This window comes from Variovorax sp. GW821-FHT09B05, from assembly GCF_059418265.1.
Genome location: NZ_JBWKPN010000011.1, coordinates 220,582 through 276,643 on the forward strand (window position 1 = coordinate 220,582; position 56,062 = coordinate 276,643).

51 protein-coding genes (2 of these 51 running past the window's edge) are annotated in these 56,062 nt (G+C 70.2%); 25 read left to right on the forward strand and 26 right to left on the reverse strand.

The annotated features are described in order from the left end of the window. Positions 1-1,521, reverse strand: the 5' portion of a protein-coding gene (locus tag AC07RM_RS27045) for a sensor histidine kinase (protein ID WP_495336527.1). It extends 276 nt beyond the left edge of the window; 1,521 of the gene's 1,797 nt are visible here — the first part of the coding sequence; it begins with the start codon at positions 1,519-1,521; the stop codon falls past the left edge of the window. A gap of 12 nt (positions 1,522-1,533) precedes the next feature. After that, positions 1,534-2,160, reverse strand: coding sequence for a response regulator (locus tag AC07RM_RS27050; protein WP_177239234.1), 627 nt, complete (start codon positions 2,158-2,160; stop codon positions 1,534-1,536). A 132-nt stretch (positions 2,161-2,292) separates the two neighbouring features. Between AC07RM_RS27050 and AC07RM_RS27055 the strand changes: the two genes are divergently transcribed. Beyond that, complete coding sequence (locus AC07RM_RS27055; RefSeq protein WP_296784433.1) at positions 2,293-2,691, forward strand: hypothetical protein; 399 nt, start codon at positions 2,293-2,295, stop codon at positions 2,689-2,691. Positions 2,692-2,703: 12 nt separating this feature from the next. Here AC07RM_RS27055 and AC07RM_RS27060 read toward each other — a convergent pair whose 3' ends face one another. From AC07RM_RS27060 to AC07RM_RS27100, 9 genes are all read right to left on the reverse strand, one after another. After that, entirely contained in the window at positions 2,704-3,351 is a 648-nt protein-coding gene (locus tag AC07RM_RS27060; RefSeq protein WP_495336528.1) for a hypothetical protein, read from the reverse strand. Between the two features lie 47 nt (positions 3,352-3,398). Continuing rightward, the gene (gene ku / locus AC07RM_RS27065; RefSeq protein ID WP_495336529.1) at positions 3,399-4,325 is read right to left on the reverse strand and encodes a non-homologous end joining protein Ku; all 927 of its coding nucleotides are present in this window, start codon (positions 4,323-4,325) and stop codon (positions 3,399-3,401) included. A 32-nt stretch (positions 4,326-4,357) separates the two neighbouring features. Then, the gene (locus AC07RM_RS27070) at positions 4,358-4,666 is read right to left on the reverse strand and encodes a hypothetical protein (RefSeq protein WP_177239233.1); all 309 of its coding nucleotides are present in this window, start codon (positions 4,664-4,666) and stop codon (positions 4,358-4,360) included. A 90-nt stretch (positions 4,667-4,756) separates the two neighbouring features. Continuing rightward, a complete protein-coding gene (locus tag AC07RM_RS27075; RefSeq protein ID WP_495336530.1) occupies positions 4,757-5,938 on the reverse strand; it encodes a GGDEF domain-containing protein in 1,182 nt (393 codons plus the stop codon). Positions 5,939-6,029: 91 nt separating this feature from the next. Beyond that, positions 6,030-6,845, reverse strand: a complete 816-nt coding sequence (locus AC07RM_RS27080) for an SDR family NAD(P)-dependent oxidoreductase (RefSeq protein ID WP_296784422.1) — start codon at positions 6,843-6,845, stop codon at positions 6,030-6,032. Between the two features lie 51 nt (positions 6,846-6,896). Next, positions 6,897-7,703, reverse strand: coding sequence for an enoyl-CoA hydratase/isomerase family protein (locus tag AC07RM_RS27085; RefSeq protein WP_495336531.1), 807 nt, complete (start codon positions 7,701-7,703; stop codon positions 6,897-6,899). 31 nt (positions 7,704-7,734) lie between these two features. Continuing rightward, positions 7,735-8,898 carry a thiolase family protein gene (locus AC07RM_RS27090; protein WP_495336532.1) on the reverse strand — a complete coding sequence of 388 codons (1,164 nt, stop codon included), beginning with the start codon at positions 8,896-8,898 and terminating at the stop codon, positions 7,735-7,737. Beyond that, on the reverse strand, positions 8,895-9,329 hold the full coding sequence (locus AC07RM_RS27095; RefSeq protein ID WP_208509226.1) for a Zn-ribbon domain-containing OB-fold protein: 435 nt from the start codon (positions 9,327-9,329) through the stop codon (positions 8,895-8,897). The genes AC07RM_RS27090 and AC07RM_RS27095 overlap by 4 nt, the downstream gene beginning before the upstream one ends. A gap of 38 nt (positions 9,330-9,367) precedes the next feature. Further along, a complete protein-coding gene (locus AC07RM_RS27100; RefSeq protein ID WP_296784411.1) occupies positions 9,368-10,354 on the reverse strand; it encodes a Bug family tripartite tricarboxylate transporter substrate binding protein in 987 nt (328 codons plus the stop codon). Between the two features lie 196 nt (positions 10,355-10,550). Here AC07RM_RS27100 and AC07RM_RS27105 point away from each other — a divergent pair, with 196 nt between their 5' ends. The 10 genes from AC07RM_RS27105 (at position 10,551) to AC07RM_RS27150 (ending at position 23,679) form a co-directional block, all read left to right on the forward strand. Continuing rightward, on the forward strand, positions 10,551-11,315 hold the full coding sequence (locus AC07RM_RS27105) for an IclR family transcriptional regulator (protein WP_203202367.1): 765 nt from the start codon (positions 10,551-10,553) through the stop codon (positions 11,313-11,315). A 60-nt stretch (positions 11,316-11,375) separates the two neighbouring features. After that, positions 11,376-12,527 carry an acyl-CoA dehydrogenase family protein gene (locus tag AC07RM_RS27110; protein ID WP_057591539.1) on the forward strand — a complete coding sequence of 384 codons (1,152 nt, stop codon included), beginning with the start codon at positions 11,376-11,378 and terminating at the stop codon, positions 12,525-12,527. Positions 12,528-12,540: 13 nt separating this feature from the next. Next, entirely contained in the window at positions 12,541-14,676 is a 2,136-nt protein-coding gene (locus AC07RM_RS27115) for an acetate--CoA ligase family protein (protein WP_495336533.1), read from the forward strand. Further along, complete coding sequence (locus tag AC07RM_RS27120; protein WP_495336534.1) at positions 14,673-15,779, forward strand: CaiB/BaiF CoA transferase family protein; 1,107 nt, start codon at positions 14,673-14,675, stop codon at positions 15,777-15,779. Before AC07RM_RS27115 ends, AC07RM_RS27120 begins: the two co-directional genes overlap by 4 nt. A 6-nt stretch (positions 15,780-15,785) precedes the next feature. Further along, positions 15,786-16,796, forward strand: coding sequence for an NAD(P)H-dependent flavin oxidoreductase (locus AC07RM_RS27125; RefSeq protein ID WP_495336535.1), 1,011 nt, complete (start codon positions 15,786-15,788; stop codon positions 16,794-16,796). Then, positions 16,793-17,752 carry an NAD(P)H-dependent flavin oxidoreductase gene (locus AC07RM_RS27130; RefSeq protein WP_495336536.1) on the forward strand — a complete coding sequence of 320 codons (960 nt, stop codon included), beginning with the start codon at positions 16,793-16,795 and terminating at the stop codon, positions 17,750-17,752. Before AC07RM_RS27125 ends, AC07RM_RS27130 begins: the two co-directional genes overlap by 4 nt. Positions 17,753-18,140: 388 nt before the next feature. After that, the gene (locus tag AC07RM_RS27135; protein WP_057591534.1) at positions 18,141-19,490 is read left to right on the forward strand and encodes a dicarboxylate/amino acid:cation symporter; all 1,350 of its coding nucleotides are present in this window, start codon (positions 18,141-18,143) and stop codon (positions 19,488-19,490) included. Between the two features lie 139 nt (positions 19,491-19,629). Continuing rightward, positions 19,630-21,405 (forward strand): sensor histidine kinase, encoded by a 1,776-nt coding sequence (locus AC07RM_RS27140; RefSeq protein ID WP_495336537.1) that lies wholly within the window; start codon positions 19,630-19,632, stop codon positions 21,403-21,405. After that, complete coding sequence (locus tag AC07RM_RS27145) at positions 21,402-22,772, forward strand: sigma-54-dependent transcriptional regulator (protein WP_209544087.1); 1,371 nt, start codon at positions 21,402-21,404, stop codon at positions 22,770-22,772. The genes AC07RM_RS27140 and AC07RM_RS27145 overlap by 4 nt, the downstream gene beginning before the upstream one ends. 37 nt (positions 22,773-22,809) lie before the next feature. Then, a complete protein-coding gene (locus AC07RM_RS27150) occupies positions 22,810-23,679 on the forward strand; it encodes an aldo/keto reductase (RefSeq protein WP_495336538.1) in 870 nt (289 codons plus the stop codon). 10 nt (positions 23,680-23,689) lie between these two features. On the opposite strand, the gene AC07RM_RS27155 is transcribed toward AC07RM_RS27150, so the two are convergent. Beyond that, on the reverse strand, positions 23,690-24,352 hold the full coding sequence (locus AC07RM_RS27155) for a TetR/AcrR family transcriptional regulator (RefSeq protein WP_093340533.1): 663 nt from the start codon (positions 24,350-24,352) through the stop codon (positions 23,690-23,692). Positions 24,353-24,541: 189 nt separating this feature from the next. Here AC07RM_RS27155 and AC07RM_RS27160 point away from each other — a divergent pair, with 189 nt between their 5' ends. From AC07RM_RS27160 to AC07RM_RS27180, 5 genes are read left to right on the forward strand one after another with little or no spacing between them, the layout of a single operon-like run. After that, entirely contained in the window at positions 24,542-26,662 is a 2,121-nt protein-coding gene (locus AC07RM_RS27160) for a hydantoinase/oxoprolinase family protein (protein WP_495336539.1), read from the forward strand. Next, positions 26,659-28,383, forward strand: a complete 1,725-nt coding sequence (locus tag AC07RM_RS27165) for a hydantoinase B/oxoprolinase family protein (protein ID WP_495336540.1) — start codon at positions 26,659-26,661, stop codon at positions 28,381-28,383. Before AC07RM_RS27160 ends, AC07RM_RS27165 begins: the two co-directional genes overlap by 4 nt. Positions 28,384-28,443: 60 nt before the next feature. Then, positions 28,444-29,445 carry an ABC transporter substrate-binding protein gene (locus tag AC07RM_RS27170; protein ID WP_495336541.1) on the forward strand — a complete coding sequence of 334 codons (1,002 nt, stop codon included), beginning with the start codon at positions 28,444-28,446 and terminating at the stop codon, positions 29,443-29,445. 25 nt (positions 29,446-29,470) lie between these two features. Further along, positions 29,471-30,238, forward strand: coding sequence for an ABC transporter ATP-binding protein (locus AC07RM_RS27175; RefSeq protein ID WP_261210784.1), 768 nt, complete (start codon positions 29,471-29,473; stop codon positions 30,236-30,238). 2 nt (positions 30,239-30,240) lie between these two features. Further along, the gene (locus AC07RM_RS27180) at positions 30,241-31,029 is read left to right on the forward strand and encodes an ABC transporter permease (RefSeq protein WP_057591526.1); all 789 of its coding nucleotides are present in this window, start codon (positions 30,241-30,243) and stop codon (positions 31,027-31,029) included. A gap of 68 nt (positions 31,030-31,097) precedes the next feature. On the opposite strand, the gene AC07RM_RS27185 is transcribed toward AC07RM_RS27180, so the two are convergent. The 8 genes from AC07RM_RS27185 to AC07RM_RS27220 all read right to left on the reverse strand — a co-directional run bounded on the left by AC07RM_RS27185 (position 31,098) and on the right by AC07RM_RS27220 (position 40,429). After that, complete coding sequence (locus tag AC07RM_RS27185) at positions 31,098-32,585, reverse strand: nucleobase:cation symporter-2 family protein (RefSeq protein ID WP_093340522.1); 1,488 nt, start codon at positions 32,583-32,585, stop codon at positions 31,098-31,100. A 172-nt stretch (positions 32,586-32,757) separates the two neighbouring features. Beyond that, complete coding sequence (locus AC07RM_RS27190; protein WP_495336542.1) at positions 32,758-33,750, reverse strand: NAD-dependent epimerase/dehydratase family protein; 993 nt, start codon at positions 33,748-33,750, stop codon at positions 32,758-32,760. Between the two features lie 101 nt (positions 33,751-33,851). Then, positions 33,852-34,301 (reverse strand): helix-turn-helix domain-containing protein, encoded by a 450-nt coding sequence (locus AC07RM_RS27195; protein ID WP_495336543.1) that lies wholly within the window; start codon positions 34,299-34,301, stop codon positions 33,852-33,854. 11 nt (positions 34,302-34,312) lie between these two features. Then, positions 34,313-35,080 (reverse strand): GntR family transcriptional regulator, encoded by a 768-nt coding sequence (locus tag AC07RM_RS27200; RefSeq protein ID WP_495336544.1) that lies wholly within the window; start codon positions 35,078-35,080, stop codon positions 34,313-34,315. A 46-nt stretch (positions 35,081-35,126) separates the two neighbouring features. Then, the gene (locus AC07RM_RS27205; RefSeq protein WP_057591522.1) at positions 35,127-35,867 is read right to left on the reverse strand and encodes an aspartate/glutamate racemase family protein; all 741 of its coding nucleotides are present in this window, start codon (positions 35,865-35,867) and stop codon (positions 35,127-35,129) included. A gap of 28 nt (positions 35,868-35,895) precedes the next feature. Beyond that, positions 35,896-37,389, reverse strand: coding sequence for an NCS1 family nucleobase:cation symporter-1 (locus tag AC07RM_RS27210; protein ID WP_495336545.1), 1,494 nt, complete (start codon positions 37,387-37,389; stop codon positions 35,896-35,898). A gap of 252 nt (positions 37,390-37,641) precedes the next feature. Continuing rightward, positions 37,642-39,327, reverse strand: a complete 1,686-nt coding sequence (locus AC07RM_RS27215; RefSeq protein ID WP_495336546.1) for a CehA/McbA family metallohydrolase domain-containing protein — start codon at positions 39,325-39,327, stop codon at positions 37,642-37,644. Between the two features lie 181 nt (positions 39,328-39,508). Continuing rightward, positions 39,509-40,429, reverse strand: coding sequence for a LysR family transcriptional regulator (locus AC07RM_RS27220; protein WP_495336579.1), 921 nt, complete (start codon positions 40,427-40,429; stop codon positions 39,509-39,511). Between the two features lie 156 nt (positions 40,430-40,585). On the opposite strand from AC07RM_RS27220, the gene AC07RM_RS27225 reads away from it, so the two are divergent. The 4 genes from AC07RM_RS27225 to AC07RM_RS27240 all read left to right on the forward strand — a co-directional run bounded on the left by AC07RM_RS27225 (position 40,586) and on the right by AC07RM_RS27240 (position 44,543). Further along, positions 40,586-41,488 (forward strand): amino acid ABC transporter substrate-binding protein, encoded by a 903-nt coding sequence (locus tag AC07RM_RS27225; RefSeq protein ID WP_495336547.1) that lies wholly within the window; start codon positions 40,586-40,588, stop codon positions 41,486-41,488. Between the two features lie 68 nt (positions 41,489-41,556). After that, positions 41,557-42,807, forward strand: coding sequence for an aminotransferase class V-fold PLP-dependent enzyme (locus AC07RM_RS27230; RefSeq protein WP_495336580.1), 1,251 nt, complete (start codon positions 41,557-41,559; stop codon positions 42,805-42,807). A gap of 97 nt (positions 42,808-42,904) precedes the next feature. After that, a complete protein-coding gene (locus tag AC07RM_RS27235; protein WP_495336548.1) occupies positions 42,905-43,681 on the forward strand; it encodes an acetoacetate decarboxylase family protein in 777 nt (258 codons plus the stop codon). Between the two features lie 58 nt (positions 43,682-43,739). Next, positions 43,740-44,543, forward strand: coding sequence for a helix-turn-helix transcriptional regulator (locus tag AC07RM_RS27240; protein WP_495336549.1), 804 nt, complete (start codon positions 43,740-43,742; stop codon positions 44,541-44,543). 3 nt (positions 44,544-44,546) lie between these two features. Here AC07RM_RS27240 and AC07RM_RS27245 read toward each other — a convergent pair whose 3' ends face one another. The 4 genes from AC07RM_RS27245 to AC07RM_RS27260 are packed head-to-tail and all read right to left on the reverse strand — an operon-like array spanning position 44,547 to position 49,238. Next, a complete protein-coding gene (locus AC07RM_RS27245) occupies positions 44,547-45,782 on the reverse strand; it encodes a M20 family metallopeptidase (RefSeq protein WP_495336550.1) in 1,236 nt (411 codons plus the stop codon). Between the two features lie 5 nt (positions 45,783-45,787). Next, positions 45,788-47,569, reverse strand: coding sequence for a 2-oxo-4-hydroxy-4-carboxy-5-ureidoimidazoline decarboxylase (gene uraD, locus AC07RM_RS27250; protein ID WP_495336551.1), 1,782 nt, complete (start codon positions 47,567-47,569; stop codon positions 45,788-45,790). A gap of 23 nt (positions 47,570-47,592) precedes the next feature. After that, positions 47,593-48,552, reverse strand: coding sequence for an allantoinase PuuE (puuE, locus tag AC07RM_RS27255; protein WP_495336552.1), 960 nt, complete (start codon positions 48,550-48,552; stop codon positions 47,593-47,595). A gap of 11 nt (positions 48,553-48,563) precedes the next feature. Next, positions 48,564-49,238 carry a GntR family transcriptional regulator gene (locus AC07RM_RS27260; protein ID WP_057596531.1) on the reverse strand — a complete coding sequence of 225 codons (675 nt, stop codon included), beginning with the start codon at positions 49,236-49,238 and terminating at the stop codon, positions 48,564-48,566. Positions 49,239-49,322: 84 nt separating this feature from the next. Between AC07RM_RS27260 and uraH the strand changes: the two genes are divergently transcribed. Continuing rightward, positions 49,323-49,673, forward strand: coding sequence for a hydroxyisourate hydrolase (uraH, locus tag AC07RM_RS27265; protein ID WP_093340498.1), 351 nt, complete (start codon positions 49,323-49,325; stop codon positions 49,671-49,673). A gap of 137 nt (positions 49,674-49,810) precedes the next feature. Here uraH and AC07RM_RS27270 read toward each other — a convergent pair whose 3' ends face one another. Further along, complete coding sequence (locus tag AC07RM_RS27270) at positions 49,811-50,311, reverse strand: hypothetical protein (RefSeq protein WP_208512671.1); 501 nt, start codon at positions 50,309-50,311, stop codon at positions 49,811-49,813. A gap of 53 nt (positions 50,312-50,364) precedes the next feature. Between AC07RM_RS27270 and xdhC the strand changes: the two genes are divergently transcribed. From xdhC to AC07RM_RS27290, 4 genes are all read left to right on the forward strand, one after another. Then, positions 50,365-51,171, forward strand: a complete 807-nt coding sequence (gene xdhC, locus AC07RM_RS27275) for a xanthine dehydrogenase accessory protein XdhC (RefSeq protein ID WP_495336553.1) — start codon at positions 50,365-50,367, stop codon at positions 51,169-51,171. A gap of 238 nt (positions 51,172-51,409) precedes the next feature. After that, positions 51,410-52,618, forward strand: coding sequence for a urate hydroxylase PuuD (locus tag AC07RM_RS27280; protein WP_093340492.1), 1,209 nt, complete (start codon positions 51,410-51,412; stop codon positions 52,616-52,618). A gap of 64 nt (positions 52,619-52,682) precedes the next feature. After that, the gene (locus tag AC07RM_RS27285; protein ID WP_495336554.1) at positions 52,683-54,038 is read left to right on the forward strand and encodes a glycerate kinase type-2 family protein; all 1,356 of its coding nucleotides are present in this window, start codon (positions 52,683-52,685) and stop codon (positions 54,036-54,038) included. Positions 54,039-54,227: 189 nt separating this feature from the next. Continuing rightward, positions 54,228-55,673, forward strand: a complete 1,446-nt coding sequence (locus AC07RM_RS27290) for an NAD-dependent succinate-semialdehyde dehydrogenase (RefSeq protein ID WP_057596537.1) — start codon at positions 54,228-54,230, stop codon at positions 55,671-55,673. Positions 55,674-55,752: 79 nt separating this feature from the next. Here AC07RM_RS27290 and AC07RM_RS27295 read toward each other — a convergent pair whose 3' ends face one another. Further along, positions 55,753-56,062, reverse strand: the final stretch of a protein-coding gene (locus AC07RM_RS27295) for an MgtC/SapB family protein (protein ID WP_093340486.1). 407 nt of this gene lie beyond the right edge of the window; 310 of the gene's 717 nt are visible here — the last part of the coding sequence; its start codon lies beyond the right edge, outside the window; the stop codon is at positions 55,753-55,755.

Sequence of the window (56,062 nt, forward strand, 5' to 3'; positions counted from 1 at the left end):
ATCGAGGGCGGCGCGCACCTCGAGCTGCCAGGCCTGCAGCAGGGTCGTCATGCCGCGCACGATGTCGGGTTCGTCGTCGACCAGGTAGATCGTCGGCCGGCCGCCGGTCGTGGCCTCGAGCGCGGCGGCCGGCGGTGGCAGCACGGCGGTGGCCACGGGCGGCGGCGTCTCGCGCACGCCGGGCATGCGCACTTCGAAGCGGCTGCCGGCGCCGAGCCGCGAGCGCAGCGAGATGCGCGCGCCGATCAGCACGACCAGCCGCTCGACGATCGCCAGCCCCAGGCCCACGCCCTGGCTGCGGTCGCGCCCCGCGTTGCCGAGCTGGTAGAACTCCTCGAAGATGCGGTCGTGCTCGGCGGGGGCGATGCCCCTGCCGCTGTCCTCCACCACCAGGATGGCGCACAGGCCGTCGTGCCGCAGCCGCACGCGCAGGCCGCCGCGCTCGGTGTACTTGATGGCGTTGTCGATCAGGTTGCGCGCGATGCGCAGCACCGCGGTGGGATCGCTCTCGAGCGTGACGGGCCGCAGCTCGCGCGTGAAGTACAGCCCCTTGGTCGCCGCGGCCGCCTCGAACTCGGCGCAGACGCTCGCGATCACCGCGTCGAGCGCGAAGCGCTGCCGCACCGGCACGTAGTGGCCCGAGGAGAGCTGCGACAGGTCGAGCAGCCCGTGCAGCAGCGCACCGAGCGAACGCACCAACTGGTCGATGTGCGCGGCCACCTCGTCCAGCGTGGCCGGCGTGGGGCTCGCGGCCAGGATCGCGCTGTAGACCGACAGCGCGTGCAGCGGCTGGCGCAGGTCGTGGCTCGCGGCCGCGAGCACGCGCGTGCGCGCCAGCGCCGCGGCCTCCGCGCGCGTGACCGCCGCCTGGACCTCTTCATTGCTGCGCTCGAGGTGGCGCACCATCTCGTCGCGCTCGCGCCGGATCGCCACCGAGCGCGTGAGCAGCTTCTCGTTCTCGTTGGCGGCGAACAGCAGCGCCAGCATGTAGGCGATGGTCATGACCGCGGAAGCCAGCAGGTGCTCCGGATGCAGCACCACCCAGGCGGTGGAGGTGGGCACGAGGATCGCGGCGGCATAGGTGCCGGCAACGAGGCGCGAGGAGATCGAGACCGCGACGCCGATGGCCGGCAGCGCGACCAGGATGAAGGTCAGGAAGGTCTGGTTCAGCGCGCTGAGGTCGGGGTTGAACAGCGGCAGCATCACGCCGGCCTCGGCACCGGCCAGGAAGGCCAGGGCGACCTGCTGGCGCAGGGCCTGGCGCAGGTCGAGGCGCGAGAGCCGCCGCAGCACGTGCCAGGCATGGGCGGCGCGCGCGCCCTCCATGCACAGCACCGCGACGGCCCACAGCGCGAACTCCGCGAGCGGCACCTGCGGCAGCAGCACGAAGGCCGAGCCGCCGACCAGCAGGGCCTGCGCCAGCGGTATGCGCAAGGTCACGCGCGCATGCAGTTCGACGAACTCCCGCCGCAGCTCGTGTTCGAACGAGGCCGCGGCGGCAGGGGCGGGTATCGCTCGCACGGGGCCCGCGGGCTACGAAGGACGCGGCAGGTCCAGCAGGCCGAGCCGCCCCGCGGTGATCACGGCCTCGGTCCGGTTGTGGACGTCGAGCGCCTCGAACAGCCCGCGTATGTATTCCTTGACGGTGTATTCGGACAGCCGCAGCTCGCGTGCGATCGTCTTGGTCGGCAGGGCCCGGGCCAGGCCGCGCAGCACGTCGAGCTCGCGCGGGCTCAGCGCCGGGCGCCGGGGTGCCACCGCGACGGTGCTCAGCACTTCCTCGGGCAGATGGATCTGGCCCGCCAGCACCCGTTGCAGCGCCTGCGTCAGGGTCGCGGGCGGCATGCTCTTGGGCACGAAGCTCATGGCGCCGGCATCGATGCAGGCATGCACGGTCGCGAGATCGCTGGTGGCCGAGACGATCACCACGGCGACATCGGGCGCGGCCGCCTTGAAGGCCGTGAGCGCATCGAGGCCGCGTTCGCGCGCGAGCGTGAGGTCGAGCAGGCAGACGGAGAGATCGGGATGTTCGGCGGCGAGCGCGGTCGCCTCGCCGAGGGTGGCGGCCTCGTAGACGGCCGCGCGGCTTTCCATGCCGGCGAGCAGCAGGCGCAGACCCGCACGGAACAGTGCGTGGTCGTCCACGACAAGAATCTTCATCTTGTGCCTCTCCCTGCGCGGGGCCGGTGCTGGCTGCGCGGCCGCGTTTTTACACCATCGAGGGGGCTGGCGGCGCGTTGGCCCCTCGCATGAGGGGATGTGCGGCGGGCGCGGAAAAACTATGGTCGGCAGATGACGCTCAAGCGCCTTCATCAATTGCTGCGAGTGGCTTCGCACCTGCTGGACCAGGCGGCGGACGACGCCCACAAGACCCGGCTCCAACCCCTGTCCGACAACATCGAAAGAATAGGCCGCGCGCTGATCGAGGTGATGGAGGTGCAGCGGCAGATCCACCTCGTGCAGCCCGAGCTCAGGCTCCGCTCGCTGGCCGCGCCGCCGCGCGAGCGCGATGCCATCCTGCTGTTCGCGCGCTGCATGGCGGAGGCCATCGAGCTCGAGGAACGCGGCGAGACCCTGGCCGCCATCGCGACCTACGAATGGTTCATGGGCAATTCGCGCTCGCTCGCGCGGCGGGCGATCGCGAAGGCGCAGATACGGCGGCTGTCTTCGGCGTCGGAGCCGACGCGCTGAGCGCCGCGAGGCTCAGTGCAGCGTGCCCGGGTGCTCGGCTTCCAGGCGCAGGCGTTCGGTTTGCTGTGCCAGCGCGACGGTCTCGGCGATCTCGCGCAGCGTGAGCCGTCCGGCCAGTTCGGCTTCGCCGGCCAGCACGTGTTGCAGCGCTTCCTGGCCCTTGGGGCCGGCCAGCCAGGTGGAGGCCGACGAGACCGATCCGCCGCCGAAGCGCACCTGCAGCGCCTTGCCCGCGGCGCGGCTGATGCGCATGAATGCCTCGTGATCGGTCGCGGCCGAGGCCTGGCGCACCACCAGGCAGAAGGCCTCGAGCTTGTCGATCTCCACGCGCAGGCGGCGGGCCCTGGCTTCGCTCGGGGCGGCCGCACCGAGCAGCGCCGATGCCGCGGCTTCGCTGAACAGGCGGATCTCGCGCCCTTCCTCCCAGGCGGCATCGCCGCGCGACAGCACTTCGACCCGCCGGCCCTGGGCCCGGGCCGCGCGCTCGGCGGCGGCGCGCGCTTCGTCGGCCTGGTCCGCGTGCCACGCCAGCAGCGGCGCGTCCGCCGTGCCGTGCACCGCCCAGCGGCCCGCGGCATTGAGGCAGCGCGCGTGCGTGTCCGGCCGGTCCGCGGCTGGCGAGGTCGAGAGGGAAAGGAACAGGTACGGGGTGGGCGGCATGGGAGCGGGCTTTTCGGACGAGGGCCCGATTGTCCCCCTCGCGCCCCTTAGGCCGCCTTGCGCTCGTCCGATTTCCTGGCCGGCGCGGCCTTGGCGCGCGTCGTCTTCTTCGCCGCCGTCTTCCCCGCCTTGGGCGCCGCGCGCGCCCCCTTCTTCGCGGCGGCCCCCGCCTTCGCGCCCTTGAGGCTGCGCGTCAGCAGCTCGGTCAGGTCGATCACCTTCGCGCCCGGGCCCGGCGCCTCTTCCTCGGGCTCGATCACCGTCTCGGTGTCGCCGGCCTTGACCTTCTTCTGCACGATCTTCATCACCGCGTGCTTGAACTTGTCCTGGAAGTCCTCGGGGGCCCAGGCGCCCGACATGTCCTTGACCAGCTGCTCGGCCATCTTCATCTCGGCCGGCGTGATCCTCGCGCTCTTCACGCCCTCGGGCGGCAGCTCCAGACCCTCGAGCGACTTCACTTCGTCGCCCCAGCGCATCAGGTTCAGCACCAGCGCCTTGCCCGAGGGCACGAGCACGGCCAGGTGCTGCTTGGTCGAGATCACCACCTTCGCGAGCCCGACCTTGCCGGTCTTCACGAGCACCTCGCGCAGCAGCGCGTAGACCTTCTGGCCCTTGTTGATCGGCGCCACGTAGTAGGGCCGCTCGAGGTAGACGAAGGGAATGTCGTTGGCATCGATGAAGCGCTCGATCTCGATGGTCTGCGTGGTGCGCGGAAAGGCGGCCTCGATCTCGGCCGGCGAGACGATCACGTACTTGCCATCCTCGTACTCGACGCCCTTGACGATGTTGTCGCGGTCGATCTCGCGGCCGGTGCGCTTGTTGATGCGCTTGTAGCCCACGGGGTCCATGCTGCGCTTGTCGAGCCAGTCGAAGTCCACGCCCTGTTCGGTGCTCGCGGTGTGCAGGCCGACGGGGATGTGGACCAGGCCGAAGGTGATCGCGCCTTTCCAGAGGGTTCGGGTGCCGGTGGCCATGGTGGGTCCTCGTGATGGGTGGTGAGGGCGGTTCAGGAAGGCCGGCCGAAGCCGAAGGCCGTGCCGCGCGGCGCGGGCCGGGCCGAGGCCTCGGCGCTGTCGTCCTCGTCCTCGTCGGCCGGGGTCTGTTCCCTCGGCCCCGCGTCGAGGTCCTCGACCTGCTGCTGCAGCTTCAGCAGGCCGGCCGCCATCGCGCGCTGGTAGCTGTCGACGCCGCGGCGCGCACGGGCGATCGTCTGCACGTGGTCGTCGGCGTCGAGCTCGCCCAGAACCCATTCGAAGCGGCCGTCATCGGGCGCCTCGACGAACACCGCCAGACGGCGAAGCGGGAGCAGGGACATGGCACCACGATGCGCAGCCGAGCTGCTGTCGGGCGTAGGAAGCCGGCGGCTGATGGCGTCGGAAGGAGGGCGCAGCCGATGCGGCCGCGCTCAGCCGGCCAGCACCACGCGGTCGCGCCCCAGCGACTTGGCGCGGTACAGCGCCTCGTCGGCCTGTCCGAGCATGTCGTCGATGTCGGCGCCCGGCTGCTGCGGCGCCACGCCGATGCTCACGGTGAAGGCGCCCACGGCGGCCAGCGGCGAGTCGGGAGGGAAGGCCTCGCCGGCGCTGGCCTTGACCCGCGCGGCCAACTCGGTGGCCTCGGCGGGCGAGGCCTCGGGCAGCATCACGACGAACTCCTCGCCGCCATAGCGCCCGAGCAGGCCGTTGTCGCCGATGGCGCGCTGCATGCGGCCGACGGCCTCGCGCAGCACGGCGTCGCCGGTCTGGTGGCCGAAGCGGTCGTTGATCGACTTGAAGTGGTCGACGTCGATCATCAGCAGCGCCATGCGCCGCGTCTTCGAGCCGCCGTCGCGCCCGGCCGCGGCCAGCTGGGCCTGGCAGGCGTCGAGCAGCGCGCGCCGGTTGAGCACGCCGGTCAGCGGATCGTGGGTGGCGAGGAACTCGAACTCCGAGTGCATGCGGTCGGTCGCCATCAGGATGGCGGCGATCGACAGCAGCAGCACGGTGAAGGAGTACATCGAGATGTAGATCGACTGCAGCAGGGTCGCGTCCATCAGGCCGACGCCGGCCATGCCCAGCAGCGCCGACACCAGCCGCGCCAGGGCCACCAGCGCCTGCAGCAGCAGCAGCACGATCATCAGCCGCATGCCGAGCACGCGGCCGCGGTTGCGGATGTAGAGCAGCGCGTGGTTGAAGAACAGGGCGGCGACCAGCGCCGTGACGATCACCAGCCGGATCTCGTAGTCGGGCTTGAACGCGCTGAACCAGAACAGCGCGCAGGCCATCAGCACGGTCAGGCCGTGCCAGCCGGCGGTGTCGCTGCGGCCGTGCAGGAAGCGCTGGCTGCCGGCGTAGTAGAGGAGGCAGGCCTCGAACAGCACCACGTTCGCGACCACGATGGTGAGGAAGTCGGGCAGCACGTCGCGCGCGGCGAACAGCAGGGTGCTGACGAAGGCCACCAGCGGCGCCCAGGCCCACTCGCGCAGGCCCTGGATGGTGGCCGGGTAGCTGCGGCGCATGAAGAACACCACCACCGACATCACGACGCCCATCAGCCCCGCCAGCATGATGACGGAGCGGGGGTCGAGGACGGAAGGCAGCGCAGCCATGGGACCGGATTCTGCATTGCCGCGCGCAGCCCGTGCCGGCGCGGGGCTGCGGGAGAACCCTGGGCGCGGCCCGATCTTCAGGAACGCGCGCTCACAGCATCGCGAAACCGCCCGAGGCGCCCAGCGTCTGGCCGGTGACGAACAGCGCCCGGTCCGAGGCCAGGAAGGCCACCACGCCCGAGACGTCCTCGGGCCGCGAGAGCCGGCCCACGCCCTTGGCGATCGGGTAGACGTTGAGCATCTTGGGCAGGCGCTCGTCGTTCTCCACCGTGGCGTCCACGCGCAGCGGGCCGTCCTTGATGCCGGCGTGCGAGACCGCGCCCAGCGCGACCGAGTTGACGGTGATCGCGTGCCGGCCGTGCTCGCGCGCCAGCGCCTTGCCGAAGCCCGCGATCGCGGCCTTGGCGCCCGAGTACACCGCCATGTTGGCCTCGCCGATGCGCCCGGCCTCCGAGATGATGTTGACGATGCGCCCGCCCTTGCGCGCCACCATGCCCGGCAGCACGGTGCGGCAGCAGTGCATGGTGCCGTAGACGTTGAGGTTGACGATCTTGGCCCAGTCCTCGATGGGCATGTCGAGGAAGGGCGGCGTGCGCCCGCCCTTCTCGCGCCGCTCGGGAATGATGCCGGCGTTGTTGACCAGCACGCTGACCGGCGCGTCGAAGTGCGCCGTACCCTTGGCGACCATGGCCTCGACCTGGTCGGCGCGCGTGATGTCGGCCGGCGCCGCGAGGGCCTGGCCGCCGGCGGCCGCGATCTCGGCCGCCACCGCTTCGGCGCGCTCGGCGAACAGGTCGTTGACGATGACGCGCGCGCCCTCGGCCGCGAGCTCGATGCAGATCTGGCGGCCGACGCCCTGGCCGCCGCCGGTGACCAGCGCGACCTGGCCTTCCAATCCGAGTTTCATGGGATGCGTTCCTTGTCTTGTAGGGGAGGGGGAAGAAATGGAGGGAAGGGCTCAGCGGCCGGTGAACACCGGCTTGCGCTTCTCGACGAAGGCGCGCATGCCTTCCTTGCGGTCCTCGCTGTCGATGATCATGGCGGCCGCGTAGCGCTCGTACTCGAGGCCCGAGTCGAGGTCGGTCTGCATGCCGCGGTTGATGGCGCGCTTGGCGAAGCGCACCGCCAGCGGCGGATGCTCGGCGATGCGCTGGGCCATCTCGAGCGCGACGGGCATCAGCTCGGCTTGCGGCAGCACGCGGCTCACGATGCCGTAGCGCAGCGCGGTGTCGGCGTCGACCAGGTCGGCCGTGAGGATCAGCTCCTTGGCGCGCGCCTCGCCGATCAGCCGCGGCAGCCGCTGCGTGCCGCCGGCCGCGGGGATCACGCCGAGCTTGATCTCGGGCAGGCCGAAGCGCGCGGCCTGCGAGGCCAGGCGGATGTCGGCGCACAGCGCGATCTCGAGCCCGCCGCCCAGCGCCACGCCGTTGATGGCGGCGATCACCGGTTTTTCGAACTCCTCGATGTCGCGGAACAGGTCGTGCGTGGCCTTCTGCGCCACGAAGTAGTCGGTGCCGATGGTGGCGTGGCCCGCGCGTTCCTTGATGTCGGCGCCGGCGCAGAAGGCGCGCTCGCCGCTGCCGGTGACCAGCACGGCGCGCACGCGCTCGTCGGCGCGCGCGTAGTCGAAGAAGGCGCGCGCGAGGTCGGGCTTCATCGAGCCGCCGAGCGTGTTCATGCGATCGGGCCGGTTCAGCGTGACCACGGCGACGTTGCCGCGCACCTCGTACAGCAGGGTCTCGAGGGCGGGGGTGTTGGGGTTCATGGGTCGGTTCTCCTTCCTGTGCGTTCGTTGTTCAAGCCCGCGCCGTGCCGCCGAGCACGTGCGCGATCGCCACCGACCCGAGGCCGATCATGTGGGCCATGCCCCAGCGCGCGGCCGGGTGCTGGCGGCCCTCGGCCTCGCCGCGGATCTGGCGCACGATCTCGGCGACCTGGCCGATGCCCGTGGGCCCGAGCGGATGGCCCATGCCGATCAGCCCGCCCGAGGCATTGATGGCACAGCGCCCGCCGATGCGCGAGTCGCCGCGCTCGAGGTAGGCCGCGCCCTCGCCCGGCTGGCACACGCCCACGGCCTCGCTGTAGAGCAGCTCCTCGACCGAGAAGGCGTCGTGCAGCTCGAGCAGGTCGAGCTCGGTGGCGCCGATGCCGGCCTGCTCGAGCGCGGCGCGCGCGCTGTCGCGCACCAGATCGATCGGGCCCTCGCCGTAGCGGGTCTCGTCGCGCTCGCTGCTGGCGGCCGAGGCCTGCACGCGCACGCAGCGCGCCGGATCCAGCCCGAGCCGCGCCAGCGCCTGGCCCGACACCAGCAGCACCGCGGCGGCGCCTTCGCCGCGCGGGCAGCACTGCTGCACCGTGAGGTCGCCCGCCACCTTGGGCGAGGCCAGCACCTGCTCGAGCGTGCGCGGCTTGCGGAACTGCGCATAGGGGTTGAGCGCGGCGTTGCCGTGGTTCTTGACCGCCACCTTCGCCATCGATTCCATGCCGCCGCCGTGCTCGCGCAGGTAGCTGCGCGCCATCAGCGCGAACTTCACGGCCGGGATGGTGGCGGTGTCGCTGAGGCGTTCGAGCCCGTCCTTGTTGGCCGCGCGGCGGCCGTCGCCATGCTTGTCCACGCCCATCGCGAGCACCACGTCGCTGATGCCGTGCGCCACTTCCATACAGGCCTGGCGGAAGGCGAAGGAGCCCGAGGCCGAGGCGTTCTCGACCTGCGTCACCGCGAGCCCGGTCGAGCCCAGGTGGCGCAGCATCACGCGGCCCGCGGCCATGCCGATCGAGGTGGTGCCCACGTAGGCGGCCTGCACCTGCTTCCAGGCCAGGCCGGCGTCGGCCAGCGCGGCGCGCACGGCCGTGAGGCCCAGGTGGGTGTAGGGCGTGTCGCTGGGGAACTGATAAGGGTGCAGGCCGATGCCCACCAGGTAGACGCCGCCGTGGCCGGCCAGCCAGTTGCTGCTGCTCATGCCGCGGCTCCTTGGGCATCCGCGGGCACGAAGTGGCAGCCGTAGTGCTCGCCCGAGGGCAGCGGCACCGCCACCGCGCGCAACGCCATGCCCGGCGCGAGCAGGCTTTCGTCGGCCACGCCGATCACGCCTTCCTCCACCACCTGTTCGGCGATGCGGATGTCGCCCGCGATGCTGGGCGCGCTCAGGCCCGGCACCATCGGCACGTGCAGGGTCACGTACTCGAGCAAGGTGCCGCCGCCGGGCCGCGCCACCTGCGCCGAGGCATCGATGGCGTGGCCGCAATGCATGCAGCCCGGTGCGTTGGCCGGAAAGCTCAATTGCCGGCATTGCGGGCACTGGGCGAACAGGAAGTCGAGCGAGCGGCCGTCGGCCGCGAGCCGGTAGAGCGTGGGCCGCAGCGGCTGGAGCGTGGTCAGGTCTGGGGTCATGGAGGAAGGAGTCGCGGAGGGAAGGAAGAGGCGTGGGTTCAGTCGATGCGGGCGCCCGATTGCTGCACCACCTCGCGCCAGCGCACCATCTCGGTCTTGACGAACTCGCCGAGCTTCGCGTCGCGCAGGTCCTTGAGCGGCACGCTGCCGAACTTCTCGGTGACCTGCAGCATCTCGGGGTCGACGATGGCCAGCGCGATCGCGTCGCCTAGCTTCTTCACGACCTCGGGCGGCGTCTTCGCGGGCACGAAGACCGCGCTCCAGGCCGAGGACTCGGCGCGCGGGAAGCCGAGCTCGCCCACGGTGGGCACCTCGGGCATCACCGACAGCCGCGCGCGGCCGGTCATGGCGAGCGGCTTGAGCTTGCCGGCCTGCACGAAGGGCATGACCACCACCGGGTAGTCGAACATCAGGTCGAGGTTGCCGGCCATCAGGTCGGTCAGCGCCGGGCTGCTGCCCTTGTAGGGCACGTGGGTCATCTTGGTGCCGGTGGCGACCTGGAACAGCTCGGCCGTCAGGTGGGTGCCGGTGCCCGGGCCGGCCGAGCCGAAGTTGAGCTTGCCGGGGTTGGCCTTGGCGTAGGCGATCAGCTCGGGCACGGTCTTGAACGGCCGGTTCGGGTTGATCACCAGGATCAGCGGCGTCTCGGACATGGCGTGCACCGGCACGAAGTCCTTCACCGGGTCGTAGCGGATGTTCTTGTAGAGCGCGAGGTTGGCCGCCTGCGTGCCCTGGGTGCCGTAGATCAGGGTGTAGCCGTCGGGCGGCTGGCGCGAGGCCGCCTCCACGCCGATCGAGCCGCCCGCGCCGGGCCGGTTGTCGACCACCACCGGCTGCCCCAGCTTGTCGCCCACGATCTTCGCGAGCACGCGCGAGGTGTTGTCGGTGATGCCGCCCGGCGTGAACGGCACCACGAAGGTGATGGGCTTGGTGGGCCAGGCCTCGCCGGCCGCCCGGGCGGTGCCGCCGAGCAGGGCGGACACGGCCGCCAGCCCCACGAATGCTGTCTTCCAGAACTTCTGCATGCCTTGTCTCCGGGTTTGTTTTGGGTCTCGTTTGTCTACGAGTAATCGCAATATACTTCGACCATTCGTAGAAAAACAAGAGGAAATCCGCCGATGCCGGAAAACCCGTATCGGAAGAAACTGCCCGTCACCAATGGAAGTTCTAGACCGTCCCTTCGTTAATATTCGTGGGTCTCTACGAAATATCGGAGGAAATATGCCCACACTCGTCCCCGCCGCCGCCCGCACCATGGCGCTGCTCGAGCTGTTCGCGCGCGAAAAGCGCGAGCTCTCCAATTCCGACCTGGCGCGGCTCATGGACCTGCCCGAGAGCAGCTGCTCGGACCTGCTGCACACGCTGCACGAGCTCGGCTACCTGCTGCGCACCGCGCGCAGCCGGCGCTTCTATCCGACGGCCCGGCTGCTGGCCGTGGCCAGGGAGATCTCGGCCAGCGACCCGCTCTATGCCGTGGCCTCGGAAGCCGCCGAGCTGCTGCGCGACAAGACCGGCGAGACCGGGCTGGTCGGCCGCGTCGAGGGCGGCGTGGTCAAGGTGCTGGCCTTCTTCGAGGGCCGCCATCCGCTGCGCTACATGCAGAACCCCGGCGACAAGCTGAGCCTGCACGTCTCGGCGCTCGGCAAGGCGGCGCTGGCGCTCGGCACGCCCGAGGAGGCGGCGCGCCAGTTGCGCCTGAAGCCGCTGCGCCAGCTCGCCGAGGGAACCATCACCGACCTCGCCGCGCTCGAGGCGCAGGTGGCGCGGGCGCGCGAGCAGGGCTGGATCTGGGTCGAGAACGAAGGCGGCGACGGGCTCTCGGCCCTGGCCGTCGCCGGCTACGTGGGCGGCGAGCCGATCGCGCTCTCGGTCGCCGGCCCCACCGACCGCCTGCGCCAGCAGCGCGAACCTTTCCTGGCCGCCCTGCAGGAAGTGCAGGCGCTGGTCTTCCGTCCCCGCAACGCCCGGGAGCCCGGCGCCTCGTAGACCGAGGGCCGGGCGCCCGGCGTGCGTCCCTTTCCATCCAACGCCACAGGAGACATCTCGATGAATTTCACCCCCGACGCCGACCAGGAACTGCTGCGCGACAGCATCCGGCGCTTCATGAAGAGCGAGGTGGCGCCCCTGGTGGCGAAGCACGACGTGGAGAAGACCTTCCCGTTCGAGATCCTGAAGCAGCTCGCGCAGTTCGGCTACATCGGCGGCCGCCTGCCCGAGTCCGAAGGCGGCATGGGCCTGGACCAGATGACCTGGGCCATGCTGATGGAGGAGGCGGGCCACACATGGTTGTCGCTGCGCACCATGCTCAACATCACGAACGGGCCGATCCACAAGATCGCGAGCGAGGGCACGGCGGCGCAGAAGAAGCGGTTCCTCGAGCCGCTGCTGGCCAGCGAGCGCCGCGTCTTCACCGCCATCAGCGAGCCCGGCACCGGCTCGAACATCGCGCAGATCCAGACCCGCGCCGACCTGCAGGGCGACCACTACGTGCTCAACGGCCGCAAGCTGTGGATCACCAACGGCGCCTTCGCCGACTTCGGCATCGTGGTGGCGCGCACCTTCAGCCCCGATTGCCAGGGGCAGCTGTCGACCTTCCTGGTCGAGCGCGAGGTCTCGCCCTTCGAGGCGCGCCGCGTCGACACCATGGTGCTGCGCAGTACCGGCACGGCGGAGCTCAGCTTCGACAACGTGAAGGTGCCGCGCGAGAACCTGCTGGGCGAGGAGGGCAGCGCGCTCAAGCGCATGCTGGTGGGGCTGGACGGCGCGCGCGTGAACATCGCGATGGGCGCGGTCGGCGCCGCGCGCGCGGCGCTCGAGCTGTCGATCGACTATGCGCGCACGCGCACCCAGTTCGGCAAGCCGATCGGCAGCTTCCAGCTGGTGCAGAAGCTCATCGTCGACATGACGGTGCGCGTGGAGGCGGCGCGCGCGCTGGCGCTGCGCGCGGCGGCGGCACTCGACGCCAATGCCGACGACGCGCGCATGGCCTGCTCGATCGCCAAGCTCTATGCCACCGAGGCGGCGCACGAGGTCGCGAGCATGGCGCTGCAGGTGCACGGCGGGCTCGGCTATTCCACCGACTACCCGATCGAGCGCATCTTCCGCGACACCCGCGGCGGCACCATTCCCGAGGGCACGACCGAGGTCCAGACGCTGATCGTCGGGCGCGAGATCCTCGGCATGTCGGCGATCGCCTGAAGGGAGCACGGCCATGCAAGGCACCCAGGACACGCGCCCGGTCGACATCGCGCGGCTGATCCGCCCGCGCTCCATCGCGCTGGTCGGCGCCTCCGAGCGCGAAGGCAGCATCGGCGAGCGCACGCTGACCAACCTGATCGAACACTCCGAATTCGATGGCGAGGTCTATCTCGTCAATCCCACCAAGGCCGAGCTTCGCGGCCGCCAATGCTGGCCCAGCGTGGCCGCGCTGCCCGCCACGCCCGACGTGGCCGTGGTCGCGGTGCCCGCGAGCGGCGTGCTGGCCGTGATCGAGGAATGCACGGCGCGCGGCGTGGGCTTCGCCGTGATCCTCAGCTCGGGCTTCGGCGAGGCCGGCGAGGAAGGCGAGCGCGAGCAGCAGCGCATGAAGGAGATCGCCGCGCGCGGCGGCCTGCGGCTGTACGGCCCCAACTGCCCGGGCCTGACCAACGTCAACCACCGGCTGGGCCTGACCTTTTCGCCCTCGTTCCCGCACGACCTCACCAAGGGCCCGATCGGCCTGGCCACGCAGGGCGGCGGCCTGGGCCGCAACGTGATGCAGGCGATGGAGCGCGGCATCGGCATCGGCCTGTGGGCCTCGACCGGCAACGAGGTCGACCTGCAGGTGGCCGACTTCATCCACTACATGGCCGACGCGCCCGACATCCAGGTGGTCGTCACGCTGCTCGAGGGCATCAAGGACGGCGCGAAGTTCGCTGCCGCGGTGCAGCGCTGCGCGGCCAACGGCAAGCCCGTGATCGGGCTCAAGGTGGGCCGCTCCGAATACGGGCGCAAGGCCGCGCAGTCGCACACCGCCTCGCTCACCGGTTCGGCCGAGGTCAACAGCGCGGTGTTCCGCCAGTTCGGCGTGATCGAGGTCGACGACATCGACGAGCTGGTCGACACCGCCTGGCTGTTCGCGCGCGCCATGCCGGGGGCGCAGGAGGCGCTGGGCATCTACTGCTCCTCGGGCGGCACGGCCGCGCTGACCGCCGACGCGGTGGGCGCCGCCGGCCTCACGCTGGCCACCTTCGCGCCCGAGACCACCGCGGTGCTGCGCGCCAAGCTGCCCGACTACGCGGCCATCGGCAACCCGGTCGACACCACGGCGATGGTGCTCAGCGACAAGACCGTGGTCGAGACCACGCTGGGCTGCGTGGCGAACGATCCGCACACGGGCCTGACCATCGTGCCGATCGCGCTCGACTACGGCGAGACCACCACGCGCATGGCCGACAACATCATCAATGCGCAGAAGGACAGCGCTTCGCCGATCGTGCCGATCTGGATGAGCGACCGGCTCGGCGAGGGCTATCGCAAGCTGGTGGCGGCCGGCTTCGCGCCGCCGCGCTCGGTCAACAAGGCGATCGCGGCGGTCGCGCGCTGGGTCGAGTACGGGCGCTGGAAGCGCGCGAATCCGTCGAACCCCGAGGCGCGGCCGGTGCTGCCGACGCGCGCGCCCGAGGGCGAATTCGCCACGCGCAGCCTGTCGGAATCGCAGGCCAAGGCGCAGTTGAAGCAGGCGGGCATCGCGCTGCTGCCGCAGGGCCTGGCGCGATCGGCGCAGGAGGCGCATGCGCTGGCCGAGGACATGGGCTACCCCGTGGTCGCGAAGATCGCGAGCGCGCAGATCGTCCACAAGTCCGACATCGGCGGCGTGAAGGTGGGCCTGCGGGACGCGGCCCAGGTGGCCGAGGCCTGGCGCGAGATCATGGCCGCGGCCGCGAAGCACCATCCCGAGGCCACGGTCGACGGCCTGCTGATCGAGAAGATGGCACCGCGCGGCGGCACCGAACTCATGGTGGGCGTCACGCGCGACCCGGTGTTCGGCCATGTCATGACCTTCGGCCTCGGCGGCATCTACGTCGAGGTGCTGCGCGACGTGACGCGGCGCATGCTGCCGATCGGTCAGCGCGACGCGGCGGCGATGGTGCGCGAGATCCGCAGCTTCGCGCTGCTCGACGGCGCGCGCGGCCGGCCCAAGGCCGACCTCGCGGCGCTCGAGGCGCTGCTGCTGCGCGTGTCGGAGTTCGTGGTGGCGAATGCCGACCGCATCGAGGAGATGGACCTCAACCCGGTCTGGGTGGGCGCGGTGGGCGAGGGCGCGCTGCCGCTCGACGCCGTGATCATCGAGCGCGTGCCGGCATGACGCACCCGGTCGCAACGCCGCCACTGGCCGGCATCGTGGTGGTCGACTTCAGCGAACTGCTGCCCGGCCCCTTCTTCACGCAGAACCTCGCCGAGCTCGGCGCGCGCGTGATCAAGATCGAGCGCCCGCCGCATGGCGACAACGTGCGGCGCATGGGGCCGGGCGTGTTCGAGGCCGTGAACCGCGGCAAGCAGAGCCTGCTGGTCGACCTCAAGGACGAGGCGCAGCGTGCCGAGGTGCGCGCGCTGATCGCCACGGCCGACGTGGTGGTGGAGTCGTACCGGCCCGGCGTGATGGCGCGGCTGGGGTTCGATGCCGACAGCCTGCGCGCGGAGTTCCCGCGGCTGGTCTACGTGTCGCTCAGCGGCTATGGCCAGCAGGGGCCGTGGGCCGACCTGCCGGGGCACGACATCAACTACCTCGGCGCGGCCGGCGTGCTCGCGGTCTCGGGCGTGCCCGGCGACGGCCCGGCGCAGAGCTTCGGCCTGCCTGTGGCCGACCTCTGCGGCGCGATGTATGCGCTGTCGTCCACCCTGGCCGCGCTGCTGCAGCGCCAGCGCACGGGCCAGGGCCAGCACCTCGACGTGGCGCTGGCCGACTGCGCGCTGCACTGGATGAATCCGCGCCTCGGTGCCTGGCGCTCGTCGGGCGATGCGGACCTGGCAGCGCAGCGCGAGGCCACGCTGGTGAAGGCGGCCTACGGCGCCTTCCTCTGCCGCGACGGCAGGCACCTGTCGGTGGCCGCGCTCGAGGATCACTTCTGGGTCCGGCTGTGCGAAGCGCTCGATCTCTCGCCCTATGGCGACGCGGCCTTCCGCTCGCATGGCGCGCGCAAGAAGGTGGCGCCGGCGATCAATGCGCGGCTGGCCGAGGCGCTGGCCGCACTCGATGCCGACGACGCCTTCGCGCTGCTGCAACGGCACGACGTGCCGGTGGCGCCGGTGGTGGAGCCGGCCGCGCTCGCGGCGCTGCCGCAGTTCGCGCAGCGCGGCAAGTTCGAAGGCGATGCGGCGCTCGCGCTCGCGCGTTATCCGGTGCCGATGGCGGGCGTCGTGCCCGGCGGTCTCGGCGGCGCGCCGCGGCTCGACAGCGCGCGCGGCTGAGCGGCCATGACGGCACCGCTTTTCCGCACCCGCATCACCGAGCTGTTCGGCATCGACCATCCGATCCTCGGCGGCGGGCTGATGTGGCTGTCGGATGCGCGCTACGTGGCCGCGCTGGTCAATGCCGGCTGCATGGGCTTCGTCACGCCGCGCTCCTTCGCCGACGACACGGCCTTCGCGGCCGCGCTCGTGCAGTGCCGCGAGCTCACGCGCGGGCGGCCCTTCGGCGTGAACCTCACGCTCTCGAAGCGGCCCGAGGCCAACACGGCGGTGCGGCGCTGGATGGAGATCGCGCTCGCGCACGGCGTGCGCCATTTCGAGACCGCGGGCTATGCGCCCGGCGAGCTGATCGGCACGCTGCACGCGGCCGGCGCGGTGGTGATCCACAAGGCGCCGGGCCTGCGCCATGCGCTCGCGGCCGAGCGCGCGGGCGCCGACGCGGTGGCGCTGGTCGGCATGGAGGAGGGCGGCCATCCGGGCGCCAACGAGCTGCCGACCATGCTGCTGGGCGCGCTCGCGGCCGAGCAGCTGCGCGTGCCCGTGGTGCTGGCCGGCGGCATCGGCCATGGGCGCCAGCTCGCGGCCGTGCTCGCGCAGGGGCTCGACGGCGTGCTGATCGGCAGCCGCTTCCTGGTGGCCGAGGAGATCGCCACCCATCCGGCCTACAAGCGCCACCTGCTCGACTGCGACGAGCAGTCCACCGTGCGGCTGCTGCACACGCTGGGCAACACCTGGCGCGTGCTGCGCAACGAGACCGCGCGCGAGGTCGAGGCGATCGAGCGCGCGGGCGCGGCCGACCATGCGGCCTTCGGCATGCTGATCGACGGCCGCGCGACGCGCGACCACTGTTATGCGCAGGGCGACTGGCAACGCGGCATGGTGTCGCTCGGGCCATCGATCGCCTTCGCGCGGCGCATCGAGCCGCTGGCGGCCATCGTGGCCGAACTGCTGGCGCAGGCGCGGACCTCGCTCGCGCGCCTGCCTTCCCTCGTTTCCCCCGCACCGGAGCCCTCATGACGCAGCGCCTGCCCTTCCTCGACCGCCTGGCGGTGCCCGCGATCGCCGCGCCGATGCTGCGCGTGTCGGGCATCGAGCTGGTGTCGGCCGCCTGCCGCGCCGGCGTGGTCGGTGCCTTTCCGACCGCGAATGCGGAATCGCTCGAGGCCTTCGCGGGCTGGATGGCACGGCTCAACGACGAGGCGGCCGCGGCGCGCGATGCCGGCACCGCGCATGCGCCCTGGTGCCCCAACCTCATCATGCGGCGCGACCCGGCACGCGTGCGCGCCGAGGTCGAGCTGATTGTGCGGCACCGCGCCGAACTCGTGATCACCAGCGTGGGCTCGCCCGCGGCGGTGATTCCCGCGCTGCACGACGGCGGCTGCCTGGTGCTGGCCGACGTGGCCTCGGTGCACCACGCCGAGCGCGCCATCGAGGCCGGCGCCGACGGCCTGGTGCTGCTGACCGCGGGCGCGGGCGGCCACACCGGTTGGGCCAATCCCTTCGCCTTCGTGCGCGCGGTGCGCACCTTCTTCGACGGCCCGCTGGTGCTGGCCGGCGGCCTGCCCGACGGCGTGGCGCTGCGCGCGGCCACCGTGCTGGGCTGCGACCTGGGCTCGATGGGCACGCGCTTCATCGCCACCGAGGAGAGCCTGGCCTCGGCGCCCTACAAGAAGATGCTGGCCGCGAGCTCGCTCGACGACGTGATGACCACGCGCGCCTTCACCGGCCTGCCGGCCAACTTCCTGCGGCCCTCGGTGCTGAACGCGGGGCTCGATCCGGCGGCGCTCGACGAGACGGTGTCGGTGCAGGAGGCGCGCCAGCGCTTCGGCGGCGGCTCCGAAGGCGCCGTGATCCAGCGCTGGGCCGACCTGTGGAGCGCCGGGCATTCGGTCGGCGGGGTGGCCGGGCTGGCCACGGTGGAGCAGGTGGTGCGCGGGCTGCGCGCGGAATTCGACGCGTCCGTATTGGCCTAGGGTTTTCCCTGAAAGGCGCGTCCGAAACGCCGGACGGCCTGCGCGGGCCGCGTCCGGATGCGCGGCGCGGGGCCTCGCTGGCCTCTGATTTTCTTCAATGAAATCAACGACTTGAGTCGGGTTCTCGTGCCATTTTCATTGGCATGTGCGTTGCTCTGTGTTCTCCACTGCCGGCGCCGCCTTTTCCGAAGGCGCAGCCGGCGACAACGAGCCCAGGAGACAACCATGACCTTCAGCCGACCGGCCTTGCGGCCCCCTTCGCCAGCACGTCCCGCTCACCGCGGCGGCGCGCCGGCGCGCTGACCCCGTCCGACCGCGCCCGTCGGGCGCACCCCTTTCCATCCAAGTGTTCAGCCCCGGCCGGCCCCCGGCCTCAAGGAGATTTCCCGTGGACCACGTATCCGCATCCGCCCCCAAGCCCTTCTACAGATCGCTGTACTTCCAGGTCATCACCGCCATCGTCATCGGCGTGCTGCTCGGCCACTTCTATCCCGACACCGGCGCCGCGATGAAGCCGCTGGGCGACGGCTTCATCAAGCTGATCAAGATGATCATCGCGCCGATCATCTTCTGCACGGTGGTGGTCGGCATCGCCGGCATGGAGGACATGAAGAAGGTCGGCAAGACCGGCGGCCTCGCGCTGCTGTACTTCGAGATCGTCAGCACCATCGCGCTGATCGTCGGCCTGGTCATCATCAACATCGTGCAGCCCGGCCACGGCATGAACGTGGACCCGAGCCAGCTCGACGCCAAGTCGATCGCGGCCTACACCGGCCCGGGCAAGATGGCGTCGACCACCGAATTCCTGCTCAACGTGATCCCGACCACCGTGGTCGATGCCTTCGCCAAGGGCGAGATCCTGCAGGTGCTGCTGTTCGCCGTGATGTTCGGCTTCGCGCTGCACCGCTTCGGCGGCCGCGGCACGCTGGTGTTCGACTTCATCGAGAAGTTCTCGCACGTGCTGTTCACCATCGTCGGCTACATCATGAAGGTGGCCCCGATCGGTGCCTTCGGCGCGATGGCCTTCACCATCGGCAAGTACGGCGTGGGCTCGCTGGTGCAGCTCGGCGCGCTGATGGCGACCTTCTACGCCACCTGCCTGTTCTTCATCTTCGTGGTGCTCGGCGCGATCGCGCGCGCGCACGGCTTCAGCATCTGGAAGTTCATCAAGTACATCAAGGAAGAGCTGCTGATCGTGCTGGGCACCTCCTCGAGCGAGGCCGCGCTGCCGCGCATGATGGCCAAGATGGAGAACCTCGGCGCCAAGAAGTCGGTGGTCGGCCTGGTGATTCCCACCGGCTACTCGTTCAACCTCGACGGCACCTCGATCTACCTGACCATGGCCGCGGTGTTCATCGCCCAGGCCACCAACACGCCGATGTCGATCACCCAGCAGATCACGCTGCTGCTGGTGCTGCTGCTGACCTCGAAGGGCGCGGCCGGCGTGACCGGCAGCGGCTTCATCGTGCTGGCCGCCACCCTGTCGGCCGTGGGCCACGTGCCGGTGGCGGGCCTGGCGCTGATCCTGGGCATCGACCGCTTCATGTCGGAAGCGCGCGCACTGACCAACCTGATCGGCAACGGCGTGGCCACCATGGTGGTCGCGAAGTGGACCGGCGACCTCGACACCGAGCGCCTGACCAGCCAGCTGAACCAGGGCAGCGGCGCCGAGGCCGACGAGCCCGAGCTGGTGCTCGACGCCAAGGAAGCGCACATGCCCGCGGGCAGCGGGCGCTGATCGGGGCCGGCGTTCGCGCCGGTCTTTCTTCGGACGCCCGCCTCGCGCGGGCGTCCTGCCTTGCGGCTTCGCAATCTGCATTAACCTGCGCCCCCAGAACCGAACCGGAGCGGCGCGCCCTTCCATGGAGACTTCCACCGTGACCTTCCGTCCCCGCACCCGGCGCGCGGTGGTGCGCTGGTGCGCCGCGCTCGTGCTGGTGGCGCTGTCCGCCCTGGTCGGCCACCACCTTTCCACGCAGGCCGGCCTGGCGCGCTTGCGCGAGGCGGCAGAGCACCGGCTCGACATGGTCGCCACCGGGCTCGACGCCGAGCTCACGCGCTTCGACTACCTGCCCGCGCTGCTCGAGATGACGCCGGTGGTCCCCGCGCTGCTGAACGCGCCGGCCGACGCCTCGCTGCGCGACGCCGCCAACCGCTACCTCGCGGGCGTGAACGCCACCGCGCGCGCCGAGATGCTCTACGTGCTCGATGCCGGCGGTACCTCGCTCGCGGCCTCCGACTGGGACCGGCCCGGCACCACGCTGGGCCAGCACTACGAGTTCCGGCCCTACATGATCGATGCGCTGGCCCAGGGGCGCGGCCGCTTCTACGGCGTGGGCATCACGAGCCGCCGGCCCGGCTACTACCTCTCGTACGCGCTGCGCCGCGAGCCGGCCGTGCCCGGCGTGGTCACGGTGAAGATCAACCTCGAGGACAACGAGGCCGCGTGGCGCAAGCTGCCGGGCGACGTGGTGGTGGTCGACCAGCGCGGCGTGGTGATCCTCGCCACGCGCGACGACCTCAAGTTCCGGCCGCTGCTGCCCCTCGACGCGCTGCAGCGCGCCGAGGTGCTGCGCTCGCGGCCCTATGGCGAGGCCGCGCTCGCGCCGCTGCGCTGGCAGCGGCTGGAGGCGCTGGCGCCGGGCGTGCAGCTGATCCGCGTGGAGGGCGCCGACCGGCTCGTCGCCAGCCGCACCCTGCGCAACGCGCCGTGGCAATTGCTCACGCTCGACGACATGGCGCCGCTGCGCGTGGCCGCGCGCAATGCCGCGGTGACCGCCGGGCTCGGCATGGTCGCGCTGCTGCTCTTGGGCGTGACCCTGTGGCAGCGCCGCCGCGCCGAGCGCCAGAAGCTCGCCAACCAGGCCGCGCTGCAGGCCGCGCACGACGGCCTCGAGTCGATGGTGGCGGCGCGCACCGCGCAGCTGCGCGCCGCGCAGGACGAGCTGGTGCAGGCCGGCAAGATGGCCGCGCTGGGCCAGATGTCGGCCGGCCTCGCGCACGAGCTCAACCAGCCGCTGACCGCGATGCGCACGCTGTCGGAGAGCGCGGCCATCCTGCTCGACCACGAACGCCACGACGAGGTGCGCGGCAACCTCAAGCGCATCCGCGACATGGTCGACCGCCTGGCGCGGCTGACCGCGCAGCTCAAGACCTTCTCGCACAAGAACCAGCTCGGGCCCTCGCCCGTGGCGCTGGCCGCCGCGATCGACGATGCGCGCGTGATCGTCGCCGGCGCCGAGCAGAAGCACGGCGTGCAGGTCGAGGTCGACATCGAGCCGCCGCAGCTCGCCGTGATGGCCGACGAGGCCGCGCTCGGCAGCGTGCTGGTGAACCTGATGCGCAACGCGATCGAGGCCATGGAGCACATGCCGCAGCGCGTGCTGCGTTTGCAGGGGCGGCTCAGCGAGGACGGCCGCGCGGTGCTGACGGTGAGCGACACCGGCTCCGGCATCCGCGACGACGTGGTGCCGAAGCTGTTCGAGCCCTTCGTCACCACCAAGCCCGCGGGTTCGGGGCTGGGGCTCGGCCTCGTGCTGTGCGCGCAACTCGTGCGCGCCATGAACGGCGGCCTGCGGGCGGACAACCGGGAGGGCGGCGGGGCATACTTCGTCGTCGACCTGCCGGCCGCCAGCCCCCACGCCCACCCATGACACCACCGCCCGCCAACGAAGCCTCCGCCATCCGCGTGCTGCTCGTCGAAGACGACGACGACGTGCGCCTGAGCACCGCGCAGATGCTGGGCCTGGCGGGCTTCGAGGTCGAGGCCTTCGCGAGCGTGGAGCGGGTGCGGCCGCACATCGCCTTCGGCGTGCCCGCGGTGGTGGTGTGCGACGTGCGGCTGCCGCGCATGAGCGGCACCGAGTGGCTGGTGGAGGTGCGCGGCATCGATCCCGAGCTGCCGGTGATCCTGGTCACGGGCCATGGCCACATCGCGATGGCGGTGGCGGCGATGCGCGACGGCGCCTACGACTTCATCGAGAAGCCCTTCACCACCGAGCGGCTGGTGGCCATCGTGCGGCATGCGATCGAGCGACGGCAGCTGGCGCTGCAGGTGCGCAGCCTGCGCGAGGCGCTCGACAACTGGAACGGCATCCAGTCGGTGCTGATCGGTCGCTCGGCCCAGATGCAGCGGGTGCGGCGCAACGTGATGACCCTGGCCGGCACCTCGGCCGACGTGCTGATCTACGGCGAGACCGGCACCGGCAAGGAGATGGTGGCGCGCTGCCTGCACGACCACAGCGAGCGGCGGCGCGAGCACTTCGTGCCGCTGAACTGCGGCGGCCTGCCCGAGGCGCTGGCCGAGAGCGAGCTGTTCGGCCACGAGGCCGGCGCCTTCACCAGCGCCAACCGCACGCGCGTGGGCAAGTTCGAGTACGCGAGCGGCGGCACCCTGTTCCTCGACGAGATCGAGAGCATGCCGATGGCGGTGCAGATCAAGCTGCTGCGCGCGCTGCAGGAGCGCAGCATCGAGCGCATCGGCTCGAACAAGCCGATCCCCTTCGACTGCCGCGTGGTGGCCGCGAGCAAGGAGGACCTGAAGGCGCTGAGCGATCGGCAGAAGTTCCGCGCCGACCTCTACTACCGCATCGGCGTGGCGTTCATCGAGCTGCCGCCGCTGCGCGAGCGGCGCGAGGACATCCCGCTCTTGTTCGAGCACTTCACGCTGCAGGCCGCGAAGAAGTACGACCGGCCCGCGCCGGTGCCCAGCCATGCGCAGCTCGCCGACCTGATGGCCTATGCCTGGCCCGGCAACGTGCGCGAGCTGCGCAACGTGGCCGACCGCTTCGTGCTGGGCCTGCTCGGCGAGCGGCTCACCTTGCTGCGCGCGAGCGACGAGGAGGTGCTGCCGCAGGCCCTGCCGCAGCAGGTGGAGGCCTTCGAGCGCGCCGTCATCGTCGAGGCGCTGCGCCAGCACCAGGGCGACCAGCCGGCCACCGCGGGCGCGCTGGGCATCGCGCGCCAGACCCTGTTCGACAAGCTGCGCAAGCTCGGCATCGCGGCCGAGGAATTCAAGTAATCCGCGTGTGGCATTCGGCCGGCGCTAGCATGGCCCGATGCGAACACTCTCCTTTCCCCAAGGCGCCGGCAACGGCAACGAGATGCCCGTGCTCGGGCTGGGCACCTGGCGCATGGGCGAGGCCGCGGGCCGCCGCCAGGCCGAGGTGGCCGCGGTGCGCGAGGCCATCGCGCTCGGCTACCGGCTGATCGACACCGCCGAGATGTACGGCGAGGGCGGCGCCGAGACCGTGGTGGGCCAGGCCGTGGCCGAGGCGCTGCGTGCCAGCGAGGTGCGGCGCGACGAGCTCTTCATCGTCAGCAAGGTCTATCCGCACAACGCGAGCCGGCGCGGCACGCCCGAGGCCTGCGAGCGCAGCCTGAAGCGCCTGGGCCTCGATGCCATCGACCTCTACCTGCTGCACTGGCGCGGCAGCCATCCGCTGGCCGAGACCGTCGACGCCCTGCAGGCGCTGGTGGCGCGCGGGCGCATCGCGCGCTGGGGCGTGAGCAACTTCGACACCGACGACATGGAGGAACTGGCGCCGCTGGGGCAGGGCGGTCCCGCGTGCGCGGCGAACCAGGTCTACCTGTCGCTCGGCGAGCGCGGTCCCGAGTTCAGCCTGCTGCCCTGGCAGCGCGAGCGCGGCATGCCGCTGATGGCCTACAGCCCGATCGATCAGGGCGCGCTGGCCGACGACGAGGGGCTCGGCGAACTCGCCGCGGACCTGGGCGTGAGCGCGGCCCAGCTCGCGCTGGCCGCGGTCATCGCGCGGCCGGGCGTGGCGGCGATTCCGAAGGCGGTGGGCAGCGCGCATCTGAAGCAGAACTTCGCGGCGGCCTCGTTGACGCTCGACGCCGGCGTGCTCGCGAAGCTCGACCGGCTGCATCCGCCGCCGAAGCGCAAGACGGCGCTCGCAATGATCTGATCGGAGGCGGCTAGGCCGCGTCGCCGCTGCGGTCGCAGAGGTAGCTGATCACCATGTCCGAGGCGTGCCTGAGCCGCGACTGCTGGCGGTCCGAGGCGCCGAGGTCGACGTCGAGCACGTACGAGAGCGTGTAGCGGTTGGTGATGAAGTACGAGCCCAGGCCCGAGATCGAGACATAGAGGTCGACCCAGTCGGCATCGCGGCGGAACACGCCTTTCTGCTTGCCCGACTCGAGGATGGTCGACAGCGCCGTGCGCAGCGGGTTGAACATCTCCGAGATCACCTTCGACTTGCGGATGTGCACCGCCTTGTGCAGGTTCTCGGTCGACAGCAGCTGGTGGAACTCGGGCTGGTCGATGAAGTGCTGCACCGTCTTCTCGACCAGCTCGCGCATGTCGCGCACCGGGTCCTCGCCCGTGAGCGCGAGCTCGTTCTGGCGCTCGCGCATCGCGCCGTAGGCGCGCTCCATCACCTCGATGAACAGCGCCTCCTTGCTGTCGAAGTAGTGATAGACGAGGTTCTTGCTGATCTTGCAGCGGGCCACGATCGCGTCGATGCGCGCGCCGTCGTAGCCGTGCGCGGCGAACTCCTTGCTCGCGATCTTCAAGATCCGGTCTCGCGTTGCCACGGCATTGCGCTGCCGCGGCTTGGGCGTCTTTGTGTCGTGTGTCATGGGTCCTGATGTCGGCGAGGCACCACCGAGGCCGCGAGTCTACTTCCGGCGCGGGCGCGAAAAAGATGCAAAACAAAGGTTGACATCGTGCGGTCACGGCTCCTATATTTCGCCCTCAATGGTACTAGCCAGTTAGTTAGTTAAGGCCGGTCCCATTATCGTCCAACCCCGCTAGAACGGAGCATCACAATGGGTTCTGCACCACAGCGAAGCAAAGGCGTGCGCGTCGGATGCGATATCGGAGGAACCTTCACCGATATCGTGCTCGCGATGCCCGACGGCCGGCTCTTCGTGAACAAGACGTCCACCACGCCGGAGGACCTCGGCAAGGCCATCGTCAACGGCCTGCGCGCATTGATCGACCAGGCCGGCATCGCGCCGGGCGACATCGCCGAGATCGTGCACGGCACCACCACCGCGTCGAACACGATCCTGCAGAAGGTCGGCGCGAACACCGGCGTGCTCACCACCGAGGGCTTTCGCGACGTGCTGGAGATCGGCCGCATCCGCACGCCCACCATGTTCGATCTCGGCTGGCAGAAGCCGCAGCCGCTGGCCACGCGCCGCTGGCGCCGCGGCGTGCGCGAGCGCATGGGCTCGCGCGGCGAGGTGGTCGTGCCGCTCGACGTCGAGCACCTGCTCGAGCAGGCCGGCGAGCTGGTGGCCGACGGCGTGAACGCGGTCGCGCTGTGCTTCCTCAACAGCTACATCAACCCGGCACACGAGCTCCAGGCCAAGGCCGCGCTGCAGGCGCGCTTTCCCGAGTTGCTGCTGAGCGTGTCGTGCGAGGTGCTGCCCGAGATCAAGGAGTACGAGCGCACCAGCACGACGGTGGTCAACGCCTACATCCTGCCCGCGATGAAGACCTACCTCGCGCGCCTGAAGAAGGACCTGCGCGACATGGGCGTCGATGCCTCGCTGCAGGTGATGGCCTCCAACGGCGGCATGATGGGCATCGCCTCCGCGACCGAGAAGCCGGTGTTCGCCGTGGCCTCGGGCCCGGCGGGCGGCGTGGCCGGCGCCGCGCGCATCGGCGCGATGGGCGGCGACGACGACCTGATCGTCTTCGACATGGGCGGCACCACCGCCAAGGCCTCGGTCATCGTCGGCGGCCAGCCCTCGCTGACCAACGAGTACGAGTTCCGCGACGGCATCAGCGCGCCGAGCCGCTTCGTCAAGGGTGGCGGCTACGTGCTCAAGGTGCCCGCGATCGACATCGCCGAGGTGGGCGCGGGCGGCGGCTCGATCGCCTGGATCGACGGCGGCGGCCTGCTGTGCGTCGGGCCCGAATCGGCCGGTGCTTCGCCCGGGCCGGCATGCTACGGCAACGGCAACGAGCGCCCGACCGTGACCGACGCCAACATGGTGCTCGGCTACCTCAATCCCCAAGCGCTCGCGGGCGGCAGCCTGCCGGTCTCGCCCGAGCTGTCGGCGCGGGCGATCGATGCCCACGTGGCCGGGCCGCTGAAGCTCGACCGCCTCGCCGCGGCGCACGGCATCCGCCAGGTCGCCAACGTGAACATGGCGCGCGCGATCCGCGCGGTGACGGTGGAGCGCGGCCGCGATCCGCGCGACATGTCGATGATCGCCTTCGGTGGCGGCGGTCCGCTGCATGCGGTGGCGGTGGCGCGGCTGCTCGGCATCCGCCGCGTGATCGCGCCGATCATGGCCGGCGTCTTCTGTTCGGCCGGCATGCTCTCGGCCGACGCCGAGCACAACTTCGTGAAGGCGGTGCTGCGCCCGCTGGCCGATTGCGAACCGGCCGCGCTCGCACGCGCCACCGCGGTGCTCGCCGACCAGGGCTTCACGGTGCTGGCCTCCGAAGGCTACGCGGCCGACGCGGTGCGCGTGGAGCGCTTCGCCGACCTGCGCTACCTCGGCCAGAGTTCTGAACTCACCGTGGCGCTGCCCGCGGGCACGCTCGACACGGCCGTGCTCGAGCAACTGGCGCGCGACTTCCATGCGCTCTACCAGCAGACCTTCGGCTACAGCAGCGACGAGCCGCTCGAGCTGGTCAACCTGCGCGTCAGCGCCCATGGCCGCAGCGACTTCCGGCTCGACTTCGCCAAATGCCGCGTCGACGCCACCGCGCTGCAGGGCACGCAGGGCGAACGCCTCGTGAGCTTCGCGCCCGGCGAGGCGCCGGCCTCGACACCCGTGGTCCCGCGCGCCAGCCTCGGTGCCGCGCCGGTGCGGGGGCCGCTGATCGTCGAGTCCTACGACACCACCATCGTCGTGCCGCCGCACTGCAGCGCGCGCGCCGATGCCATCGGCAACATCGTCATCGACCTCCAGGAGATCCCGGCATGAACCGCGCCATCGACCCGATCACCTTCGCGGTGGTCAAGAACGCGATGGATTCCATCGTCGACGAAGTGGCCTACACCGTGCTGCGCACCGCGCGCTCGGAGATCGTCAAGGACGTGATGGACTACTCGGCCGCGATCTGCGACCGCCACGGCCAGATGATCGCGCAGGCCAAGACCATCGCGCTGCACCTGGGCGCCATCCCCGAGGCCATGGCCGAGGTGCGCAAGCGCTACGGCGACGCGCTCGCGCCGGGCGACGCGGTGATCGTCAACGACCCCTACCAGGGCGGCATGCACCTGCCGGACATCTTCATGTTCGTGCCCTTCTTCTACCGCGAGGAACTCGAGGGCTTCTGCGTCGTCATCTGCCACCACACCGACGTCGGCGGCCGCGTGCCCGGCTCGAACGCCAGCGACTCGACCGAGGTCTACCAGGAAGGCTTGCGCATCCCGGTGGTCAAGCTCTACGAACGCGGCGTGGTCAACGACATCATGGAACGCGTTATCGCGCAGAACGTGCGCGTGCCCGACCGCGTGCTCGGCGACCTGCGCGCGCAGTACGCGGCCTCGCAGGTGGGCGTGCGCGAGCTCACGGCGCTGTTCGACCGCTATGGCCGCGACGACGCGCGGCGCTACTTCGCCGAACTGCTCGACTACGCCGAGCGGCTCACGCGCGAGGAGATCCGCCGCTGGCCCAAGGGCACCTTCCACTTCGAGGACTTCATCGACGACGACGGGCTCTCGCCCGAGCCGATCCCGATCCGCGTCGCGCTCACGGTGCACGAGGACCGCGTCAGCGTCGACTACACCGGCTCCTCGCCGCAGGTGCGCGCGGCCATCAACTCGACGCTGTCGTACACCAAGTCCTGCACCTACCTCAGCGTGCGCTGCGCATTGAAGGGCGACGTGCCGAACAACGCCGGCGTGTTCCGCTGCATCGAGGTGCACGTGCCCGAAGGCACCGTGCTCAACCCGATCGAGCCGGCCGCGGTCGCGGCGCGCGCGCTCACCGGCTACCGCGTGTTCGACGCGATGCTCGGCGCGCTGGCCCAGGTGGTGCCCGACCGCATTCCCGCCGCGGGCGAGGGCGGCAACACCGTGGTCTGCCTCTCGGGCAAGAAGGACGACGGCAGCAGCTACATCATCGTCGACATGATCTGCGGCGCCTGGGGCGGCCGCCCCGGTTCCGACGGCATCGAGGCGATCACCAATGCCTCGCAGAACCTCTCGAACACGCCGGTGGAAACGCTGGAGGCGCAGCATCCGGTGCGCGTCGAGGCCTACGAGCTCGAGCCCGACTCCTGCGGTGCCGGCCGCTACCGCGGCGGCCTCGGCATCCGGCGCAGCTACCGCGTGCTGGCCGACGACGTGCTGCTGCAGCTGCGCGCCGACCGCATGAAGTTCCAGCCCTACGGCCTGCAGGGCGGCCTGCCCGCGAAGTCGGCCTCGAACCGGCTGCAGCACGGCGGTGAAACCACCGAGCTCGCGAGCAAGGTTGGCATGCGCATTGCAAGAGGCAGCGTGGTGACGCACACGCAACCCGGTGGCGGTGGCTTCGGCGATCCGCTGCTGCGCCCCGCGCAAGAGATCGAGCGCGACGTCTGGGACCACAAGCTCTCGGCCGACTTCGTGCGCCGGCACTACCGCGCGGTGGTCGATCCGGCCAGCGGCCGCCTCGACGCCGCGCAAACCCAGGCACTGCGCGCCGGCACTGCGGACTGAAGCACCGCGCCACGCCCGCGATTCCCCCACCACCCCATGACGAAGAAGCAGAGGTAAGCGATGAAAAGACGTACGTTGACCCAAGGCCTCGCGGCGATGGCCGCGCTCCCGGCGCTGTCCCTCGGCCTGCGAACGGCGCAGGCGCAGGGGGCCACCAAGCTGCGCGTGCGCATGGACTTCTCGCCCTGGGGCATGCACGGCGCGGTGCATCTGGCCCAGCAGAAGGGCTGGTTCAAGGACGAGGGCCTGGAGGTCGAGGTGCAGGACGGCACCGGCACCATCTCGACGCTGCAGCTGCTCGCGGCGGGGCAGGTCGACGTCGGCCAGGTGGCGCTCGGCACCATGGCGGTGGCGAAGGAGAACGGGCTCGAGCTGGTCTCGATCGCCGGCTTCGCGCGCACCGGCGACCTCGCCGTCATGACCGACGCGGCGCAGGGCGTGAAGTCGCCGAAGGAGCTCGTGGGCAAGAAGATCGTGTGCTTCACGACCAGCCCGTGGGCGCCGTTCATCGAGCCCTTCCTCAAGGCCAACGGCATGACCAAGAGCAGCATCGAGCTGGTGATGGTCACGCCCAGCGCGATGATCTCGACCTATGCCTCGGGCAACAGCGACGGCTTCATGTCGCAGGCCCCGTTCGGCCAGCCGATGGTGCTGAAGACCCGCAAGGCCAGCGCGCTGCTGCTGGCCGACAGCGGCATCAGCTTCCCGAGCTACGGCCTGGCCACGACGCCGAAGGCGATCGAGTCGAAGCAGGCCGCGATCGCGAAGTTCACGCGCGTGCAGCTGCGCGCCTGGCAATACATCCACGACAACCACATCGACGAGGCGGTGGCTGCCATCGTGGCGCAGCGGCCCAATGCGCGGCTCGACCCCGAGGTGCTCAAGGGGCAGCTCGTGGCCTATCGCCCGTTCTTCCAGAGCCCGGGCGACAAGAACCTGCCGATCGGCCAGCAGTCCGACGCGGACTGGGCCGCGGCGATCCGCTCGATGGAACAGACCGGCCAGATCAAGCCGGGCCGCAAACCCTCCGACTACTACACCAATGCGCTCCTTTCCGTCTGAAGCGCCCGCGCGCGGAGCCCACCACGTGGCCGATTTCCTGTCGATCGACGGCCTCCACAAGGTCTACCAGTCCGGCCGCAAGCCGATCACCGCGCTGCAGGACGTGCGCCTCGGCGTCGCGCGCGGCGAGTTCGTCTCGATCGTGGGCCCGAGCGGCTGCGGCAAGAGCACGCTGATGCGCTGCATCGCCGGGCTCGAGCCGATCACCAGCGGCCGGCTCGCGCTCGACGGCGTGCCGATCACCGAGCCGCCCGACAACATGGGCGTGGTGTTCCAGCGCGACCTGCTGCTGGAGTGGCGCAGCATCCTCGACAACGTGCTGGCGGCCGCCGAGTTCCACGGCCTCGAGCGTGCGCGGCATGCGCCGCGCGCGCGCGAGCTGCTGGCGCTGTTCGGCCTGGCCGACTTCATGGACCGCTATCCGCGCGAGCTCTCGGGCGGCATGCGCCAGCGCGTGTCGATCTGCCGCGCGCTGCTGCTCGATCCGCAGCTGCTGCTGATGGACGAGCCCTTCGGCGCGCTCGATCCCTTCACGCGCGATGCGCTCAACGCGGAGCTGCAGCGCACCTGGATGGCGACCGGCAAGACGGTGATCTTCATCACCCATTCGATCACCGAGGCCGTCTACCTCGGCGGGCGCGTGGTGATGATGGCGCGCGGCCCGGGCCGCATCGCCGACATCCTGCCGATCGAGCTCGAGCGGCCGCGCGGCCTCGACGTGCGCGAGACGCGCGAGTTCGCGGCCTACGTGTCGCGCATCAAGGAAACCTTCCGCGAACTGGGCGCCTACTGACCATGAAGACACTCTGGAACCACACCGAGCGCAGCCGCCAGGCCCTGCTCACGCTCGCCGTGCTGCTCGTGGCCTGGGAGGCGTGCGTGCGCCTGCTCGGCATCCGCGACTTCCTGCTGCCCGCGCCGTCGAAGATCATCGGGCAGTTCCTCGCGCAGCCCGGCTACCTGCTGCGCGAGACGCTCGACACCTTGCTCACCACGCTGTACGGCTTCGTGCTGGCCGTGGTGCTCGGCGTGGCCGCGGCCATCGGTATCGTCTACTCGCGCTTCCTCGACCGCACGCTCTACTCGCTGCTGGTGGCGCTCAATGCCGTGCCCAAGGTCGCGCTCGCGCCGCTGTTCGTGATCTGGATGGGCACCGGCGCGCTGCCCAAGGTGGCGATCGCGATGCTGATCGCGATCTTCCCGATCCTGATCGACTGCGTGCTGGGGCTGCGTTCCACCGATCCCGACATGCTCGACATGGCGCGGGTCAACAAGGCCACGCGCGGGCGCATCCTCTGGAAGATCCGCTTTCCCAATGCGCTGCCCAGCCTGTTCGCGGGCATGAAGGTCGGCGTGTCCTTCGCGCTGGTCGGCACCATCGTCGGCGAGTTCGTGGCCGGCGAATCGGGTCTGGGCCACGTGATCCTGGTGGCGCAGGGCAGCTTCGACACCTCCACCGTGTTCGTCGCGCTCGCGCTGCTGTGCGTGCTCGGCGTGGTGCTGTTCAAGGGGATCGAGCTGGCCGAGGAGCGGCTGCTCGGCTGGCATGCCTCGCAGCGCGGCGTGCCGGCGCACGCGGTCTAGCAGAGGCCGTGCGCGCTGCATAAAAAAAGGGGCCGTCGGCCCCTTCGTTCGTTGTGGCGTGCAGCGGCTCAGTGCGCATCCGCATGCTTGGCCGCCGCGATCACCGCCTGCTCGTCGTGCTTCGCGCCGTTGAGGAACAGGTTCAGCAGCACCGCCGCGATCGACGCCAGCAGGATGCCCGACTCGATCAGCGAGTGGATCGCATGCGGCATCCATTGCTTGAAGTTGGGCGCGATCAGCGGAATCATCCCGACGCCGATCGAGACCGCGACGATCATCGCGTTGTGGCGGTTGTGCTTGAAGTCCACGCCCGAGAGGATGCGGATGCCGGTGGCGGCCACCATGCCGAACATCACGAGGCCCGCGCCGCCGAGCACCACGGTGGGCAGCGACTCCACCAGCGCCGCCATCTTCGGCAGCAGGCCCAGCACGATCAGGATCACGCCGCCGGCCACGCAGACATAGCGGCTCTTGATGCCGGTGACGGCGACCAGGCCCACGTTCTGCGAGAAGCTGGTGTAGGGGAAGGTGTTGAAGATGCCGCCGATCAGCGTGCCCAGGCCGTCGGTGCGCAGGCCCTTGGCGAGGTCCTGCTGCGAGATCTTGCGCTCGGTCATCTCGCCGAGCGCGAGGAACATGCCGGTCGATTCGATCATCACCACCACCATGATCAGCGTCATCGTGAGGATCAGGATCGGGTCGAACTGCGGCATGCCGAAGTGGAAGGGCAGCACGATGTCGAACCACGCGGCCTTGCCGACCTTCTCGTAGGTCATGAGGCCGGTGAGCGAGGCCACGACCGCGCCGATGACGATGCCCAGCAGCACCGAGATGTTGGCGACGAAGCCCTTGGCGTACTTCACGATCAGCAGGATCGACACCAGCACCAGCGCGGCCACGCCCAGGCCCGAGAGGTCGGCGTACTTGGGGTTGGGCACGGTGGGCATGATCGCGAAGCCCTTGGGCACCGCGGGGATGGAGCTGCCGGGCGAGGTGACTTCGGCCAGCCACTTGGCGTAGACCGGATCGACCAGCGCGGGCGCCGTCGGGCCCACGGGATTGCCGAAGATCCAGTTGATGCCCACGCGCATCAGGCTGATGCCGATCACCGCGATGATGGTGCCGGTGACCACCGGCGGGAAGAAGCGCAGCATGCGGCTCACGAAGGGCGCGATCAGTATCGAGACGATGCCCGCGCCGATGATGGCGCCGAACAGCAGCTGCGCGCCGTTCTGGCCCGGGTTGGCGTTGGCGATCGCGACCATGGGCGCCACCGAGGCGAAGGTCACGCCCATCATCACGGGCAGCTTGATGCCGAACCATTGCGTGGCGCCGAGCGCCTGGATCAGCGTGGCGATGCCGCAGCAGAACAGGTCGGCCGAGATCAGCAGCGCGACCTCGTCGGGCGAGAGCTTGAGCGCGCGGCCCACGATCAGCGGGACCGCGACCGCGCCCGCGTACATGACCAGCACGTGCTGCAGGCCCAGGGCGGTGAGCTTGCCGGTGGGCAGGCGCTGGTCCACCGGATGGACTGAGGAAAGGGAGTCGGCCGTCATCGTGAATCTCCTGCTGCGGCAATGAGAGAAAGACAGGGAGAGGTGCGGCGCGCAGTCGTCGGGCGCGTCCACCGCACCGGGTGTACGCGAAACTGTATACAATTTATGCGGCAATCCGGACTGAGGAAAACCCGGAGGGCCCGGGTGGGCCGGATGCCGTGCCGCGGCGGGTTCAGGCCACGGGGTAGGGGCCGTCCTCGAAGCGCTGCGCGTGGTAGCCCTTGCTGCCCACGGCGTGCGCCAGTTCGCTGCGGAAATCGCGGCCCTCGCGCAGGCTTTGCAGCACCTGCGCGAAGTCGTGCTTCGGCACCCAGCCCAGGTCGCGCCGCGCGCGTTCGTTCACGTACACGCGGTCGAGCTGCGCGGGCAGGGTCCAGCCGCGCCGTTCGTAGAGCGACTCGCAGTCGGGGAAGTGCCGGCGCAGCACGGCCGGCGCATCGCTGCGCAGCAGCGCGAGCTCGTCGCGCGCGAAAGGCGTGGTGGCCGAGACGATGTAGCGGCCGAAGCCCAGCGCCGGTGCGCGCCGTGCCGCGCACAGGTGCGCCTCGACGATGTCCGCGATGTCGGCGCGGCGGTGCAGCAGCTCGTTGGCCTGCGCGTTCTCGAGCGAATGGCGTTCGCGCGCGCGCGGATCGTCGTCGTCCTCGGGGAAGAAGCGCGAGGTGCGCAGCACGATCGCGTGGAGGCCGTGCTCGCGATGGAACAGCTGGCACAGGTCCTCGGCCGCGGTCTTGGTCGCGCCGTAGATGTTCTTCGGGATCGGCGTCACCTCTTCCGTGATCCAGGCGGCGGGCTCGCCCGCGGCCGGCGTAAGCGCCGAGCCGAAGCTGCTGGTGGTGCTCGTGAACACGAAGGCCCGCACGCCGGCCGCCACCGCCTCCTCGAGCAGCGCGAGCGTGCCCGCGATGTTGGTCTCGACGAACTCCTGCTTCGCATGCGTGGCCACGTGCGGCTTGTGCAGGGTGGCGGTGTGCAGCACCGTGCGCACGCCGCGCATGCACTCGCGCACGAAGCCGCGGTCGGCGATGGAGCCGGTGCGGTCGGTGAAGGGCGAGGCGAGCAGGTCGATGCCGCGGGCTTCGCCCCCGGTGTCGGGGTGCGCGCGCAGATGGCGCATCAGTGCTTCGCCGAGATGGCCGGCGCTGCCGGTGACCAGGGTGGTCATGGGAACGGTTTCCTTCCTGCGATGGGATTCTCGAAACCGCGAGGCTAGCGCGAGGCCGCGCGCGCCGTCCACGCATAAGTTATGCGTGGAGCGGTCCGCCCTCAGGCGATGGTAGTGACCAGCCGTCCCGCGCTGCCGTCGGCCAGCGCGATGCGCTCCCACAGCACGCGGCCCGGCAGGATCGGGATCACGGGGTCGAGCGTGCCGGCGGTCGCGATCTCGAGCGTGGCCAGCTCGCCTTCGTGCCAGCCGCGGTCCGCGAGCGTGGCCTCGGCCGCGAGCAGCCGGTGCGTGCGGTCGCAGATCAGGTGCACCTTGCGCGAGGATGACTCCACCAGCCGCTTGAGCGCCGCGTCCTGGCGCGGATCGCGCGCGGCGGCCAGCAGCCGGTGCGCGGCCGCCTGCTGCGCCTTCGACAGCGGCAGGTCGCCGCGCTCCCAGCGCGACACGGTGGCCTGGTGCACGCCCATGAGCTGCGCGAAATGGCTCTGCTTGAAGCCGCGCAGCAGCCGCAGGCGCTTGAGAGCGAGACCGATGTCGCTGGCCGCCATGCGCGCGTTCCTCAGGCCAGCAGCGCCTTCACCAGGTCGAGCTGGCGGTCGGGCTTGCCGGTGCCGAGCTCGAGGCTGGCCTCGATGCGGTCGAGGTGTTCGATCATGCAGTCCACGGCGGCTTCGACGTCGCCGGTGCGGCAGATGCGCAGGAAGTCGGCATGTTCGTCGGACGAGCAATGCGGATCGTTCGACGAGTGGTAGAGCATCGCGATCAGCGAGCTGCGCGCGACCAGTTCGCGCACCAGCTCGGCCAGCGTGTGGTTGCCGGTGGCCTCGGCCAGCGCGACGTGGAAGTCGCCCAGCAGCTTCTCGCGCACCGTGCCCATGGTGGTGGTCTGGCGCAGCGCGTTGCGCTCGAAGCGGATGTGCTGGTCGAGCGCCTGGTAGTCGCGCGGCCGCGCGTTGGCGATGAACAGCCGCACCACCTCGCGCTCGAGGATGCGGCGCACCGCGAACACCTCGCGCGCTTCCTCCACCGTGGGCTGGCAGACGAAGGCGCCCTTGTCGGGAATGATCTCGATCAGCTTGTCCTTCGACAGCATCAGCAGCGCCGCGCGCACCTTGGTGCGGCTCACCGAATAGACGCGGCCCAGCGCCTCCTCGCGCAGCCAGGTGCCGGGCGGCAGGCGCTTCTCGACGATGGCGGTGGCGATGTCCTGGGCGATGCTCTCGATGGAGCTGGCCTTGTCCGCCTTCTCGCTGGCGGCGGCCGGGCCGTCGCCGGACGCAACCGGCGCGGCGGGGGAAGGAGCGGGGGTGGAACGTGCGCGGGGCATCCGTGGATTGTCGCTTGGCGAAAGCCGGTGCCGGGCGCACATGCCGCTATGGCCTCGCGAGGGTGAAGCCTTCGAGCGCGCCGACCATGGTCTTGGGCAGCGGCCGCGCGAGCTCGCCGCGCTTGCTGGTGCGCAGCTTGAGCCGCACCAGCGATTCGATCAGCTGCGTGCCCGCGGCCACGCCGTCGATCACCGGCACGCCGAGCAGCTCGCCGATGTGCTCGCACAGGTCGGTCATGCCGGCGCAGCCGAGCACGATGCAGTCGGAGCCGTCCTCCTCGAGCGCGCGCCGGCATTCCTCGACGATGCGTTCGCGCGCGCGCGAGCCCGGCTCCTCGAGCTCGAGCACCGGCAGCTCGCAGGCACGCACGTTGGCGCAGAAGCGCTCCATGCCGTAGATCTCCGCCAGGTGCCAGGCCTGGCCGATGGTGCGCCCCAAGGTGGTGACCACGCTGAAGCGGCTGCCGACCATGCTGGCCAGGTGCATCGCGGCCTCGGCGATGCCCACCACCGGCCCGCGCGCGAGCTCGCGCGCGGCCTTCAGGCCCGGGTCGCCGAAGCAGGCGATCACGTAGCCGTCGATGCCGTCGCGCTCGCCGGCCGCGATCTCCTGCAGCAGGCCGGGCACGGCCAGCGCCTCGTCGTAGTGGCTCTCGATGGACACCGGGCCCATGGCCGGGCTCACGGCCACGATCTCGGTGCCGGCGTGCGCCACCGCGCGGGCGCAGGCGCCGATCTTCTCGGTCATGCTCCAGGTGGTGTTGGGGTTGATGATCTTGATGCGCACGGTGCGCTCCCTTTCTCTTGCGGTGTGTTCAGGTCTTGGTGTTGCGGTTCAGCAGCGCGTAGATCACGAAGCCCAGCGCCATGCCGATGAACCAGGCGTAGTTGGCCGCGCCGCGCAGGGTCGGCACCATCACGCACAGGATCGGCACCAGCGCCGAGGGGATCAGCGCCTGGATCGCCTTCGGGTTGTAGCCGCCGCTGTACCAGTACTTGCCCTGCGTGCTCATGCTGTAGAGCGCATCCACGTCGATCTGCTGCTTGCACACCAGGTAGTAGTCGGCGATCAGGATGCCGAACAGCGGGCCGATGAACGAACCCAGCACGTCGAGCGTGTAGTGGATGACCTCGGGACTGTTGTAGAGGTTCCACGGCGTGAGGAACACCGAGCCCACGGCGGCGATCATGCCGCCGGTGCGCCAGCTGATGTGCTGCGGCGCGACGTTCGAGAAGTCGAAGGCCGGCGAGACGAAGTTGGCGACGATGTTGATGCCGATGGTGGCGATCATGAAGGTCAGCGCGCCCAGCACGACGGCGGTGGTGCTGTCGATCTTGCCCACGGTGTGCACCGGGTCGGTGATCAGTTCGCCGAACACCGGCAGCGTGGCGGCGGTGGTGATCACGGTCAGCAGCGAGAAGAACACGAAGTTGATCGGCAGGCCCCAGAAGTTGCCCTTCTTCACCGCGTCGAAGCTCTTGCCGTAGCGCGAGAAGTCGCCGAAGTTGAGCATCGGGCCGCTGAAGTAGCTGACCACCAGCGCGATCGCCGACAGCATCACCGGCAGCGCGTCCCAGCCCTGGAACTTGATGCCGCCGAGGTTCAGGTCGATGTTCTTCCAGCCGGCCTTCCACACCAGCCAGCCGCACAGGATGGCCATCACCACGTAGACCGCCGGACCGGCCCAGTCGATGAACTTGCGGATCGCGTCCATGCCGTGCCAGAACACGAAGGCCTGCAGCACCCACATCACCATGAAGGCGACCCAGCCCAGCGTCGACAGGCCGACGAAGCCGTGCTGCGCCAGGTCGGCGTAGGGCGCGAGGTTGGGGAACATGTGCAGCGCCAGCACCATGAAGGCGGCCGAGGCGAGGTAGGTCTGCACGCCATACCAGGCCACCGCGATCAGGCCGCGGATGATGGCCGGGATGTTGGCGCCGAGCACGCCGAAGGAGGCGCGGCACATCACGGGGTAGGGCGTGCCGGTCACCTGGCTGGGCTTGGCGACCAGGTTGCAGAAGATCTGCACGATCACGATGCCCACCAGCAGCGACACCAGCACCTGCCAGCTCGACAGGCCGAGCGCGAACAGGCTGCCGGCCGTGATGTAGCCGCCCACGCTGTGCACGTCGGACATCCAGAACGCGAAGATGTTGTACTGCCCCCAGGTCTGCTTCTTGAGCGGCGCGAGGTCCTCGTTGGTCAGGCGCGGGTCGTAGCCGGGCTTGATGAGGGCATTCGATTCGGCATGCGCCGGGGCGCTGGCTGCGCTGGCCCCGGCGGGCGTCTGGCTGACGGCTGTGCTCATGGTCTTTACCTCGTCTCTTCGATTTGGGTTGCGTTGGAGGACCTGCTTGCGACGCAATTTGTGCGCCCGTTTTTGAGTTCGTTATTTGTATACAAAAACTGAGCACAATCAAGATCATCCAGATATTCATATATCCGTAGATTCCCTGAGACGCGGGTGGGCGGGCGCGAGCCGCCGCTGCAAGAAAAAGAGCGCCGGGCCCAGGGGCCACGGCGCTCTCGCGCGGAAAGGGCGGGGGAAGACCGGCCGGGCCTACTTCGCCGCCACCTTCACGAACACCGGGTTCGAATAGAACCAGAGGTCGGCGTAGTTGCGCGCGTTGATCGCGTTGAAGCGCGCCACGTTGTCGTTGCCCTCGGTGCGCGCGTCGGGCAGCGGCTCGCCGTTGGCGGTCTCGCCGGGCACGTCGGTGCCCAGGTTGGTGCCGCGCAGCCGGAAGTACTGGTTGGCGCCGGCCTTCACGGTGAAGCTGGCGGCGTAGTAGCCCTCGGCGTCGAGCTTCCAGTCGGCGCGCGTGAAGCGCTTGACGACGCGCGTCGACGGGCTGGTCGCGCGGTCGTAGCCGGGCGTGCCGGGCTGCTCGCGGCCGGTCACGTCGCCCGCGATCAGGTCGATGTGGTCGACCACGAGCTTCACGTTGGCATAGAGGCCGCTGCCGAGCTGGTACTCGAAGTTGTTGCGCTCGGGGCTTTTGAAGCGCACGGTGATCTGCAGCTCCTCGCCCGCGGCGGCCGCGAGCTCGGTGCCCATGCGGCCGGCGCCCTTGCTGCTCCTGACCTGGAAGTCGAGCGCGTCGATCAGGTCGCCGTTGACCGCGAACAGCCGGCCCGCGCGCATCGCCGCGAGCAGCGACTTCGGGTCCTTGATGTCGCCGAACAGGTGGTTCTTGGCGTACTCGCCGGGCGCGTAGCCGCTGCTGTAGAGGCCGCGCGAGGTGGTGAAGTGGTAGTCGGAATCGGCCACGTTCCAGATCCGGCGGCCTTCCGACAGCAGCGCGTCCCAGGTGCCGCCGAGCTTGGCCACGAGGTGGTCGACGCCGCCGTAGGTGCGCGAGGGCAGGTTGGCGTCGATGTAGGCGCTGTTGTAGCCGCCGCGGTCGGGCTCCATCTGGTTGCCGACCATGCCCTCGAGCGAGAACACGATGTCGGGCGCGAGGTCGTTCATCTCGCGCAGCTGCGCGATCGTGTACTTGCCGGGGTTGCGCGAGGGATGGTTGATCTGCAAATAGCTGGTGGTCGGATAGTTCTTCTTGAGCCAGGCCACGGCCTGCATCGTCTCGGCGTGGGTGTTGTAGGCGGTGCCGGCCTTCGGTCCCCAGGCGGCCACGTCGGCGGCCGGGAACAGCGCGGCGTCGCGGTTGGTGAACAGGTACTCGAACTGGCTCACGGCCTTGAGCGCGGCATCCGACATCGGGCTGTCGGTCAGGATGCCGACGTTGCCATGGTCGTGCGCGGGCATGTCCCATTCGGCCGAGGCGAAGATGGTCTTGTCGGCGTACTTGCCGCTGGCCTGCAGCGCCTTGATGCGCGGCACCTGGTACTTGGCCATGCCTTCGGAGAACGGGATCTGCGCGGGCAGGGTGCGGCCGTCGTTGTCGTAGGACGAGAGACGCAGGTGGTCCGAGATCGCGACCCAGTCGAGGCCGAAGCGGTCGAAGGCCTTGGCCAGCACCTGGTCGAGCGTGGAGATCTGCTGCGTGTCGTCGGACTGCCAGGTGTGGACGTGCAGGTCGCCGACGGTCCAGCGGCCGGCTTCGGCGGCCGGTGCGGGCGGCGGGGCCGGGGGCGCGGGTGCCGGGGCGGGCGCGGCGGGCAGGCCGCCGAACACCACGGCGCTGTCGGAGCCGCCGCCGCAGCCGGCGAGCAGGGCCGTGCCGAGCACGAGCGAGAAGGCGAGGCGCGACAGCGGCAGGCCGGGAAGGGAAGACAGGGATTTCATGAAGACGGGAACAGGAACGCGGAAGGGACACGAGGCCGCCGCTGCAAGGCCGCGGCGCTCGGGGACGAACGAGGCGCGGGTGCGCCAGGAACGCGCTGGAGTCTCGGTGCCCGTCGTGACGCGTGCGTGAAAGCCGAATGAAAGTCACGCCGCTGTCACGAGCGGCGCGCGGCCGCCGACATCAGCCTGTCATCGCGTCGTCGGCCTGCGCCTGGAACATGCGCGTGAAGTCGCAGCAGGACTGCGCGAGCATCACGATCGACGAGGTCAGCGCGCTGCGGTGCTCGCCCTTGTGCATCGCCACGTAGCGCACCACCGGCAGGGCCGGCGCCACCTCGATCTCCGCCAGCATGCCGGCGGCCACCATCGGCCGCAGGCATTCGCGCGGCAGGTAGCTCACGCCCAGGCCCGACACCGTGAGGCCGACCAGCGCGATCAGGTTGCTCACCACGATGGTGTCGGCCGGCTGCACGCCCTGTTCCTTCATCCAGGCGTCGTAGGCGCGGCCGGTGCCCGAGTTGCCTCCCTGCACCAGCATGCGCTGGCGCGCCAGCTCGTGCAGCCGCAGCGGCGCGTCGGCGGGCACCACGCCGGGCTTGCACATCCAGGCGCTCTTCACCTCGCCGATCGCCTTGCTCGCCATGCGCGCGTCGGCGAAGCTGTCGGGCAGGAACACCAGGTCGAGTTCGTCGGCCAGCAGCTTGTCGCGCAGCTGCAGGCTGTCGTCGACGTCGGGCTCGAGGATCACCTTCGGGTAGTGCTGCTGGATCAGCCGCACCAGCCGCGGCAGCCAGGTCATGGCCGTGAGCTCGGTCACGCCGATGCGCAGCCGGCGCTCCACCACGCCGGGCTTGCCGAACTGCTCGACCGCCGCGTCGCGCTGCGCCAGCAGCTTCTGCGCGAGCACGTACATCTCCTCGCCCTTCTCGGTGAGCCGCGCGCTGCGCTGGCTGCGGTCGAACAGCTCGGTGTCGAACAGCGCCTCGAGCTCGTGCACCCGCTTCGACACCGCCGACTGCGAGGTGTGGAGCTGGTTCGCGGCCTGCGCGAAGCCGCCCAGGCGGGCGATCCAGTAGAGGGCCTCGAGCTGCTTGAAGGTCATCATGGCGCTGCGTTCCTTGGGAGAAAGAACACTTTAAGCGATATTTTTCGATGAATAAAAATCGCTTTTGGAAACTTGAAGCCGCGCCGAAGATGCGCTCCGAACCGGTTGCGCCCACCACTTTCGTATTCAACCCACACGGCCAAGGACTTCACCATGCATTTCCCACGCGCCTTCGCACGCCCCGCCGCGCTCGGCATCGCCCTCGTGCTGGCCTGCGGCGTCGCCGCCGCCCAGGACAGCGGCACGCTGCGCAAGATCAAGGACAGCGGCACCATCCAGATCGGCAGCCGCGACACCCAGATCCCGTTCTCGTACAAGACCAGCGCCGACGCGGCGCCGATCGGCTTCACCAACGAGATCTGCCTGAAGATCGTCGAGGCGGTGAAGGCCAGGCTGAACCTGCCCAAGCTCGACGTGCGCTACACGCTGCTGAACTCCACCAACCGCATCCCGCTGCTGCAGAACGGCACCGTGGACCTCGACTGCGCGACCACCACCAACACCACGCAGCGCCAGCAGCAGGTGGACTTCGCGCCCAGCCATTTCGTCACCAACATCACGGCGGCGGTCAAGAAGAACTCGGGCATCAACAGCTTCGCCGACCTGCAGGGCAAGACCGTGGCCACCGTGGCCGGCAGCACCTCGATCCAGCTGCTGCGCGGCGCGCGCAAGAACGGCATCGACGTGCAGGAGATCGCGGGCAAGGACACGGCCGATGCCTTCCTGCTGCTCGCGAGCGACCGCGCCGCGGCCTACGTGCTCGACGACGTGCAGCTCGCCGGCCTGATCGCCAACCAGCCCAACGCGGGCGACTACAAGCTGCTGAAGGAATCGCTGCGCCAGGAGCCCTACGGGATCATGCTGCGCAAGGACGATCCCGAGTTCAAGGCGATCGTCGACCAGACCGTGGCCGGCCTCATGAAGTCGGGCGAGATCGACAAGCTCTATGCGCGCTGGTTCACGCAACCGATCCCGCCGCGCAACGTGAGCCTCGACTTCCCGATGTCGGACGCGGTGCGCGAGACCTACAAGAACCCGAACAACAAGGGCGTGTGAGCGTGAGCGCTTCTTCCTCTCCGAACGGCGCGCGGCATCCGCGCGGCCTGGCCTTCTCCGACGCGCTGATGCACGAGGTGCGCGAGCGCTTCCTGCTCGTGGAGCGCGACCACCACGGACGCGAGCGCCTGTACTTCGACAACGCGGGCGGCTCGTTCCGGCTCAAGGCCGCCATCGAGCGCTTCGCGGCCATCGACGCGGTGCCCGACAACACCGAGCGCATCCACGAGACCGCGCTCGAACTGCAGGCCGTGCAGGCGCGCGGCTGGGACGACGTGCGCACCATCCTCAACGCCGAGGGCGGCAGCATCTTCGCGGCGCTCACCGCCTCGGGCGCCATGTTCGACATGGTGCGCGCGGTGGCCGAGAACGTGGGCGGCACGAACATGGTGACCACCGTGCTCGAACATCCCTCGGCCTACGACGCGATGGCGCTCTACGCCGAGCGCACCGGCCGCGAATTGCGCGTGGCGCGCAGCAACCCCGAGACCGGCGGCATCGACGTCGACGAGATCGTGCGGCTGGTCGATGCCAACACCTGCCTGCTCAACGTGATCTACGCCTCGAACATCTCGGGCGCGAAGCTCGACATCGAGGCCATCGTGCGACGCGCGCGCGAGGTCAAGCCCGATCTCTACATCGTGGTGGACGCGGTGCAGCATGCGCCGCACGGGCTGATCGATCTGCAGAAGACGCCGGTCGATGGCATCAACCTCGCGCCCTACAAGTTCTTCGGCTGCCGCGGCTCGGGCATCGCCTGGATGTCGGAGCGCGCCGCGGCCCTGCCGCACCACAAGCTCGCGGGCAAGAAGGCCGGCCACTGGGACCTCGGTAGCGTGGCGCCCTGGCAGTTCGCGGTGGTCAGCGAGATCGTCGACTACGTCTGCTGGCTCGGCGGCCACTTCAGCGAGGCCACCGGGCGGCGCGAACTGTTCGCGGCCGGCATCGCGCACATCGAGCTGCACGAACGCGCGCTGCTCGCGGCGCTGCTCGAGGGCGTGGACGGCCAGCCGGGCCTGCGCGCCATGCCGGGCGTGCGCGTGTTCCTCGACCATCCCGACCTGAGCCGGCGCGACCTGATCCTGGGCATCGGCTTCGACGGCCTGGACTGCACGCGCGCCGTGCACGAGTACGGGCTGCGCGGCGTCACGGTCTACGAGCGCACGGCCGCGAGCATCTACTCGAAGCGCATGCTCGATTCCTTCGGGCTCGAGGGCACGGTGCGCGTGTCGCCGCTGCACTGCAACTCGATGGCGGAAATGGCGCGCTTCCTTCAGGTGACGCAGGAGATCGCACAGGCCTTCGCGACGGCGGACTGAGGCAAGGGGCACCGCGGCGGGATCACTGGCGTACAAGACGCCCGCGCGCGGGCGTCCTATCGTGGGGCGGTCTTCCACTTTTGTGAACCGCCTCCCGATGCCCACCCCGTTCTCGCCCCCCTTCACCGCCTCCGGCCGCAGCGCGCTCGTGCAGGCGCCGCCCTGGCACTACGCCGGCTGGCTGGTCAACGTGGCCTTCGCCTTCGAGGCCGAACGCGCCGCCGCGCTGCTGCCCGCCGGGCTCGGCCGGGCCACCGGCCAGGGCTGCGTGCATTTCGCCGACTGGCAGTTCTGCGGCGCCGATGGCGCGGAGCTGCTCGATCCCGTCTATGCGCAGTACCGCGAGACCATCGTGGTGCTCGAGATCGAAGGCCCCCCGGGCGAACAGCGCTTCTGCTGCCCCTTCATCTACGTCGACCAGGACATCTCGCTGCTGCGCGGCTGGCTGCAGGGCTGGCCCAAGAAGATCGGCCAGACCTGGGTCACGCGCAGCCTGCCGATCGCCCATCCGGCGGCCGCCTCGCTGGGCCAAGGCAGCCGGCTCGGCGCCAGCCTCAGCGTGAAGGAGCGCCGGCTGGTCGATGCCAGCGTCACATTGAACGGCGAGCCCGGCGAACGGCTGGGCTTCCTGCGCGCGCCGACCATCGGCGCGATCGGCTGGCCCGACCTGACGCGGCCGCGGGAGGCGCCGGTGCCGCGCCACCTGCGCGCCGACATCGTCGACCGCGTGGAGTCGGGCTGGAGCGCGGGCAGCGCCACCCTGCGCTTCCACGACCATCCGGTGGAGGAGCTTTCGCTGCTCGGCGAGGTGCGCGCCACGCAGGCCACGGCCGGCTGGATGGGGCTCACGGTGCGCGGTGCCCTCGCCGCCTAGGTCGAAGCCGATGCCCGCGGCGATCGTGTCGAGGGCGCTGCTGCGCTACCCTCGCGCGATGACCGCCGTCGCCGCGCCGCCGCCGTCCTCCCGCCTGGTCGTGCTGCCCTCGGGCGAGGGCCTGCGCGTGGAGGCGCTGTTCGCGGCCGAGCCGCGCGCCCGCTTCGCGCCGCACTGGCATCCCGAATGGAGCGTGGGCGCCATCCTCGAGGGCCACTGCGAGTTCTCGTGCGACGGCGAGGCGCTCGTGGCCCATGCGGGCGAGCTGGTGCTGATGGCGCCCTACATGCTGCACACCGCGGGCGTGAGCCGGCGCAGCTTCCGCATGGTGATGCTCTATGTGCCGCACGGCTGGGTCGCGGCGCGGCTGGGCTGGCCGGCGGACTCGCGCGGTGCCCTGCGGTGCAAGGTGCTGCCCGATGCCGAACTGGCCGAGGCCCTGGCTGCCGCCGCCACGTCAGCGGACGGCGCGGGCATCGCCCGCCTGGTCGAGCGCATCCTGCGCGCCCAGGCCGGCCCCGAACTCATGCCGCTGCAGCCGCCCGCGCCCGACGCGCGCGTGGCGGAGATCTGCGCGCTGCTCGCCGAGGAGGATGCCTGCCGCATCGACCCGGCCGCGCTCGCGCGCCGCATGGGCGTGTCGCGCGAGCACTTCCAGCGCGCCTTCCGCGAGGCCGTGGGCATGACGCCCGCGCACTACGCGCGGCATGCGCGCATCGGCCGCGCCAAGGCGCTGCTGCGCGAGGGCGTGGCGCCGAAGGACGTGGCGGCCGAATGCGGCTTCGCCGACCAGGCGCACTTCTCGCGCTGGTTCCGGCGCTGCTTCGGAGTGGCGCCGGGGCGGTATCGCGTGGCCGCCTGAGACTCAGGCCAGCAGGTCGCTCAGCGTGCGCGCGATCACCTTGGTCGCGCGCCGCAGGTCCTCGAGCACCACGCGCTCGTCGCTGCGCTTGGCATGCGACTCGAGCACGGTGCGCGGGCCGGCGCCGTAGATCACGCCCGGAATGCCGGCCTCGCCATAGAGGCGAACGTCGGTGTACAGCGGCGTGCCCATGGCCTTGATCGGCTCGCCGAACAACTCGCCGCCATGCTTCTGGATCGCCTCGACCAGCGGCTGGTTGCCCGCCAGCGGCTTCATCGAATTGGCCAGCAGCAGGCGCTTGATCTCGACCGTGATGCCCGGGAACGAGGCCGCCGCGTCGGCGATGACCTGGCGGATCGAGGCCTCGACCTCGACCGGGTTCTCCTCGGGGATCATGCGGCGGTCGAGCTTGAACACGACCTTGCCGGGCACCACGTTGGTGTTGGTGCCGCCCTCGATGCGGCCGACGTTGAGGTAGGGGTGCGTGATGCCCTCGACCTGCGAGCTGACCTGCTGGTAGAGCGTGTTCTGCGCATAGAGCGCCTCGAGGATCTTCACCGCGCCCTGCAGCGCGTCGATGCCGGTGGAGGGAATGGCGGCATGCGCCATCTTGCCGTGCACCGTCACTTCCATCTGCAGGCAGCCGTTGTGGGCCGTGACCACCTCGTAGCTGAAGCCCGCGGCGATCATCAGGTCGGGCTTGGTGAGGCCGTTCTTCAGCAGCCAGCCCGGGCCGAGGATGCCGCCGAATTCCTCGTCGTAGGTGAAGTGCAGCTCGACGCCGCCCTTGCTCGGCCTGGCCACGGCCTCGAGCGCGCGCAGCGCGAAGGTGAAGCTCGCGAAGTCGCTCTTGCTCACGGCGGCCGCGCGGCCGTAGAGCGAGCCGTCGGCGATCTCGCCGCCGTAGGGGTCATGGGTCCAGCCCTCGCCGGGCGGCACCACGTCGCCGTGCGCGTTGAGCGCCACGGTGCGGCCGCCGTCGCCGTCCTTGCCGTACTTGCGGCGCACGATCAGGTTGGTGATCGATTCGAGGCCGTAGTCCTTCACGTCCTGCGCCGGCACGGCGTGCTTCTCGGCCACGAGGCCGAAGCCCTCGAGCAGTTCGGCGGTGCGCTCGGCATGCGGCGCGTTGTTGCCGGGCGGGGTGTCGGTGGGCACCTGCACCAGTTGCTGCAGGAACTTCACTTCCTCGTCGAAGTGGGCGTCGATCCAGGCGTCGAGCTTTGCGTAGTCGGTCATGGGGTTCAGGCGGCGCTCGGCGCGCCGTTCAGGTTGTCGAGCAGATGCTGGAAGGCTTGCACCGCCAGCTCCATGTCGTCGTTGGTGCTCGATTCGAGCGGGTTGTGGCTGATGCCGGAGTTGATGCCGCGCACGAACAGCATGGCCTGCGGCATCACCTCGTGCAGCTTCATCGCGTCGTGGCCGGCGCCGCTGGGCATGCGGAACAGCGGCACGCCGAGCGAATCGACCGCGCGTTCCCAGCGCTGCTGCCATTCGGGCGCGCTCGGCGCGGCCGAGGCACGCATGGTCTCCTCGAGCGTGTGGCGCACGCCGCGGCGTTCGCAGATGTCCTGCAGCGCCTTCACCACGTCGTCGGCGAGCGCATCGCGCTGCGCATCGTTGGGCGCGCGCAGGTCGAGGCTGAACTTGCAGCGCCCGGGCACCACGTTGATCGAGCCGCTCGGCACCTCGAGCATGCCCACGGTGCCGACCGAGTCGCCATCCTTGGCGGCGCGCTGCTCGGTGTAGAGGATCAGCTCGGCCACGGCCGCGGCCGCGTCGCGGCGGCGGTCCATCGGCGTGGTGCCCGCATGGCTGGCCATGCCGATCACCTCGCCCACGTAGCGCACGCTGCCGTTGATCGAGGTCACGATGCCCAGCGGGATGTCGAGCTCGTTGAGCACCGGGCCCTGCTCGATGTGCACCTCGACGAAGCCCAGGTATTTCGAGGGATCGCGCTGCGCCTTGGCGATGTCCTCCTCGCGCAGGCCCGCATGGGCGCGCGCCTCGCGCATGGTGATGCCGTCGGCGTCCTTCTGGTCGAGCCAGGCCGGGTTGAAGTGGCCGATCAGCGCGCCCGAACCGAGGAAGGTGGCCTTGTAGCGCTGGCCTTCCTCCTCGGCGAAGCCCACCACCTCGAAGGCGAAGGGCAGGCGGCGGTTTTGGCGCTTGAGCTCGCGCACGCAGGCCATGGGCACGAAGATGCCGAGCCGGCCGTCGTACTTGCCGCCGTTGCGCACGGTGTCGTAGTGCGAGCCCGTGAGCAGCGTCTTCACATCGGGCGTCGCGCCCTCGTAGCGGCCGACCACGTTGCCGACCGCGTCGATCTCCACCGAGTCGAAGCCGGCCTCGCGCATCTCGCGCGCGATCTGCGCCGCGCAGGCACGGTGCGCGTCGGTCAGGTAGGTCACGGTGAGCTGGCCCTTCTCGGCGAAGCCCGGGTCGCTGTGCACCGCGAGCGCCTCCTGCCAGTCCCACACGTGGTTGCCGAGCGCCGGCTCGGTGCCGAACTTGTCGTTCAGCCGGATCTCGGCGATGCGGTGGATGTTGCGCAGCGCCTCGGCGAGCTCGAAGTCGGGATGGTTGTAGGCGCGGCGCTCGAAGGTGTCGATGATCTCGCGCTTGGACAGGCCCGTGCCGCGCGGGCCGCGCACCGCGAGGATGAAGGGGAAGCCGAACTTCGCGTTGTAGTCGGCGTTGAGCCGCTGGATCTTGGCGAACTCCTCGGGCGTGCAGTCGGTGAGGCCGGCCTTGCCCTGCTCGTTGGTCGATTCGGCGGTCAGTGTCTTGCTGACCATCGCCTTGCCCGCGAGCTCGGGGTGGGCGCGGATCAGGGCCAGGCGCTCCTCCTTGGTGGCCGTGTTCACGGCCTGCGCGAGCGCGTACTTCAGGTGCTGCAGCGAACGGAACGGGCGCGCGGCCAGCGCCTGGCGCGCGATCCACGGCGAGTGCTCGTAGGTGCCGTCGAGCAGCGCGACGGCTTCGTCGGCGCCCGCGGCGTTCAGTTGTTCGATGGTCAGGCTCATGGCGTGTGTGTCCTCCGTATGAATCAAGCTTGCGAGGCTTGGGAAGAGGCTTCGAACGGATGGGTCTTCTTCCAGTGCCGCGCGATGTCGACGCGGCGGCAGACCCACACCCGCTCGTGGCTGGCGATGTGATCGAGAAAGCGCTGCAGCGCCACGATGCGGCCCGGGCGCCCGAGCAGGCGGCAGTGCATGCCGATGCTCATCATCTTCGGCGCCTCGTCGCCCTCGGCGTAGAGCGCGTCGAAGCTGTCCTTCATGTACTGGAAGAAGGGATCGGCGTGCGAGTAGCCCTGCGGCAGCGCGAAGCGCATGTCGTTGCAGTCGAGCGTGTAGGGCACGATGAGCTGCGGCACGGTGGTGCCGTCGGTCTTGCGCACCTTCATCCAGAACGGCAGGTCGTCGCCGTAGTAGTCGCTGTCGTACTCGAAGCCGCCGTAGTCGGCCACCAGCCGGCGCGTGCGCGGGCTGTCGCGGCCGGTGTACCAGCCGAGGGCGCGCTCGCCCGTGAGTTTCTCGATGGCTTCCATGCCCAGGCGCATGTGCTCGCGCTCGGTGGCCTCGTCGATGTTCTGGTAGTGGATCCAGCGCCAGCCGTGGCAGGCGATCTCGTGGCCCAGTTCCTTGAAGGCCGCCGTGAGCTCGGGATGACGCTCGAGCGCCATGCCGACACCGAACACCGTGAGCGGCAGGCCGCGCTTCTCGAACTCGCGCAAGAGGCGCCACACGCCCACGCGCGAGCCGTACTCGTAGATGCCTTCCATGCTGATGTGGCGGTCGGGGTAGCTCGCGGGATTGAACATCTCCGAGAGGAACTGTTCCGAGCCGGCGTCGCCGTGCAGCGTGGCGTTCTCGCCGCCTTCCTCGTAGTTGAGGACGAACTGCACCGCGATGCGCGCGTTGCCGGGCCACTGCGCATGGGGCGGGTTGCGGCCGTAGCCGACGAGGTCGCGCGGGTAGGGCAGGGTGGTGTCGTAGACGGTCATGGTGGAAGGGGTCAGGACAATGCGAGGGAGATGTCGCTGGTGGGCACCTTGCGGTCGAACACCAGGTTGGCCTCGACGTGCTGCAGGTGCTCGGTCATCAGGCGCACGGCGCGTTCCTCGTCGCGCGCGGCCAGCGCCTTGACGATGTCGGCGTGCTCGTCGTTCGAATGCTCGGCCGCGCTGGTGCTCTGGTACATGAGCGTGATGAGGGCGCAGCGCGAGATCAGCTCGCCGAGGATCTGCGCCAGCACCTGGTTGCCCATGAGCTCGGCCATGCGCACGTGGAAGTCGCCGAGCAGCTCGGTGCGGCCCGAGACGTCCTCGCCCGACACGGCCGATTTCTCGAGCGCCACGTGTTCCTTGAGCGCCTTGATCTTGGCCGGCGTGACGGTGCGCACGAACTCGCGCGTCATCTCGGCCTCGAGCATGCGGCGCACCGCGAACACCTGCTTGGCCTCGTCGACCGCGGGCGCCGCCACGAAGGCGCCGCGCGCGGGCTCGAGCCGGATCAGCTTGTTCTGCGCGAGCTGGAACAGCGCCTGGCGCACCAGCGTGCGCGACACGCCGAAATGGTCCGCCAGCTTCTGCTCGGCCAGCTTGGTGCCGGGCTGAAGCCGGTGGTCGACGATCGCGCGGGTGAGCGCATCGACGATCGAACGGGTGGTGGAGGACTCCATGTTTTTCATGATAGACCGAAAGCCGACAACTGTATACACTTTTGTCCACCGGAATATCCCGCACTCTCACCTGACCGACCGAAGGAAACTCCCATGGGCCTGAGCACCCACGTACTGGACACGATGCATGGCGGCCCCGCGGCCGGCATGGAGGTCGCGCTCTTCACCACCGAGGGCGATGCCGCCACGCTGGTGCGGCGCTTCACGCTGAATGCCGACGGCCGCAGCGACGGCCCGCTCTACGACAACAGCACGCTGAAGACCGGCACCTACCGGCTGGTGTTCGACGTGGCGGGGTACTTCAAGGCGCGCGGCGTGGCGCTGCCCGAGCCGAACTTCCTCAACAAGGTGTCGCTGGACTTCGGCGTGGCGCATGCCGACCAGCACTACCACGTGCCGCTCTTGGTGAGCCCGTGGAGCTATTCGACCTACCGGGGGTCGTGAACGCCGACAGCGTGACTGTCGAACGTCTTCCTCCTTCCCCCTCTGGGGGAAGGTCGGGATGGGGGCTACCCCCGCGCCCCATGGAGGCGCTGCGTGCCCCCACCCCAGCCCTCCCCCAGCGGGGGAGGGAGCCGGAACTACTGCTGCAGCTGCCCTTCGGTCAGCGTGTCGAGCTGGAAGCGCCCGCTCTTGTCCCAGAGCCAGGTGTCGGTCCACACGACCGGACCAAGCCGCGACGCGGCCGGGAAGGGCGCGGCCTGCAGCACGGTGCGCTCGATCTCGGCGATGACCTCGGGCGCATGCTGGGGCGCGCGAAGCCAGTGCAGCGAGACCACGCGGCCGCCGCCGTCGAGGCTGACCTGCAGCGTGCCGACCGCGTAGAGCACCGGCGGCAACTGCCCGCCGTAGATGCGGCGGTTGTTGAGGTCATAGACATGGCGCGCGGCGTCGCGCCGGTAGTCGCGCGCGCTGGTGGCATTCGATGCGCGCGGCGCCGGCCGGCCGCTGGCGCCGGGTTCGGCGGTGGCCTTGCTCAGTTGACCGGGCACCGAACCGGTGGTGCCGCACCCGGCGAGCCAGAGCGCGGCAAGAAAAGACACCGCCAGGGCGAGGCGGCGCGTCGTGGGCTGAAAATTCATCGCCGGGTTTATACCGTGACTCCCTCCCTTGCCCGCAACCGAAGGTATCCCTCATGAACGGCGCGGTCGACCAACTGCTGGCCCGTCTTCGCGACGAAGACGCGGTGCTGGTGCGCGTCGAATCCACGCAGGGCTCGGCCCCGCGCGAGGCCGGCACCTGGATGGCGGTCTGGGCCGAGGGCCTCACGGCCACCATCGGCGGCGGCCAGCTCGAGTTCCAGGCCACGCAGGAAGCGCGCGAGCTGCTGGCCGGCAGCCGCGCCATCGACGGCATCCAGCGCTATCCGCTGGGCCCGAGCCTGGGCCAGTGCTGCGGCGGCGTGGTGTTCCTGTCGTTCCGGCGCGTCTCGGCCGCCGACATCCCCGAGCTGCGGCGCGCGCTGGTCGAGCACCTGCGGCCGGTGGCGCTGTTCGGCGGCGGCCACGTGGGCGCGGCGCTCGCGCGGCTGCTCGCGGGCCTGCCGTTCTCGGTGCGCTGGATCGACAGCCGCGACGGCGTGTTCCCCGAAGAACTGCCGGCCCAGGTCGAGACCGAGCATTCCGAGCCGGTGCAGGACGCGGTGGCCTCGCTCGCGCCCGGCAGCCGCGTGCTGATCATGAGCTTCAGCCATGCCGAGGACCTCGACATCGTGATCGCCTGCCTGCGCCGCCTGCGCGAGCGCGACGACCTGCCCTACATCGGCCTGATCGGCAGCAAGACCAAGTGGGCCACCTTCAGCCACCGGCTCGAGGCGCGCGGCTTCACGGCGGCCGAGCTGGCGCGCATCACCTGCCCGATCGGCGTGCCGGGCATCACGGGCAAGGAGCCCGAGGTGATCGCGGTCGCGGTGGCGGCACAGTTGTTGCAATCGCTGGGCTGAGCCGGCGCTTCGGTGCACGAACAGGGTTTTCCCGGCACCGGCGCCGCAAAAAACCACGCCGCCCCTCGCCAAAACTGTATACACTTTCAGTCCACAAGTATCTGCCGCAGCGGAGCGAGGCCCACCCGGAGCCTGCGTTCGCGGCACTTTCTCTGCTTACAGCGCCCGCAGTGGTGAGCAGGACGAAGACATCCGCGCCCGGCGTTCCCCCGCGCCGAGCGGATTGAGAGAGCACCTCATGGAAAGCTACTACCTCGACTGGGCCAACCTGCTGCTGCGCTGGGTCCACGTCATCACCGCCATCGCCTGGATCGGCGCCTCCTTCTACTTCGTGATGCTGGACAACAGCCTCGAGAAGCCGCAGGACCCCGAATCGCTCGACAAGGGCGTCGGCGGCGAGCAGTGGGCCGTGCACGGCGGCGGCTTCTACAACATGCAGAAGTACCTGCTGGCGCCCAAGAAGCTGCCCGACCACCTGCACTGGTCGTACTGGGAGAGCTACTCCACATGGCTCACGGGCTTCGCGCTCTTCACCATGTCGTACCTCTGGAACGCCAGCACCTACCTGATCGACAAGTCGAAGATGGACTGGCAGCCGGGCGCGGCGATCGCCGTGGCGCTGGCCTTCCTGGTCGTGTTCTGGATGGTCTACGACAGCATCTGCCAGCTGTTCGGCCGGCGCAAGAACGGCGACACCATCGTCGGCGTGCTGGTCGCGATCTTCGTGGCCTTCGCGGCCTGGCTGGCCTGCCAGTGGTTCGCGGGCCGCGCGGCCTTCCTGCTGGTCGGCGCCATGATGGCCACGACCATGAGCGGCAACGTGTTCTTCTGGATCATCCCGGGCCAGCGCAAGAACGTGCAGGCCCTGCGCGAAGGCCGCCCGGTCGACCCGGTGCACGGCCAGCGCGGCAAGCAGCGCAGCGTGCACAACACCTACTTCACGCTGCCGGTGCTGTTCGCGATGCTGAGCAACCACTACAGCTTCACCTACACCCACAAGTACAACTGGATCGTGCTGCTGCTGATCATGCTCGGCGGCGCGGCGATCCGGCAGTTCTTCGTGGTGCGCCACCGCTTCAAGCTCGGCAACGCGCGCAACCCGCTGCCCTACGCGATGGTCGGCGTGGCCGTGCTCGGCCTCACCATCGTCTGGATGAAGCCCGAGCCCGCCGCCCCCGTGGCCGCCGCCGCGCCGAGCGCGCCGGCCGTGGCCTACCAGGACGTGCAGAAGGTGCTCGAGCAGCGCTGCTACATGTGCCACGGCGCGAGCGTGCAGATGAAGAACGTGCGCGTCGACTCGCCCGAGCAGGTGAGTGCCCACGCCCAGGCCATCTACCAGCAGGTGGTGGTCACGAAGATCATGCCGATGAACAACGCCACCTCGATCACCGACGAGGAGCGCGCCCTGATCGGCCGCTGGTTCCAGGGCGGAGCCAAGACGAACTAGACCGCGGTCAAGAGGGCGGACTCGGGTTCGCCGCAAAATGCAGGCCCCGGAGACAACGCCACCCATGACCGCCAAGACCTCGACGCCCCCCTCGCTGCAAGACGCGACCGCTCCCGATCCCCGCCAGGCGCCGCGCGCCTTCCTCGAACACCTCTACCGCGTCGCGGTCGACCGCGCGCTGCCGCTGTCGACCCTGGGCGCGCACCTGCCCAAGCCGCCCAAGGGCCGCACGCTGGTGCTCGGTGCCGGCAAGGCCGGCGGTTCGATGGTGCAGGCGCTCGAGGCGCTGTGGCCGGCCGACGCGCCGCTGTCGGGCCTGGTGGTCACGCGCTACGACCACATCCCGCCGCGGCCCGAGGGGCTGCCCAGCCGCATCGAGATCGTCGAGGCCGCGCATCCCGTGCCCGACGCGGCCGGCCAGCAGGCGGCCGAGCGCATCCTCGCGCTGACCGAAGGCCTGACCGCCGACGACCTCGTGCTGTGCCTGATCTCGGGCGGCGGCTCCTCGCTGCTGGTGCTGCCGGCCGAGGGCCTGACGCTGGCCGACAAGCAGCGCATCAACAAGCAGCTGCTCGACAGCGGCGCCCACATCGGCGAGATGAACTGCGTGCGCAAGCACCTCTCGCGCATCAAGGGCGGCCGACTCGCGGCGGCCTGCGCGCCGGCGCGCGTGGTCACGCTCACCATCAGCGACGTGCCCGGCGACGACCCGGCCGTGATCGCCAGCGGCCCCACCGTGCCCGACGCCACCACCTGCGCCGACGCGCTGGCCATCCTCGACCGCTACCGCATCGAGGTGCCGGCGCCGGTGCGCGCGCAGCTCGAGAGCGGCGCGCTCGAGACCCCAAAGCCCGGCGATGCCGTGTTCCAGGGCCACGAGACCCACATGATCGCCGCGCCGCAGCAGTCGCTCGAGGCGGCCGCCGCGGCCGCGCGCGCCGCCGGCATCGAGGCCCACATCCTCAGCGACGAGATGGAAGGCGAATCGCGCGAGGTCGGCAAGGTGCATGCCGCGCTCGCGCGCGCCGTGGCCCAGCGCGGCGCGCCGTTCGCCAAGCCCTGCGTGATCCTCTCGGGCGGCGAGACCACCGTCACCATCCGGCCGCGCCAGCCCGGCCAGGCCAAGGGCCGGGGCGGACGCGCCGGCGAGTTCTGCATGGGGCTCGCGGGCGCGCTGCTGGGCCAGGCCGACGTGTGGGCGCTGGCGGCCGACACCGACGGCATCGACGGCGTGGAGGACAACGCCGGCGCCTACGTCACGCCCGACACCCTGGCGCGCGCCGCCAACGCGGGCCGCAAGCTCTCGGACCACCTCGACCGCAACGACGCCTATGGCTACTTCGACGCCATCGGCGACCTGTTCGTGACCGGGCCGACGCACACCAACGTCAACGACTTCCGGGCGCTGCTGGTGCTCTGAGCACCGGCGCGCCAAACGCCCTTCCCCGGCGGGGGAGGCGGGCGGCCGCCTGCGCGCATCCCCGACTCGGGTTAACCTATGCGCCCCGGCAGCCCGCTGCCGCCCAGCCGCACGCGCCTTTTTGGGCGCCGTGCCGCCATCCGAACTCCCCGTTTCCACTCCCATCCCCTGCCGAAGGAAAAGCTCGCCATGACCGCCTCCTCCTATACCGACACCCGCCTGCTGATCGACAACGAATGGGTGGACGCCGCCAGCCGCAAGACCCTCGACGTGGTGAACCCGGCCACGGGCCAGGTCATCGGCAAGGTGGCGCATGCCGGCATCCCCGACCTCGACCGCGCCCTGGCCGCCGCCCAGCGCGGCTTCGACGCCTGGCGCAACACCCCGGCCCATGAGCGCGCCGCCGTGATGCGCCGCGCCGCCGGCCTGATCCGTGAACGCGCCGGCGACATCGCCAAGCTGCTGACGCAGGAACAGGGCAAGCCGCTGGCCGAAGCCAAGGGCGAGACCCTGGCCGCCGCCGACATCATCGAATGGTTCGCCGACGAAGGCCGCCGCGTCTACGGCCGCATCGTGCCCTCGCGCAACCTCGCGGCGCAGCAGCTGGTCATCAAGGAGCCCGTGGGCCCCGTGGCCGCCTTCACGCCCTGGAACTTCCCGATCAACCAGGTCGTGCGCAAGCTCGGCGCCGCGCTGGCCACCGGCTGCTCCTTCCTCGTGAAGGCACCCGAGGAGACCCCCGCGTCGCCCGCCGCCCTGCTGCAGGCCTTCGTCGACGCCGGCATCCCCGCCGGCACCGTCGGCCTGGTGTTCGGCAACCCGGCCGAGATCTCGGCCTACCTGATCCCGCACCCGATCATCCGCAAGGTCACCTTCACGGGCTCGACCCCCGTCGGCAAGCAGCTCGCCGGCCTGGCCGGCCAGCACATGAAGCGCGTGACCATGGAACTGGGCGGCCACGCCCCGGTGATCGTGGCCGAGGACGCCGACGTCGCGCTGGCCGCCAAGGCCGCCGGTGCCGCCAAGTTCCGCAACGCGGGCCAGGTCTGCATCTCGCCGACCCGCTTCCTGGTGCACAACAGCATCCGCGAGGAATTCGCCAAGGCCATGGTCAAGCACGCCGAAGGCCTGAAGCTCGGCGACGGCCTGGCCGACGGCACCACCCTGGGCCCGCTGGCCAATGCGCGCCGCCTCACGGCCATGGCGCACGTGCTCGACGACGCCCGCAAGAAGGGCGCGACCATCGCCACCGGCGGCGAGCGCGTCGGCGATGCCGGCAACTTCTTTGCCCCCACCGTGCTGACCGACGTGCCGCTGGACGCCGACGTCTTCAACAACGAGCCCTTCGGCCCGATCGCCGCCATCCGCGGCTTCGACACGCTGGACGAGGCCATCGCCGAATCCAACCGCCTGCCCTTCGGCCTGGCCGGCTACGCGTTCACCAAGTCGATCAAGAACGCGCACCTGCTGAGCCAGAAGCTCGAACTCGGCATGCTGTGGGTCAACCAGCCCGCGACCCCGTCGCCCGAGATGCCGTTCGGCGGCGTCAAGGATTCGGGCTACGGCTCGGAAGGCGGCCCGGAGGCGCTCGAGGCCTACCTCAACACCAAGGCGGTGTCGATCCTCGGCGTCTGAGCGCGACGCTTCGATCCGCTGTCTCGAAGAGGGCGGCATCGCTGGAAGGCGATGCCGCTTTTTTCATGGGCGAACGGGCTCAGTCCTCCGCGCTCGCGTTCCAGAACGCCTGCTGCACGCCCTCCAGCGCCTCGAGCTCCGCGACCACCCGGTCGAGCTCCTCGGCCTCGACCGCGGTCGCATAGAGCGTGGCCTCGATCTCGGTGTCGGTGGCGCCGAAGGCATGCTGGTCGACGTCGCGCACCGGGTAGTTGGCGGCTTCGAGCAGCAGCAGCACCTGGTCCATCACCTCGGGCCGCGAGGCGCGCGTGCAGATCACGCGCACCGTGTAGCTGGCCTCGCCCGACTCCTCCTTCACCGGCTGCCGGTTGATGCGGTTGACCACGGGC

What these genes read in the sequence shown, in the direction of transcription:
- AC07RM_RS27050 (WP_177239234.1), bottom strand. Translation starts at nt 2,160, where the DNA reads ATGAAGATTCTTGTCGTGGACGACCACGCACTGTTCCGTGCGGGTCTG.
- AC07RM_RS27055 (WP_296784433.1), top strand. Translation starts at nt 2,293, where the DNA reads ATGACGCTCAAGCGCCTTCATCAATTGCTGCGAGTGGCTTCGCACCTG.
- AC07RM_RS27060 (WP_495336528.1), bottom strand. Translation starts at nt 3,351, where the DNA reads ATGCCGCCCACCCCGTACCTGTTCCTTTCCCTCTCGACCTCGCCAGCC.
- ku (WP_495336529.1), bottom strand. Translation starts at nt 4,325, where the DNA reads ATGGCCACCGGCACCCGAACCCTCTGGAAAGGCGCGATCACCTTCGGC.
- AC07RM_RS27070 (WP_177239233.1), bottom strand. Translation starts at nt 4,666, where the DNA reads ATGTCCCTGCTCCCGCTTCGCCGTCTGGCGGTGTTCGTCGAGGCGCCC.
- AC07RM_RS27075 (WP_495336530.1), bottom strand. Translation starts at nt 5,938, where the DNA reads ATGGCTGCGCTGCCTTCCGTCCTCGACCCCCGCTCCGTCATCATGCTG.
- AC07RM_RS27080 (WP_296784422.1), bottom strand. Translation starts at nt 6,845, where the DNA reads ATGAAACTCGGATTGGAAGGCCAGGTCGCGCTGGTCACCGGCGGCGGC.
- AC07RM_RS27085 (WP_495336531.1), bottom strand. Translation starts at nt 7,703, where the DNA reads ATGAACCCCAACACCCCCGCCCTCGAGACCCTGCTGTACGAGGTGCGC.
- AC07RM_RS27090 (WP_495336532.1), bottom strand. Translation starts at nt 8,898, where the DNA reads ATGAGCAGCAGCAACTGGCTGGCCGGCCACGGCGGCGTCTACCTGGTG.
- AC07RM_RS27095 (WP_208509226.1), bottom strand. Translation starts at nt 9,329, where the DNA reads ATGACCCCAGACCTGACCACGCTCCAGCCGCTGCGGCCCACGCTCTAC.
- AC07RM_RS27100 (WP_296784411.1), bottom strand. Translation starts at nt 10,354, where the DNA reads ATGCAGAAGTTCTGGAAGACAGCATTCGTGGGGCTGGCGGCCGTGTCC.
- AC07RM_RS27105 (WP_203202367.1), top strand. Translation starts at nt 10,551, where the DNA reads ATGCCCACACTCGTCCCCGCCGCCGCCCGCACCATGGCGCTGCTCGAG.
- AC07RM_RS27110 (WP_057591539.1), top strand. Translation starts at nt 11,376, where the DNA reads ATGAATTTCACCCCCGACGCCGACCAGGAACTGCTGCGCGACAGCATC.
- AC07RM_RS27115 (WP_495336533.1), top strand. Translation starts at nt 12,541, where the DNA reads ATGCAAGGCACCCAGGACACGCGCCCGGTCGACATCGCGCGGCTGATC.
- AC07RM_RS27120 (WP_495336534.1), top strand. Translation starts at nt 14,673, where the DNA reads ATGACGCACCCGGTCGCAACGCCGCCACTGGCCGGCATCGTGGTGGTC.
- AC07RM_RS27125 (WP_495336535.1), top strand. Translation starts at nt 15,786, where the DNA reads ATGACGGCACCGCTTTTCCGCACCCGCATCACCGAGCTGTTCGGCATC.
- AC07RM_RS27130 (WP_495336536.1), top strand. Translation starts at nt 16,793, where the DNA reads ATGACGCAGCGCCTGCCCTTCCTCGACCGCCTGGCGGTGCCCGCGATC.
- AC07RM_RS27145 (WP_209544087.1), top strand. Translation starts at nt 21,402, where the DNA reads ATGACACCACCGCCCGCCAACGAAGCCTCCGCCATCCGCGTGCTGCTC.
- AC07RM_RS27150 (WP_495336538.1), top strand. Translation starts at nt 22,810, where the DNA reads ATGCGAACACTCTCCTTTCCCCAAGGCGCCGGCAACGGCAACGAGATG.
- AC07RM_RS27155 (WP_093340533.1), bottom strand. Translation starts at nt 24,352, where the DNA reads ATGACACACGACACAAAGACGCCCAAGCCGCGGCAGCGCAATGCCGTG.
- AC07RM_RS27160 (WP_495336539.1), top strand. Translation starts at nt 24,542, where the DNA reads ATGGGTTCTGCACCACAGCGAAGCAAAGGCGTGCGCGTCGGATGCGAT.
- AC07RM_RS27165 (WP_495336540.1), top strand. Translation starts at nt 26,659, where the DNA reads ATGAACCGCGCCATCGACCCGATCACCTTCGCGGTGGTCAAGAACGCG.
- AC07RM_RS27170 (WP_495336541.1), top strand. Translation starts at nt 28,444, where the DNA reads ATGAAAAGACGTACGTTGACCCAAGGCCTCGCGGCGATGGCCGCGCTC.
- AC07RM_RS27180 (WP_057591526.1), top strand. Translation starts at nt 30,241, where the DNA reads ATGAAGACACTCTGGAACCACACCGAGCGCAGCCGCCAGGCCCTGCTC.
- AC07RM_RS27185 (WP_093340522.1), bottom strand. Translation starts at nt 32,585, where the DNA reads ATGACGGCCGACTCCCTTTCCTCAGTCCATCCGGTGGACCAGCGCCTG.
- AC07RM_RS27190 (WP_495336542.1), bottom strand. Translation starts at nt 33,750, where the DNA reads ATGACCACCCTGGTCACCGGCAGCGCCGGCCATCTCGGCGAAGCACTG.
- AC07RM_RS27195 (WP_495336543.1), bottom strand. Translation starts at nt 34,301, where the DNA reads ATGGCGGCCAGCGACATCGGTCTCGCTCTCAAGCGCCTGCGGCTGCTG.
- AC07RM_RS27200 (WP_495336544.1), bottom strand. Translation starts at nt 35,080, where the DNA reads ATGCCCCGCGCACGTTCCACCCCCGCTCCTTCCCCCGCCGCGCCGGTT.
- AC07RM_RS27210 (WP_495336545.1), bottom strand. Translation starts at nt 37,389, where the DNA reads ATGAGCACAGCCGTCAGCCAGACGCCCGCCGGGGCCAGCGCAGCCAGC.
- AC07RM_RS27215 (WP_495336546.1), bottom strand. Translation starts at nt 39,327, where the DNA reads ATGAAATCCCTGTCTTCCCTTCCCGGCCTGCCGCTGTCGCGCCTCGCC.
- AC07RM_RS27220 (WP_495336579.1), bottom strand. Translation starts at nt 40,429, where the DNA reads ATGACCTTCAAGCAGCTCGAGGCCCTCTACTGGATCGCCCGCCTGGGC.
- AC07RM_RS27225 (WP_495336547.1), top strand. Translation starts at nt 40,586, where the DNA reads ATGCATTTCCCACGCGCCTTCGCACGCCCCGCCGCGCTCGGCATCGCC.
- AC07RM_RS27230 (WP_495336580.1), top strand. Translation starts at nt 41,557, where the DNA reads ATGCACGAGGTGCGCGAGCGCTTCCTGCTCGTGGAGCGCGACCACCAC.
- AC07RM_RS27235 (WP_495336548.1), top strand. Translation starts at nt 42,905, where the DNA reads ATGCCCACCCCGTTCTCGCCCCCCTTCACCGCCTCCGGCCGCAGCGCG.
- AC07RM_RS27240 (WP_495336549.1), top strand. Translation starts at nt 43,740, where the DNA reads ATGACCGCCGTCGCCGCGCCGCCGCCGTCCTCCCGCCTGGTCGTGCTG.
- AC07RM_RS27245 (WP_495336550.1), bottom strand. Translation starts at nt 45,782, where the DNA reads ATGACCGACTACGCAAAGCTCGACGCCTGGATCGACGCCCACTTCGAC.
- uraD (WP_495336551.1), bottom strand. Translation starts at nt 47,569, where the DNA reads ATGAGCCTGACCATCGAACAACTGAACGCCGCGGGCGCCGACGAAGCC.
- puuE (WP_495336552.1), bottom strand. Translation starts at nt 48,552, where the DNA reads ATGACCGTCTACGACACCACCCTGCCCTACCCGCGCGACCTCGTCGGC.
- AC07RM_RS27260 (WP_057596531.1), bottom strand. Translation starts at nt 49,238, where the DNA reads ATGAAAAACATGGAGTCCTCCACCACCCGTTCGATCGTCGATGCGCTC.
- uraH (WP_093340498.1), top strand. Translation starts at nt 49,323, where the DNA reads ATGGGCCTGAGCACCCACGTACTGGACACGATGCATGGCGGCCCCGCG.
- AC07RM_RS27270 (WP_208512671.1), bottom strand. Translation starts at nt 50,311, where the DNA reads ATGAATTTTCAGCCCACGACGCGCCGCCTCGCCCTGGCGGTGTCTTTT.
- xdhC (WP_495336553.1), top strand. Translation starts at nt 50,365, where the DNA reads ATGAACGGCGCGGTCGACCAACTGCTGGCCCGTCTTCGCGACGAAGAC.
- AC07RM_RS27280 (WP_093340492.1), top strand. Translation starts at nt 51,410, where the DNA reads ATGGAAAGCTACTACCTCGACTGGGCCAACCTGCTGCTGCGCTGGGTC.
- AC07RM_RS27285 (WP_495336554.1), top strand. Translation starts at nt 52,683, where the DNA reads ATGACCGCCAAGACCTCGACGCCCCCCTCGCTGCAAGACGCGACCGCT.
- AC07RM_RS27290 (WP_057596537.1), top strand. Translation starts at nt 54,228, where the DNA reads ATGACCGCCTCCTCCTATACCGACACCCGCCTGCTGATCGACAACGAA.